33 protein-coding genes (1 of these 33 cut by a window edge) are annotated in these 44849 nt (G+C 65.3%); 25 read left to right on the top strand and 8 right to left on the bottom strand.

Going from position 1 to position 44849, the window contains the following annotated elements; genetic code table 11:
• Nucleotides 1–189: 189 nt before the first annotated feature.
• Both AC1AZA_RS07415 and AC1AZA_RS07410 read left to right on the top strand, forming a co-directional pair.
• On the top strand, nucleotides 190–1437 hold the full coding sequence (locus AC1AZA_RS07415; RefSeq protein WP_476514017.1) for a nucleoside hydrolase: 1248 nt from the start codon (nucleotides 190–192) through the stop codon (nucleotides 1435–1437).
• Nucleotides 1438–1530: 93 nt separating this feature from the next.
• Nucleotides 1531–3129, top strand: a complete 1599-nt coding sequence (locus tag AC1AZA_RS07410) for a sensor histidine kinase (protein WP_476514016.1) — start codon at nucleotides 1531–1533, stop codon at nucleotides 3127–3129.
• Between the two features lie 148 nt (nucleotides 3130–3277).
• Here the strand turns inward: AC1AZA_RS07410 and AC1AZA_RS07405 are convergent, their stop codons facing one another.
• The gene (locus AC1AZA_RS07405) at nucleotides 3278–4009 is read right to left on the bottom strand and encodes a LuxR C-terminal-related transcriptional regulator (RefSeq protein WP_476514015.1); all 732 of its coding nucleotides are present in this window, start codon (nucleotides 4007–4009) and stop codon (nucleotides 3278–3280) included.
• Between the two features lie 194 nt (nucleotides 4010–4203).
• Between AC1AZA_RS07405 and AC1AZA_RS07400 the strand changes: the two genes are divergently transcribed.
• From AC1AZA_RS07400 to clpB, 3 genes are all read left to right on the top strand, one after another.
• Nucleotides 4204–4863: a hypothetical protein gene (locus AC1AZA_RS07400; RefSeq protein ID WP_476514014.1), complete on the top strand. Its 660-nt coding sequence runs from the start codon at nucleotides 4204–4206 to the stop codon at nucleotides 4861–4863.
• A 16-nt stretch (nucleotides 4864–4879) separates the two neighbouring features.
• Nucleotides 4880–5563, top strand: a complete 684-nt coding sequence (locus AC1AZA_RS07395; RefSeq protein ID WP_476514013.1) for a hypothetical protein — start codon at nucleotides 4880–4882, stop codon at nucleotides 5561–5563.
• Nucleotides 5564–5870: 307 nt separating this feature from the next.
• A complete protein-coding gene (gene clpB, locus AC1AZA_RS07390) occupies nucleotides 5871–8588 on the top strand; it encodes an ATP-dependent chaperone ClpB (protein WP_476514012.1) in 2718 nt (905 codons plus the stop codon).
• A gap of 201 nt (nucleotides 8589–8789) precedes the next feature.
• Here clpB and AC1AZA_RS07385 read toward each other — a convergent pair whose 3' ends face one another.
• Nucleotides 8790–11399 (bottom strand): HAD-IC family P-type ATPase, encoded by a 2610-nt coding sequence (locus AC1AZA_RS07385; RefSeq protein WP_476514011.1) that lies wholly within the window; start codon nucleotides 11397–11399, stop codon nucleotides 8790–8792.
• A gap of 217 nt (nucleotides 11400–11616) precedes the next feature.
• Between AC1AZA_RS07385 and AC1AZA_RS07380 the strand changes: the two genes are divergently transcribed.
• Nucleotides 11617–12972, top strand: a complete 1356-nt coding sequence (locus AC1AZA_RS07380; protein WP_476514010.1) for a DNA recombination protein RmuC — start codon at nucleotides 11617–11619, stop codon at nucleotides 12970–12972.
• Nucleotides 12973–13274: 302 nt separating this feature from the next.
• On the opposite strand, the gene AC1AZA_RS07375 is transcribed toward AC1AZA_RS07380, so the two are convergent.
• The gene (locus AC1AZA_RS07375; protein WP_476514009.1) at nucleotides 13275–14216 is read right to left on the bottom strand and encodes a helix-turn-helix domain-containing protein; all 942 of its coding nucleotides are present in this window, start codon (nucleotides 14214–14216) and stop codon (nucleotides 13275–13277) included.
• Between the two features lie 246 nt (nucleotides 14217–14462).
• Between AC1AZA_RS07375 and AC1AZA_RS07370 the strand changes: the two genes are divergently transcribed.
• The 7 genes from AC1AZA_RS07370 (at nucleotide 14463) to AC1AZA_RS07340 (ending at nucleotide 23236) form a co-directional block, all read left to right on the top strand.
• The gene (locus AC1AZA_RS07370; RefSeq protein ID WP_476514008.1) at nucleotides 14463–15854 is read left to right on the top strand and encodes an ABC transporter substrate-binding protein; all 1392 of its coding nucleotides are present in this window, start codon (nucleotides 14463–14465) and stop codon (nucleotides 15852–15854) included.
• Between the two features lie 365 nt (nucleotides 15855–16219).
• A complete protein-coding gene (locus tag AC1AZA_RS07365) occupies nucleotides 16220–17539 on the top strand; it encodes a glycoside hydrolase family 28 protein (protein ID WP_476514007.1) in 1320 nt (439 codons plus the stop codon).
• Nucleotides 17536–19284, top strand: a complete 1749-nt coding sequence (locus AC1AZA_RS07360) for a glycoside hydrolase family 2 protein (protein WP_476514006.1) — start codon at nucleotides 17536–17538, stop codon at nucleotides 19282–19284. Before AC1AZA_RS07365 ends, AC1AZA_RS07360 begins: the two co-directional genes overlap by 4 nt.
• Before the next feature lie 179 nt (nucleotides 19285–19463).
• Nucleotides 19464–20048 (top strand): type I phosphoribosyltransferase, encoded by a 585-nt coding sequence (locus tag AC1AZA_RS07355; protein ID WP_476514026.1) that lies wholly within the window; start codon nucleotides 19464–19466, stop codon nucleotides 20046–20048.
• Nucleotides 20049–20147: 99 nt separating this feature from the next.
• On the top strand, nucleotides 20148–20990 hold the full coding sequence (locus AC1AZA_RS07350) for a TrmH family RNA methyltransferase (protein ID WP_476514005.1): 843 nt from the start codon (nucleotides 20148–20150) through the stop codon (nucleotides 20988–20990).
• Nucleotides 20991–21182: 192 nt separating this feature from the next.
• Nucleotides 21183–22238, top strand: coding sequence for an ATP-binding cassette domain-containing protein (locus AC1AZA_RS07345; RefSeq protein WP_476514004.1), 1056 nt, complete (start codon nucleotides 21183–21185; stop codon nucleotides 22236–22238).
• Nucleotides 22235–23236, top strand: a complete 1002-nt coding sequence (locus tag AC1AZA_RS07340; protein WP_476514003.1) for a hypothetical protein — start codon at nucleotides 22235–22237, stop codon at nucleotides 23234–23236. Before AC1AZA_RS07345 ends, AC1AZA_RS07340 begins: the two co-directional genes overlap by 4 nt.
• 38 nt (nucleotides 23237–23274) lie before the next feature.
• On the opposite strand, the gene AC1AZA_RS07335 is transcribed toward AC1AZA_RS07340, so the two are convergent.
• Nucleotides 23275–25407, bottom strand: a complete 2133-nt coding sequence (locus tag AC1AZA_RS07335) for a heparinase II/III domain-containing protein (protein WP_476514002.1) — start codon at nucleotides 25405–25407, stop codon at nucleotides 23275–23277.
• A gap of 233 nt (nucleotides 25408–25640) precedes the next feature.
• Here AC1AZA_RS07335 and gatC point away from each other — a divergent pair, with 233 nt between their 5' ends.
• From gatC to rho, 7 genes are all read left to right on the top strand, one after another.
• The gene (gene gatC, locus AC1AZA_RS07330) at nucleotides 25641–25940 is read left to right on the top strand and encodes an Asp-tRNA(Asn)/Glu-tRNA(Gln) amidotransferase subunit GatC (protein WP_476514001.1); all 300 of its coding nucleotides are present in this window, start codon (nucleotides 25641–25643) and stop codon (nucleotides 25938–25940) included.
• Between the two features lie 13 nt (nucleotides 25941–25953).
• Nucleotides 25954–27486 (top strand): Asp-tRNA(Asn)/Glu-tRNA(Gln) amidotransferase subunit GatA, encoded by a 1533-nt coding sequence (gene gatA / locus AC1AZA_RS07325; RefSeq protein ID WP_476514025.1) that lies wholly within the window; start codon nucleotides 25954–25956, stop codon nucleotides 27484–27486.
• Nucleotides 27487–27536: 50 nt separating this feature from the next.
• Entirely contained in the window at nucleotides 27537–29036 is a 1500-nt protein-coding gene (gene gatB / locus AC1AZA_RS07320) for an Asp-tRNA(Asn)/Glu-tRNA(Gln) amidotransferase subunit GatB (RefSeq protein ID WP_476514000.1), read from the top strand.
• A 202-nt stretch (nucleotides 29037–29238) separates the two neighbouring features.
• Entirely contained in the window at nucleotides 29239–30225 is a 987-nt protein-coding gene (locus AC1AZA_RS07315) for a GNAT family N-acetyltransferase (protein WP_476513999.1), read from the top strand.
• An 11-nt stretch (nucleotides 30226–30236) separates the two neighbouring features.
• A complete protein-coding gene (locus AC1AZA_RS07310; protein ID WP_150354462.1) occupies nucleotides 30237–30551 on the top strand; it encodes a DUF2469 domain-containing protein in 315 nt (104 codons plus the stop codon).
• A gap of 115 nt (nucleotides 30552–30666) precedes the next feature.
• A complete protein-coding gene (locus AC1AZA_RS07305) occupies nucleotides 30667–32256 on the top strand; it encodes an NAD(P)/FAD-dependent oxidoreductase (protein WP_476513998.1) in 1590 nt (529 codons plus the stop codon).
• Nucleotides 32257–32583: 327 nt separating this feature from the next.
• The gene (gene rho, locus AC1AZA_RS07300; protein WP_476513997.1) at nucleotides 32584–34614 is read left to right on the top strand and encodes a transcription termination factor Rho; all 2031 of its coding nucleotides are present in this window, start codon (nucleotides 32584–32586) and stop codon (nucleotides 34612–34614) included.
• 95 nt (nucleotides 34615–34709) lie between these two features.
• Here the strand turns inward: rho and AC1AZA_RS07295 are convergent, their stop codons facing one another.
• Entirely contained in the window at nucleotides 34710–35894 is a 1185-nt protein-coding gene (locus AC1AZA_RS07295) for a pyridoxal phosphate-dependent aminotransferase (RefSeq protein WP_476514024.1), read from the bottom strand.
• A gap of 206 nt (nucleotides 35895–36100) precedes the next feature.
• On the opposite strand from AC1AZA_RS07295, the gene AC1AZA_RS07290 reads away from it, so the two are divergent.
• The 5 genes from AC1AZA_RS07290 (at nucleotide 36101) to AC1AZA_RS07270 (ending at nucleotide 39617) form a co-directional block, all read left to right on the top strand.
• Nucleotides 36101–36520 carry an Lrp/AsnC family transcriptional regulator gene (locus AC1AZA_RS07290; protein ID WP_476513996.1) on the top strand — a complete coding sequence of 140 codons (420 nt, stop codon included), beginning with the start codon at nucleotides 36101–36103 and terminating at the stop codon, nucleotides 36518–36520.
• A 21-nt stretch (nucleotides 36521–36541) separates the two neighbouring features.
• Entirely contained in the window at nucleotides 36542–36937 is a 396-nt protein-coding gene (locus AC1AZA_RS07285; RefSeq protein ID WP_476513995.1) for a chorismate mutase, read from the top strand.
• 151 nt (nucleotides 36938–37088) lie between these two features.
• The gene (locus AC1AZA_RS07280) at nucleotides 37089–39056 is read left to right on the top strand and encodes a hypothetical protein (RefSeq protein WP_476513994.1); all 1968 of its coding nucleotides are present in this window, start codon (nucleotides 37089–37091) and stop codon (nucleotides 39054–39056) included.
• 65 nt (nucleotides 39057–39121) lie between these two features.
• A complete protein-coding gene (locus AC1AZA_RS07275) occupies nucleotides 39122–39424 on the top strand; it encodes a BrnT family toxin (protein WP_476513993.1) in 303 nt (100 codons plus the stop codon).
• Nucleotides 39414–39617 carry a CopG family antitoxin gene (locus tag AC1AZA_RS07270; RefSeq protein ID WP_476513992.1) on the top strand — a complete coding sequence of 68 codons (204 nt, stop codon included), beginning with the start codon at nucleotides 39414–39416 and terminating at the stop codon, nucleotides 39615–39617. Before AC1AZA_RS07275 ends, AC1AZA_RS07270 begins: the two co-directional genes overlap by 11 nt.
• A gap of 218 nt (nucleotides 39618–39835) precedes the next feature.
• On the opposite strand, the gene valS is transcribed toward AC1AZA_RS07270, so the two are convergent.
• The 3 genes from valS to nth form a co-directional block, all read right to left on the bottom strand.
• Entirely contained in the window at nucleotides 39836–42610 is a 2775-nt protein-coding gene (gene valS / locus AC1AZA_RS07265) for a valine--tRNA ligase (protein WP_476513991.1), read from the bottom strand.
• A gap of 67 nt (nucleotides 42611–42677) precedes the next feature.
• Nucleotides 42678–44252 (bottom strand): ABC transporter substrate-binding protein, encoded by a 1575-nt coding sequence (locus AC1AZA_RS07260; protein ID WP_476513990.1) that lies wholly within the window; start codon nucleotides 44250–44252, stop codon nucleotides 42678–42680.
• A 44-nt stretch (nucleotides 44253–44296) separates the two neighbouring features.
• A protein-coding gene (gene nth / locus AC1AZA_RS07255) for an endonuclease III (protein WP_476513989.1) crosses the window boundary here: on the bottom strand, nucleotides 44297–44849 show its 3' portion. 107 nt of this gene lie beyond the right edge of the window; the window shows 553 of its 660 coding nt (coding positions 108–660); the start codon falls outside the window, past its right edge — the gene reads right to left on this strand; it ends in the stop codon at nucleotides 44297–44299.

Here is a 44849-nt window from a genome sequence, read left to right as displayed (position 1 = left end):
TCCTGGGCTGGGAAACGCCCAACGAGGTTTGGTACCGCGAGCTCGGCAAGGTACTGTCAAGGACAAGCCACCCGAAGACGGGCGTTGCACTTACAAATTGAATCCGGGGCCGGGGCCATGCCGGTGCTCGGATTGTATGCTGGAACCGCTGCGCCGGTGATTTGCCGGCCGATCACGAAAGGATCTGCAATGACCGCAAAGCGTCGAATCGTGTTGGACGTGGACACCGGCATCGACGATACCCTGGCTCTGTGCTATTTGCTCGACGCGGTGCGCACCGGGGAATGCGAGCTTGCGGGCGTGGTGGGAACATACGGCAATGTGCTCGCATCCACTGCGGTGCGCAACAGTCGCGCGGTGCTGAATGCGTTCTCCCGGGCGGTGCCCGAAGTCTCCGAGATGCCGGTGATGCGCGGATGCGTGTGCCCGCTGTGGGCGGACGGCTTCGCGGTGGATGAAGGATGCGCGCGCTTCCATGGGGCGAACGGGCTGGGCAACGTGACCCCAGCGAAGTATGCGGGTGCGCCTGCGGATGTGGCCGCGGAGTCGGGCGGTTCCGCCGTGACGGCCGGCGCCGCTGACTCGATCGGCGTTGCGGCCGCGGACGCCGAAGCGACGACGGTCGTCGAGCATATGGCCGCAATGGGCGGGCGCCCGGCCGTGCTGTCGCTCGGCGGCGAGCGGCATGACATTGCCGGGAATGACGGCGAATGGCCGTTTGCGCGTCGCCCGTCCGAGTGGTGCGACGGTGAAGGCGGAAGCGGCAGCGGGGGTGAGCTGCCGGAGGGCGTGCGATTCCTCATCGACGAGGTGCGCACACACGGGCGGGGCGTGACCGTGCTCGCCACCGGTCCGCTCACCGACGTGGCCGCGGCCATTCAGGCTGCGCCGGACATCGTGCCGAACCTGCGGCTCGTGATCATGGGCGGTGCGCTCACGCAGGAGGGCAACTGCTACGACCTCATCTGCGAAACCAACATCTTCCAGGATCCCGAAGCTGCGAACCTTGTGTTCCGCACCGCTCCGGACGTGACCATGGTCGGCCTCGACGTGACCCACCAGTGTCTCATGACCCGTTCGGACGCGGCCGCATGGCGGGCGACCGGCACGCCCGCCGGCGCGTTTCTGGCGGACATGGTGGGCTTCTACATCAACGCAAACGAGGCTTCCGACCCGATCTTTCTGGCCGGCAGCCCGCTGCATGACCCGCTCGCCGCCGCCGTGGCGCTCGACCCGAGCCTGGTGACGTGCTTCGACGTCAACATGACGGTCGAAACCGCCACCGGCAACGGGCATGGCTTCCGTGGCCGCACGATCGGCGACCCGACGCGTCTGCGCAGGGTTCCCAAGACCGCCCACGTGGCTCTGGGCGTGGACGCCGAACGGTTCGTCGCGCAATTCCGCAACCGGCTGACGGCCCTGTGCTCGCACGCCTGACCGTTCGGACGACAGGCAACCGGCATGTTGGGCGCATCCCGGCCGTACCTTGAAAAGGGTCATTGGAGTGTTCAGCGACGAATCGGGGTGCCTATGACGATGCTGAAGGCCGCACGCGGCATGAGGGGGAGCTGGCCGTGGTCGCGCATGGATGCGGTGAACGCCGTCGCCGCGGCGATCTGCTTGGCGGCGGCACTGAACGAATGGATCCGCGTTGACGGGCTGATGACGTGGCCGGACGTGGCGGTGTCCGTCGTGTACGTGGCGGCTCTGCTGGCGTTGCCGCTCCTGCCGGTGCCGGCGAGCGTAACGATCGTGCTGGTGACTCTCTCCGAGGTGATGATGCCGCAGGATTCGTGGGCGGTGCCGAGCATCTGGGGCCTGTGGTACGCGATGATCGTGCTGGCGATGCATGGGCTGCTGTGGCCGGCCTTGGCTTCGATCGCGGTGCTGTCGTGCCTGTCGTGGATGAAAGGCGACCGGCTGACGATCGCCATGTTTCACCCGTCGATGATGCTCATGCTCCCGTTTCTTATCGTTGCCTGCATGCTGGGGCTGGGCATGCGCATGTGGCGGCTGGAGACGCGGCGGCGGGAGCGGGCCGAGGCGCGGCGGATGCTGCTGGAACGGGAGAATGCGCAGTACCGGGAGCGGCTGGACTTGCTGCATGAGCTGCATGGTTCGGTGGCGGGGTCGTTGGCCTACGCGGTGCTGGTGTGCCGGCAGATGCGGGAGGAATGCGATGTTCCGGCGGGTGCGGATACGCCGGATTCCGCTGCGGCGGACCCCGGTGTGCATGCGGAGGATGCGCGGTTCGCGGCGCTGCGCGAGGAGTCGTGGCAGGCCGAGCAGGCGGTTACGCGGGTGTTGGAGTCGTTGCGCCGGGAGGTGATCGAGCCGACGAAGCGGTTGGTGGCGCAGCGGCCGGCGGGCGGCTCGGCTTGTGTTGCTGCGGGTGGCGAGACTGGCGGTGCCGTGACCGCGGCGGGCGGGCCGGCGGCCGGTTCGGCTGACGGCTTGGCGGATGACCTGACGGATGGCGCGGCGGCCAAGTCGGCGGGCGGTGCGGCTTGTGTTGCGGCGGATGGCGAGGCTGGCGGTGCCGTGGCCACGGTGGGTGGCGCGGCGGACGACTCGGCGCATGGCTTGACGGCTGGCGTCGCGGATGGCATGGCGGGCAACGCTGCGGTCGCGGCGGATGCGCAGGATGGCCCGTCCTTGTCCGGCCGCGAGGTTTCCGCAGACCATACCGCTGCCGTGGAACGTCATGTGCGCGAGGCGTCCGATCGCTTGCGCGCTCTGGGCTTCCGCTGCGAGACGCTGGTGCGCGGCGACCTGTCCGGGCTGGACGGCCGCGGAACCGAGATGGTTGCGCGCATCGTGGATGAGGCGGGCAACAACATCGCCAAGTACGGCCTGCCGGGATGCTGCGCGATCGCCGTGACGGCGGATGGGCCTGCGAGACGGGTGCGCGTATGGTCGTCGAACGATTGCGCAGGTGACGGCGGCATGCATGCGTGCAGCGATGTACGCGGCGATTCAGGTCCCTCCGCTTTGAGCGGCGGCACGGGGCTCGACCTGCTGCGCCGAAGTCTCGCCACGGTGGGCGGTAGCCTGACGACCGCATGCGAGGACGGCGTGTGGACCGTTGCGGCAACGGTGCCCATGGCCGGCTCCCCGGTCCCGGCGTGACGGCCGGTCAACGAGTCGGCCCGACCCGCATGCCGCATCCGGTCCGGTCGGTTTCCCGTTTCCCGTGAACGGAACCGGGCGCAACCGCGCTGCGATGCTCTTGGCTCGGCGCCGGCTCCATGGCTTGGCGTCGGTCCGTGGCTCGGCGTCAGATGAGACCGCGCCTGAGGCATGCGATGACCGCTTCCGTGCGCGAATGCGTGCCGAGCTTTTCGAAGGCTCGGCGGGCGTAGGTCTTCACGGTGGTCACGCCCACGTGCATGCGGTGGGCTATGGCCTCGTTGGTCATGCCGTCCGCGTACCGGCGCATCACTTCCAGCTCCTGTTCGCTGAGCGGTCTGGCCGCGCCGGCGCCCGCAAGCCACGCGAGCATGGCCGCATTGCCGGAGAGCCGGGCCAGTTCGGCAAGCAGGTCCTGCGTGGGCATGATCTTGTCCAGCACGGCGGCGAACGGTGACCGGGCCGCGTCGGCGCTCGCCGGAGTTGCGGCGTCTGCCGGGCCGGTCGCGGCGCCGTCATCTCCGCCGGCCGTCAGATCGGCGGCAAAGGCGGTGATACCCACAACAACGATCCTCGGAAACGCTGCGTGCAGTCGGCGGGCCAGTTCGTGGCCGTCCATGCCGGGCATCTGGATGTCGGTGAGCACCAGATCCGGGCGGTCGGCGGCATTCGCGCACCGGTCGAGTGCGTCCGCGGCGTCGGATGCGGTCCACAGGAGCATGATCGGGGCGCCGAACGCGCCGAGGTTGCGTTCCAGCATGTGCAGGGCCATCGGGTCGTTGTCCACCACGCCCAGCCGCAGCGGTGCACCCTGTTGGGGCTCCCGGCCCGTCTGCGGCGTCGCTTTCTCCTGCGGTTGCCGCCCAAACCGTTGTGCCATGCCGTCCCCCTCCTCCGCGCAGCACCTGCATAGTGCGCCTGACTGCCAGTATAAAACGCTTCAGATACCGGGCCGTACCCGCCGGAATCCGTCCGTTCGGACGACATGCAGCCGGTTTCGCGGCAGGCGTTGGCTGATACGCTGAAATTACTTGGCGGAGGCGATGGAGATCCGCCGGATGGAGGGCCGTGATCATGAGGAAAGCACTTGTGGTACTGGACACGTTGGCAGTGCTGGCGATGCTGGCATCGCTGGCGGCATGCGGTTCACCTACGAATGAATCGGTTCCGGAGCCGATTGTGATGCAGGACGTTACGTATACGCGCGACGTGGATATTCGCCGGTGGCGCGCCGAAACGGAACGCACGTTGAAGACGGCGCCGAGCGGAGAGTTTGCTCGGCGGATCGTTGCCGATGATGTGCTCACTGCGGACGAGATGAATGAGTTCCACCGGCGGGTCAAGCAGTGCTTTGCCGAGCGCGGGTACGAGTATACGGTCGACGCCGAGTTGCGAGGCGGCATGGTGGAACGAATCGACGGCAGGAGTGTTGCCGTGGACAGGGTCGGCTTGGAGGAAACCAATGCGGTGTGCGATGGGGATAGCGGATACTCCGGTATTTGGGCCGAGTACAAGATGGCCATGGCCAATCCCGATCATGTGGATCTGGCGCCGTACGTGGTGCAGTGCCTAGTCGATCACGGACTGGTGGGGCCGCAGTACACCGTCGCCGACTACCAGCGTGACTCGAAGAACCGCACGGGTCCGTACAAGGTGCAGGATGAGGATCCGGAGGGTACGCAGGGGCGGCAGGTGACGGAATGCGGTCGCGATCCGCTCGGCAAGCTGCAGTGACGGGAGGCGTGTGATCATGAGGAAAGCGCTTGCAATGCTGGGCACGTGGACAGTGCTGGCATCGCTGGCGGCGTGCGGGGCCGCTGGCGGAACGTCGGGGTCGGGGGCGAATGCGGGCGGCGGCGATTCGCCGGCTGTGGTGAGTTCGTTGCCTCCGGACGTGCGGTATGGACAGGATGCGGACGTCCGCAACTATCGGAGCGATCTGGACGCGCTCGCCAAACGTTCCGGCAACGATTTCCTGTCCTCGATCATCGCGGACAACACCGTTACGGCCGACGAGATGAACGAGGCGAAGCGCCGCATGCAGCAGTGCTATGCGGATGCCGGGTACCGGGCCGTGCAGACCGATGAGAGCGGCGGCGTGGCCCTCGCCAGACTGGACGGCGGCAACATGGAGGCCGACATGCAGGCCACGAACGATGCGCAGCGGCGTTGCGAGACGGATTCCGGCTATTCGCAGCTCGTGACGCTGTACTTCAACGCCGTACGCAATCCGGAGCACGTGGATCTGGCGCCCTACGTGGTGCAGTGCTTCATTGACCACCAGCTGGTGGATGCGCAATACACCGTCGCCGATTACCAGCGTGACTCGCAGAACCGTACGGGTCCGTACAAGGTGCAGGACGAGGATCCGGAGAGTGCGCAGGGGCGGCAGGTGACGCAGTGCGGTCGCGATCCGCTCGGCAAGTTGCAGTGATGGGCGGGGTTGCGCGACGGGCTGTGCGGCGGGCTGCGCTGCGGGTTGTGCGGCGGGTGCGCGGCGATCCGAGCGATGCGCCGGCGGTCCGTGTGCCGGCCTGGAGACCCGTGCGCTGGTTCGACGTCACTCGCACGGCCGTTTCTCAAACTTGAGTGTGTTGGACTCAAGTTTTGGGAATACAATGGGCGGCAGGTCGGTTGACCATATCAGACAACGACATTGCGTCGGAGCCGAACGGTATGGCCCGCAACTTACGCGGGCGGGCCTTCCGGTCGGTTCCGGCGTGCGAACGTAGGAGGACGATATGGAACAGAAGTTCACGACGATGGCGCAGGAAGCCATAGGGGACGCCATCCAGAGTGCCTCCGCCGCGGGCAACGCCCAGGTGGAGACGCTGCATCTTGTCGACGCGCTGCTGCGTCAAGAGCAGGGCGTGGTACGCGGTCTGATCCAGGCCGCCGGCGGCGATCCGCAACGCATCGGGGCCGCCGTGCGCAACGCGTTGGTCGGGCTGCCGAGCGCGTCCGGCTCCACCACCTCCCAGCCGCAGGCGAGCCGTCAGCTCACCGCCGCGCTGGCTCAGGCGGAGAAGGAAATGCAGGCGATGGGCGACGAATACGTGTCCACCGAGCACCTGCTCATCGGCATCGTGGCGTCGGCGCCCAACCAGAGCGCGGACATCTTCAAGCAGAACGGCGTGACCGCGGACGCGCTGCGCAAGGCCGTGCCGAACGTGCGCGGCGGAGCGAAGGTCACCAGCCCGGACGCCGAGGGCAGCTATAAGGCGCTGGAGAAGTACTCCACCGACCTGACCGCCCGCGCGAAGGAAGGCAAGCTGGACCCGGTGATCGGCCGCGATGCGGAGATCCGCCGCGTAATCCAGATCCTGTCCCGCCGCACCAAGAACAACCCGGTGCTGATCGGCGAGCCCGGCGTGGGCAAGACCGCCGTGGTGGAGGGTCTGGCCCAGCGCATGGTGGCCGGAGACGTGCCGACCACGCTGCAGGGCAAGCGGCTCATTTCGCTGGATCTGGGCTCCATGGTGGCCGGCTCCAAGTACCGTGGCGAGTTCGAGGAGCGTCTGAAGGCCGTACTCAACGAGATCAAGAGCGCGAACGGGCAGATCGTCACGTTCATCGACGAGATCCACACGATCGTGGGCGCGGGCGCCGCGGAAGGTTCCATGGACGCCGGCAACATGCTCAAGCCGATGCTGGCGCGCGGCGAGCTGCGCCTGATCGGCGCGACCACACTGGACGAGTACCGCGAGAACATCGAGAAGGATCCGGCGCTGGAGCGTCGTTTCCAGCAGGTGTTCGTGGGCGAGCCGAGCGTGGAGGACACGATCGCGATCCTGCGCGGCCTGAAGCAGCGTTACGAGGCGCACCACAAGGTGACGATCGGCGACGATGCGCTGGTGGCGGCCGCGACGCTGTCGAACCGGTACATTTCGGGCCGTCAGCTGCCGGACAAGGCCATCGATCTGGTGGACGAGGCGGCGGCGCACCTGCGCATGGAACTGGATTCGCAGCCCGAGGAGATCGATGAGCTGCAGCGCAAGGTGACGCGTCTCGAGATGGAGGAGATGCAGCTCAAGAAGGCCGAGGACCCTGCGTCCAAGGAGCGCTTGGGCAAGCTGCAGGCCGAACTGGCGGATACGCGCGAGAAGCTGGGCGGGCTCAAGGCCAAGTGGGATGCCGAGCAGGCTGGCCACAACAAGGTCGGCGATCTGCGTGCCAAGCTGGACGATCTGCGTGTGCAGGCGGACAAGGCCACCCGCGAGGGCGACCTCGCCAAGGCGTCGAAGATTCTGTACGGCGACATTCCGGCCATTCAGAAGGAGCTCGCCGCCGCAGAATCCGCGGATGCGGAGTCCGTGGAGGAAGGCGGCGCGAAGCCGGAGCCGATGGTTCCGGACCGCGTGGATGCCGATTCCGTGGCGGAGATCGTGTCCGATTGGACCGGCATTCCGGTCGGCCGCCTGATGCAGGGCGAGAACGAGAAGTTGCTGCACATGGAGGACTACCTCGGCAAGCGCGTGATCGGTCAGCAGGAAGCCGTCAAGGCGGTGAGCGATGCGGTGCGTCGTTCGCGTGCCGGCATCTCCGACCCGAACCGTCCGACCGGCTCGTTCCTGTTCCTCGGCCCCACGGGCGTGGGCAAGACGGAGCTGGCGAAGGCGCTCGCGGACTTCCTGTTCGACGACGAGAAGGCCATGGTGCGCATCGACATGTCCGAGTACATGGAGAAGGCTTCCGTGTCTCGTCTGATCGGTGCCGCGCCGGGCTACGTCGGCTACGAGCAGGGCGGTCAGCTGACCGAGGCCGTGCGTCGTCGTCCGTACTCGGTGGTGTTGTTCGACGAGGTGGAGAAGGCCAACCCGGAGATCTTCGACGTGTTGCTGCAGGTGCTGGACGACGGTCGCCTGACCGACGGCCAGGGCCGGACCGTGGACTTCAAGAACACGATCCTCATCATGACCTCCAACCTCGGCTCACAGTTCCTGGTGAACGAGGACATGGATGCGGACGCCAAGAAGAAGGCCGTGATGGACGCGGTGCACATGAACTTCAAGCCGGAGTTCCTGAACCGTCTGGACGACATCGTGATGTTCCACCCGCTCACCCGCGAGGAGCTGGGCAGCATCGTGGACATTCAGGTCAAGGGCGTGGCCGCTCGCCTGACCGAGCGTCGCATCAGCCTGGACGTCACCGATTCGGCCCGCGAGTGGCTGGCCAACACCGGCTACGACCCGGCCTACGGCGCCCGCCCGCTGCGCCGTTTGGTACAGACCGAGGTGGGCGACCAGCTGGCCCGTATGCTGCTGGCCGGCAAGGTCCACGACGGCGACACCGTGCTCGTCGACCAGACCGGCGGCGAGCATCTGGAGCTGTCCGCATGGGCGTCCGACAAGATCGTTCCGGATGATCCAGACGTCTCGGTCGACCATGTGGAGGCCGACGGCGATGCCGGTGCCGATACCGGCAAGGCCGATAGCGGCGATGTTGCTGCCGGCAAGTAAGCGCTGACTCGCGCGATGCGCACATGTGGGAACGCATGTGCGCATCGCGCGCAGTTTATTGTGCGGTGCGCAGCGCGTTGAGCGGTTTAGTGCGTTGAGTACGCATGTGCGCAGTTGAACATGTGCGGCGCGGTCCGGTTTGCCGGGCCGCGTTTTGTTGTCTTTGCGCTGCGTTGCTCTGACGCAGAGTGCTTGGCTCGCTTAGCTCAGGAAGATCTGCGGGGCCTTGTCGAAGTTGGCGGCGCAGTGCTCACCGCAGAAGTAGTAGGTCTTGCCGTCGTGCTCGCGGGTGATGGCGTCGGCGTTGACGGCGACGGTCATGCCGCAGACGGGATCGGTTGCGGTCTCGCCGTGGACGGGCTGGTCCATATGCATGTGATGCATGGTCATGGTGTTCTCCTTGGTTGTTGCATTGCTGACAGTGGTTGCATCGGCGCTGCCGTTGCCGGCATTGTCAAGTTGAGTCAGTTCGGTGCGCTCGTCGACGATGACTTGCACGGCTTGATGCTTGCCGTCTGGCTCGACGGAGTTGCGGGTGCTGTCATTGCCGTTTGAATCGTCATGGCCGCCGGGTGCCGAGACGGTGACGGCGTCCTCGCGGATACTTGCAAGGTGCAGGCGGTTGGCGTTGAGGATTAGGCAGACGGAGCTCAGCGACATGGCGAGTCCGGCGATCATGGGGCTGAGCAGCCATCCCGTGAACGGGTACAGTACGCCTGCGGCGAGCGGAATGCCGATGACGTTGTATCCGAAGGCCCACGCCAGATTCTCCCTGATGTTGGTCATGGTGGCGTTGGACAGGTTGATGGTGCGCAGCACGCCGCGCAGATCTCCGCTCATGAGCGTTACGTCTGCGGACTGCATGGCTACGTCGGTGCCGGTGCCGATGGCGAAGCCGATGTCTGCCTTGGCGAGGGCCGGGGCATCGTTGATGCCGTCTCCCACCATGGCGATGAGTTCATCTCCGTGTCCCTGCTGGTCGCGTTCGGCCTGCAGCTTGGCGATCCAATAGGCCTTGCCGTCCGGCCGGACTTGTGCGATCACCGTATCGATGCCCACCTGCTCGGCAATGCCCTTGGCCACGCTCGCCTTGTCTCCGCTGAGCATGACCGTGCGGATTCCCGCCTTGCGCAAAGCTGCAATGGCTTCCTTGGAGCCGTCCTTGACGGTGTCGTTGGCATAGGAGGCCTTGTCCAGTGAGGATCCTGCATCGGTGATGCCCCTGGTAATGGTCCCCGTTTTGTCGAAGACGACCGTGCGAATACGACGGGCCTGTTCCAATGCCTGGGCGGAGGTGACCAGTACGCCGTTGGTTGCCCCCAGTCCGGTGGCGACGGTGACGGAAAGCGGCGTGGCCAGTCCCAGTGCGCACGGGCATGCAATGATGAGGACGCTTACTGCTGCAATGAGTGCGTGGGCCAGCTTGGGCTGAGGACCGATGACGAGCCAGATGGCAAACGTCCATGTGGCGATGATCATGACGACCGGCACGAAGATGCGGGCGATCCGGTCCGCCAGTCGCTGCACGGGGGCTTTGGTAGCCTGTGCGCGGGAAACCAGCGTGATGATCTGCGACAGTACGGTGTCGCCGCCGGTCTGAGTGACGCGCATGACGAATGCGCCGCGCAACGCCATGGTGGCACCGGTAACGGCGTCGCCCGAATGCTTGTCGATCGGTCTGGACTCGCCGGTGATCATCGATTCATCCACATGGGCCGAGCCGTCCACGATCACACCGTCGGTGGGAATGCGCTCGCCGGGGTGAATGACCAGCAGATCGCCGACTGCAACCTGCGCAATGGCGACGTCCGTGCCGGTGTCCATCATCTTCCAGTAGTCTTCGCCGGCGTCGAGGTCGGCTTGGCTGATGCGGCGAGCCGAACGTGGCGCGAGCTTGATGAGTGCTTGCACGGCCTTGCCGGTACCTTCGCGTGCCTTGGCCTCCAGCAGTCGGCCCAGCAGCACCAGCGTGATGACGACGCCGACCGATTCAAAGTACGGCTCCTGCGACCCTTCCGGCATCAGGCTTGATGCCACGCAGACGATCATGCTGTAGATATAGGCGGCTCCGGTGCCCAGTGCGACCAGGGAATTCATGTCGGGACTGCGATGGCGCAGGGCCGACCATCCGACGCGATGGATGGGGGCGCCGCAATAGAACATGACCGGCGTGATCAGAATCGCCTGCAGCCAGGGGGTGGTGAGCCAGCCGGGCAACATGTCGCCGTGCATGGAGAGCATGGCGATCGTAAAGACCGGTACGGTAAGGACTGCCGCGATGGCGGTCAGCTTGGTGGTCTCGCGGATCTCCGTGCGGCGTTCCTCGGCGTCCATCCGCTCGTTGTCCAGCGCATTTGAGACTGCGGCGGAGGTGCGTTCATCATTGCCGGAACCATTCGCTTTGCCATGCGTGAGCGTGATGTTGCTTTCTCCGATGACCTTGAGCAGGCCGTGCACCATGTTCATCCCGCATGCGAACGGATATTCCCCCGCTGGCAAGGCCGGCAGCTCCACGGAAGTCTTGGCGTTGCCTGGCAGTGCGGCATCCAACCCCAGATCAGCAAAGACCACGTGTGAGGTACATTCGCCTGTTTCCCTGCGGTCGAACACCAGTGTGCTCGGCAGTCCCGCCTTCAGCTCGATGACGTCCGGCGAATACCCGCCGTGCACCGTGATGGTGGCGGTTTGTGAGTCGGCGGCCACCGTACTTGAGGTGGCTTTGCGCTCTGCGAAGAAGAAACGGATGATCGCCCATGTAAGCAATCCGGCCACGATAATGGCTATGGCCAGCCTGAACAGATCGAAGCCCATCGTTCGTTCCTCCTTGCGCTTTTCGGTACGCGGTCAACTTTACGCGGGCCGCGTCCTCTGCCCTAGGGGTTGGTCTTCGGTTTCCCCGAGGGCTTGATATAGAACATACGTTCGACTCTGGACGATGGGCGTGTCTCCTTGTGGCAGTAGGGATTCAAGGATCTTGATCGATGTTCTCCTTGGGCTGAAGTCTTCGCAAAATGCTTTCATAGAACACATGTTCGATATTTCGGTTTTGGCGACTTTGGTCGCGGTGTTGATCGTCGGGGCCCTGTTGGGGTTCCTCGCGGGCTACCTGCTCGGCAAGGGCAGGGGAGCCGAGTCCGTGCGCGTGCAATCCGCGCGCGAATTGGAGGACGGACATTCCCGTCTCGAGTCCATGCGCTCTGATCTGGAACGTGCCAATGCGCAGGCGGTCGCCGCGCGCACGCAGGCGGAGGGCTTGGAGCGCCAGCTTGGCTATGTGCAGTCGCAGCTGGCTCAGGCGCAGCAGGCGGAGCAGATTCGTCTCCAGCGTGAGCGTGAGCGGGCGCAGGAGCAGGCGGAGCAGCGCGAAAAGGAGCGGGAGGCCGCGCTCAGGGAGCAGGGCAAGGTGCTCAGCGCGTTGGCGCCCGTCCAGAAGAATCTGGATGCGCTCCAGCTCAAGGTGACGCAGATCGAGGAGGGGCGCAAGCATGAGATGGGTGCGCTCAGCGAGCAGCTCAAGGGGCTCGGGGAGCAGCAGTCCCGTCTGGACCGGGAAACCAGTTCCCTGTCCGCGGCCCTGCGCAACAACAAGGTGCGTGGCGCTTGGGGCGAGGCACAGCTGAAGAACATCGTGGAATCGGCGGGGCTGCTGGACCACGTCGATTTTGACACTCAGGTGGTGGTGACCGACGCCGAGGGGAGGATCCAGCGTCCGGACATGGTGGTGCACCTTCCCGGCGGCAAGACCATCCCCATCGATGCCAAGGTACCGTATGCCAGCTACCAGCGTGCGTGCGAGATACCGGACACGGCGTCGCCCGAGGAACTGGATCGCAAGGCGGATCTGCTGCGCGCCCATGCCCATGACCTTCGGGAGCACGTCAGGGCTTTGTCGGACAAGGCATACTGGAACGCGTTTCCGGTGGCACCGGATTTCGTGGTGGCCTTCATCCCCAACGAAGCGTTGCTGCAGGCGGCGCTCGAATCCGACCCCACGCTCATGGACGATGCCTTCGCCCGAAAGGTGGCGCTTACCTCGCCGGTCACGCTGTGGGCGGTGCTAAAGTCCGTGGCCTACGCCTGGCAGCAGCAGAGCTTGACGGACGACGCCAAGGTACTGTTCGACCTATCCCGTGAACTGTACGAGCGGTTCGCGGTGCTGGGGGACAAGGCCACGAAGCTCGGCAACGCCATCACCAAGACGGTCGGGGCGTACAACCAGTTCGCGGCATCGCTCGAATCCCGCGTGTTGGTCTCCGCGCGCAAGCTGCAGAAGCTCGATCGGTCGCGCGTGATCGGCGACGTGACCCTCATAGACTCGGACAAGGGCAACATCCGCGAACTCAGCGCCCCGGAAGTGCAATCCGAAGCGGGTGCATCGGTGTGAGAGGCGTAGGGGGTGAAGCGGACGCAGGAGATGCTTGGAAACAGGTGAAGCACTGATGGAGCGGGGCAACGTATCTGCGGTGCGTTGACGTATCCCGGCGAAGTCCGTGCCTCTGCGCTTGGGCCTGCGTTGCGCGATGAGACGCATTGCGCCGGTGCGGAAGGTTGTCGTTGCTCACGAACGGGTTGCGGGGCATCAACCGGGACCTGTCGGATGGCTCGCGGGGTATCGGAACTCCGATGTCTCGCCGTGCGGGATGCAGGATCGTGCGTTCCGAGGCCTGCGGGCGGAGACATATGCGCTCAGATCGGTGGGCGGCTGCGATTGGCTGACCGATATGTGCGAGGTGACATGCCGAGAATGCGCTTGAAGGCGGCGGTCAGTACGCGCCGGTCGCTGAATCCACATTCCCGTGCGATGGCTGGTAGCGATTCGGTCGTATCGGTCAACAGCACCTGTGCCAGCCGGATGCGTTCGCGGGTGATGTATTCGTGCGGCGTCATGCCGACCTGCCGCTTGAAGAGACGGATGAAGTGATACTCGCTCATATGCGCATGCCTGGCAAGCTCGGCAACAGGCAGAGAGGAACTCAGATGCTTTTCGATGTGGTTGATCACCGTATCGATGTCGTGCGAACGAATGCGTGTGGTCGTCGAGCCATTGCCGCTGAGCAGACATGCGGTCAGCAGGTCCGTGATGATGCGCGACATCACCGGTTCGTTGACCGTTGTCTGCGTGTCGAAGATATGCATGAGTTCCATGAGCGGGGAGACGACCGAAGCCGGGTCGGTCGGCGTGAACACGTTCGACAGCGCTCGGATCATGAGATCGCAGTATCGACCTGCCACCGGACCGTCGAAATTCAGCCATATAGTTTGTGTATCCTCTTCGGCGGAGTATTGGAAGCCTCTCGAGCAGTCAATGATGGCCGCCTGATGGTGCCGGATATGGCGTGTTGTTCCGTCGGCCGTCAGACGCAATGCTCCCTCGAGCACCACAATGAGGAAGAACGCGTCCCATGGCAGCGGGCGGCGTAGGAACCCCGGCCGATAATGCGACACCCCCACGCGCAACGGGCACAGGAACGTTTCGCGGGCCAACGGACTGGGGGCATAGATGTAATAGCGCGAATCGCCGGAAACCTTGCCCGGCCATGCCCGCGTGACCTTATGCGGGCTGCCGGCAATGGCTCCATCCTCGGCAATCCCGGTTACGGTCGCCTTCTTCGGCACATCAAGGCTCATGGTGACGGACTATAGCAGGAAACATTGCCATTCACGCAATTCGTCTGTCTCTAAGGCGCGGAAACTCCTGTATTCTCAGTGACATGACGCAGGTCACGGGAATGATATGAAAGGCAGCATTCATGTCTAACCGTTCATCAATGACGATCGTCCCGTACCGGTCTCTACGTCCGTCTGCCAAGGAAGGCCGGGCGTGCCACAAACGAACGTGCATTGCGCTATGCATCAAGCAAAGGAGCAGGAACCATGTCAGAGAAAACGTCGGCGGATACGTCGCCGAACGTCAATTCCCCATACTTCATCGGTGGCGTAGATGGCCTGCGCCGCGGCCCACGCACCGCCAAGCGGCGCGCGGGCGCCGCGTTGGCAGCTGTTCTGGCCGTCACGGTGCCTCTGGCCGGATGCGGTAACTCCGGTAGCTCCGGGCGCAACGAAGACGGTTCCGTCACCATCAATCTCAACTGGTGGGGCGGCGACGAACGCGTCAAGCGCACGGAACAGGCCGTGGCCGCCTTCGAAAAAAGTCATCCCAACATTCACGTCGAGATGCAGTACTCTGACTGGTCTCGGTACTTCGACAAGCTCAACACCGCCATCGCCGGCGACAACGCTCCGGACGTGATCCAGATGGACGAGGCGTCGCTGGCCACCTTCGCGTCGCAGGGCATTCTGCTGGATCTCGGCGAGGTGTCCGACGTGATCGACTTCAGCGACATCGACCCGTCCCTGGCCGACAGCGGCAAATGGGAAGGCAGACAGTATGCCGTCCCGATCTCCTCCACGCCATTCGGCCTCATCATCAACCACGATGTGCTCGACAAACTTGGTCTGACCCTGCCGGACACATCCACATGGACATGGGATGAATTCATCGACTTTGCGGCGCAGGTGCGCAGCAAATCCAACGGCGAATACTTCGGCATCAACTCCACCATGGGCAATGGCATGAGCCTGCATCTTTGGGCGCGGCAGAACAACGAGTCGCTGTACACCAACGGCAAGGTCTCCATCTCCGTGGATACCATGACCAGCTATCTGCAGATGGCCTACGACTGGACGCATGGCGACGAGATCGCCGGCACCACCGACCAATGGGCCGAACAGCACAGCGCCACGCTCAACCAAGGCGCACTCGGCACCGGCAAGGCGGCGATGGGATTCTCCCAGACTACGCAGCTGCCGGCCTACGTGGCCGCCGCAGGTACGGACAACATGACCTTGGCTCCCATTCCGAATCTGGGCAAGAACCCCAAATACGGCTACATGAAGCCCGGCATGCACTGGGTCATCGCCGCGCAGAGCAAGGCCCCCAAGGAGGCGGCCGAACTGATTGATTGGCTGGTGAACAGCGAAGAGGCGGGAGACATTTTGGGCTCCGAACGAGGGCTTCCGGCCAACACGTCCATCCTGAAGAAGCTGAGTGCCTCGGCGACCGGTGCGGATAAGCAGTCGCTTGAGTTCCCCGAGCAGATCGAGGAGACGATCGGAGACGCCCCCGAAGCTACGCCGAACGGTGCCAGCAAGCTCAACGACTTCATCATGCGATACGAGGAGGAAGTGGCGTTCGGCCGTATGGATGCACGTTCCGCCGCCGAAGCGTTCATCGCCGACCTCAGCCATTCGATCGAAACGGCATGACGGCGGGTCGGCATCCGAGCCTCATGCTCGCTGCCGCGAACTTCACGGCATGGAACCCAACAACAACGAATGCAAAGGGGCTGCCTATGATCGCATGATCCGCATGTTTTTCCTTTCCGCCGCCGGATTTGTGCAGTCCGGCGGCTGCCCCATTGCCGTTAATTCCACCGTGGAAGTCCCGCCGCGGTAATTCTCACATCAGCGGTTCTCGCTTCAGAAATCCCTGCAAACGTTTCTAATCTCGTTCCCGGTTCGCTTGCCAGCCCCGTTCGCCGGCCTTGTCCCGGAACGCAAGTCTCGATCGGTCCGGTTGGCTCGATTGCCCCAGCTGGCCCGATTGAACGATCACAGATTGGTTGCCGAACATGACCCATCCCATCGTCGCAACGCCTCCGGCATACGCCACTCCGTTCCCCATGGAACGTGTCCGTGAGCCTCGCATCCCGGAGCGCTTCATATCCGTAGAGGACCATCCGTCCATCCAAAGTGCCCTTGACGCATGCGCGGCTCTGGGCGGCGGAACGGTCCATGTGCCGAAAGGCACGTGGAAGACGGGCCCGCTGCGCCTGTCCAGCCGTATTCGCCTGCATGTGGATGCCGGAGCGGTCGTCGTCTTCAGCGACGATCCCCGCGATTATCTGCCGGTGTCGTTCACCCGGTGGGAGGGGTTGGAATGCTGGAACTACATGCCGCTGATCTACGCCCGGGACTGTGAGGATATCGCCGTTGACGGCGAAGGCGAGTTGCTGGGCTGCGGCGAGGCATGGTGGACTTGGAAACTCACCCAATCCGCAGGTTCCAACACGCTGTACGACATGGCCGTCGCCGGCACGCCCGTGGAGGAACGGGTATTCGGTACCGAGCGGGATGCGCTGCGTCCCTCCTTCATCCAGTTCATCGGGTGCCGTCGTTCGCTTATTGAGGGAGTCACCGTAAAGAACGGCCCGCAGTGGACGATCCACCCCGTCTACTGCGAAGACGTGATCGTACGCGGCGTGACCGTATGCACAGACGGGCCGAACACCGACGGCTGCAATCCCGACTCGTGCCGCAACGTACTCATCGAACGCTGTTCGTTCCGCACCGGCGACGACTGCATAGCCGTCAACGCCGGAATGAACGAGGATGGCTGGAGGGTGGGCCGGCCGTGCGAGAACGTGGTGATCCGCGACTGCATGATGACCGGCGGGCATGCGGCCATCGCAGTCGGCAGTGCGGTGTCCGGCGGCGTGTCTAACATCCACGTGCGCGATTGCTCCATCCGCGGCGTGATGCGTGGCGTGCGCGTCAAATCGATGCGCGGCCGGGGCGGGTACGTGACGGACCTGAGCTTCGAACGTCTGGACATCCGTGACGTGACGGTGGCGGCGCTGGACGTCAACATGTTCTACGACACCACCACGGTCGAGCCGAAAAGCGCAGTGCCGACGGAACTGAATCGAGTGCGGTTTCGTGACATCAACATCAGTGGCGCGCCACTGGGTGTGTGCCTGAAGGGGCTGCCGGAACGACCGCTGAACGATATACTGCTGGAAGACATCCGCTGCGCGGCGGACGAAGGCATGACCTGCACGGACGTGGAGGGACTCGCCCAGCGCAATGTGACCTTCACGTGCGAGACGGCACCGATGCCGTCGGCCAAGACGGCGCCGAAGACGGCGCCCAAGACGGAACAGGAGCGATGATTATGCTGCGCACCTTCGATACCCATGCCATCCGCGACGTGCGGGAACTGTCCGGCCGCCTGTGGCGGTTCACGCCCCTGGACGGCGAGCATGCCGGTGAGACCTCGATGCGTCCGGTCCCCGGCTGCTGGCAGACATACCCCGGTTTCGAGCAATACGCCGGCCGCGCCCGCTATTCGACGACCTTCGAGGCGGAAGGCAACGTGCGCTTGGAATTCAAGGGCGTGAGCCATTTCGCCAGCGTGAGCGTGGACGGCGAGCCGGTGGCGGAGCACTACGGCTCGTATACCCCGTTCGATGCGGTCGTGTGCGGGCTTGCGGCCGGCATCCACACGCTGGACGTGGAGGTGGACGGCTCGTTCTGCGACCGGTATGCGCTGGACGTGCCGAACGATTACATGTCGTACGGCGGTATATCGCGCGGCGTGGCGTTGGAGCGTGTACCCGACGTGTTCGTGGAGCGCGTCCATGTGACCCCGATCGAGCCGCTGTGCGAGAACGCCGAACGCGGCGGCGACGGTGGAGTCAGCAACGGCGGCCGCGGCTGGAAAGCCCGCGTGCAGGTCCGGGTGCGCAACCTGACGGACGAAGCGAGGCCTGTGCGCCTGCGCGTGCGGTTGGAAGGTGAGCCTGCGGACGCCTGCGATGCCGACGCCGTGGCACAGCCCGGCTCTCACACGTGTCTGGATGCAGAACTGGCGTTCCCCCATGCGCTCACGTGGCGTCCCGAGACCCCGAACCTCCATCGCATTGGCGTGCAGTTGTTCGATGGCGGGCGGACGGATCCCGAACCGATCGACGATCTCATCGACCGCGTGGGCTTCCGCACGATCGCCGTGCGTGACGGTCGTATACTCCTGAACGGCCGCGCACCACGGATCAAAGGGTTCTGCCGGCACGAGGACCATCCCGATTACGGTTGTGCCATACCGTTCACGCTCATGAATCGCGACCTCATGCTCATCCGTGACATGGGCGGCAACGCCGTGCGCACCAGCCACTACCCGAACGACGAACTGTTCCTCGATCTGGCCGATGAACTGGGCATCCTGATCTGGGAGGAAAGCCATGCGCGTGGCCTGAGCGAGGAACAGATGCGGCATCCGCGGTTCGAGGAGCAGTCCGAACGGGTGATCGCCGAAATGATCGACGCCCATCGCAACCACCCCTCGATTTTCATCTGGGGCATCCTCAACGAATGCGCCAGCGAAACGCCATACGGGCGCGAATGCTACGCCGCCCAGTACGCGCTCATCCGTTCCCTGGACGCGAGTCGGCCGGTCAGTTCCGCCACCTGCAAGTTCCATCGCGACATCTGTCTCGACCTACCGGACGTGGTTTCCTGGAACATGTACCCGTACTGGTACGAGCGACGCACGGCGACCGACATGATCGGCGAGACATACGCGTGGAGCGGCGAGCACGGCGGCAAGGGCAAGCCGTTCCTGGTCACGGAGATCGGCGCCGGGGCCATCTACGGGTTCCGAGACCCCGGGCATGACATCTGGAGCGAGGAATATCAGGCCGACGCCCTGCGCGAACAGCTTTCGCAGGTGCTTGCGTTCGAACCGTGCCAGGGAGTGTTCATCTGGCAGTTCTGCGACGGCAAGGTGAGCCGGGAGTGGTTCAAGATGCGTCCGCGCAGCCGCAACAACAAGGGCATCGTGGATGAATACCGGCGTCCCAAGCTTGCGTACGAGCAGGTGAAGGCCGTGTACCGCTCCTACGGGGATTACTGGGAATGAAGATTGGGGAATGAGGGCTGCCGGTGACGAGGAAAGCGGTGAAGAAAGTGTCATCGGGCATGGGGAAGCCATCGGGCATTCCATCCGTACCCGCCTGCGGATAGGCTGGGAGCATGGCTTTGACAGATGATGCTTCCACCGGTTTCCGTCCTACCGGGCCTTCGGGCGTGCGTGGCGAAATGCCCCTCGAGATGCAGGATCCCCGCACCCAGCTCGAGCAGTTGCTGTCGGCGTCCATTGCATGCAAGCCGTTCAGCGAGCTGTCCGACGTGACGTTCCACCATCGCGGCGCGGAACTCGTGGGCCATGTACTGCTCGACACCGTCGAGGAATCCGGCTACACGCTGGACGACTTCGAGGCCGTGGGTGCGCTGACCGCAGCCGCCGTGCCGCTGGTCACGTCCATGATCACCGCCGCAGCCTCCCGCGGGCAGGATCTGGACGGATTCGTGATGGACTTCGTCTATCCGTCCGTCAAGGGACCATCCATTCAGGGCAAGCGCGTGATCCTCGTGGATTCGTGGCTGAGCGAGAAGTCCTACGTGCAGACCTCGTCCTTGGTCACGCTGCGTCACGGCAACGAGCTGAGCCTCGACTTCGGCATCGTGGAGCACGAAGGCGCACAGGCGCTCGCCGTGGCGTCGCTCATCGGCGGCCCGTTCGAAACGCTCAAGGTCATCCACCCGATCACCGGGGACGAGACCGATCTGCCGTTCATCCGTGCCTACGACGAGGACGCCCTGCGCGCCCCCGCGGACGACTGATCTCCGGCCGGGAAGACCGCCGTCCGGAAGACCTCCAGCCCGGAGGAACGCCGGCTCGAAAGGCCGCACATACGCAGAATCGAGGAGAACCCGTCGCCCATGCGCGCTCCCAACCCCATCACGCTCGCCGCCAACGCCTCCGACGAACCCGAATTCCGCGAAATCGGCCTCGGACCGTGGGCCCAAACCCATCCAGGCGAGCCCCGTCCAACCGATCCACGCTACGATCCCGCACTGCTGGACGGCGGAGACCGGCGCAACGTGCTCGACCGCTACCGGTACTGGACCGTCGAAGCGATCAAAGCCGATCTGGACGCCCGAGGACGCCACGACTTCGAGGTCGCCGTGGAAAACTGGACGCACGACTTCAACATCGGCTCCATGGTCCGCACCGCCAACGCGTTCACCGCACGCCGCGTTCACATCGTCGGGCCGCACAAGTGGAACCGCAAAGGTGCGCTCATGACCGAGCTGTACCAGCACGTCGAACACCACCCGTCCATCGCCGCGCTGATCGACGCGTGGAAGCACCGCATCGCCGGCGAAATCGCCTCCGCGCGCGCCGACGCCTCCGCGGCCGCCGTACACGCCCACTGGGCCGCAGCGAACGGGGACGCACGGTCCGCCGCGCTCGCGCTTGCCGCCGTCAGCGACGCGGACCGACGCATCAAGGAACTCGAAGATGCGCGCATCATCGCCCTCGACATCATCCCCGGCGCGGTCCCCATGGAACGCTACCGGTTCCCCAAGCGCTGCCTTCTGCTCTTCGGCGCGGAAGGCCCCGGGCTGAGCGACAAGGCCCTCGAACTGGCCGACGACGTGGTCTACATCTCCCAATTCGGCTCCGTGCGCTCCATCAACGCCGGCGCCGCCGCGGCCGTGGCCATGCACGCATGGATCGCGCAGCACGCCGCGCCGGACGAAACGGCGTACGCACAGTAATGCTGTGGCATCCACACGGCATGCGGAGCAACGCGTACCGTCAATGCCGGTGTAGCCTCCGTTCGACCCTCGTTCATCCATCGGACTCCGAGCGGCGAGCACAGTCCACACACGTGGACAGCACACCCTGAACAATCCCTAAAATTCCAGCAAACACTAGGTTTTCGATGGGTTGGATGCTACGGTTGGATCATGATAGAGATTCAGCACATCAGCAAGCGCTTCGGGGGAAAGCAGGTGCTCAACGATGTCAGCTTCGTCGCAGAAGATGGCAAGGTCACAGGCTTCCTCGGCCCCAACGGCGCCGGTAAATCCACCACCATGCGAGCGGCCCTCGGGCTCATCACCCCCGACTCCGGACAGGCACTCATCGACGGCCAGCCGTATGTACGGATCAAGGCCCCCATGGCCGCGGTCGGCGCAGTGCTCGACGCCAAATCAGCGCACAAGGGTCGCTCCGCATACGCGCATCTCAAGGCCCTCGCGCAGACCAACGGCATCCCCGCCTCCCGCGTGGATGAGGTAATGGACCTGACCGGCATCGCCTCCGTCAAGAAGCGCCGCGCCGGAGCGTTCAGTCTCGGCATGAGCCAACGCCTGTCCATCGCCGCCGCGCTGCTGGGCGACCCGCGCAATCTGGTGCTCGACGAGCCGATCAACGGCCTCGACCCGGAAGGCGTCAAATGGGTGCGCGAACTGTGCCGCTTCTACGCCAGTCAGGGCCGCGCGGTCCTGCTGAGCTCCCACCTCATGAGCGAAGTGGCGCTCACCGCGGACAATCTCGTGATCATCGGTCAGGGACGCATCCTCGAAACCACGTCGGTCTCCGCCTTCGTGGCCGAACACTCCGGCCACTCGCTGCGCGTCGCCACCGCCGAGCCGGACAAGCTGCACGCCATCTTCGCCTCCGCGCCGCAGGTCACCGTCACCCCGGCCGAGCGTAAGCCATCCGATCCTTCCGTCGGCGACGTGTTCCGCATCACCGGAGCGGACCTCGAAGCCACTGCGCGCGTGTTCGCCCAGGCGCAGCTCGTCACCTACGAGTTCGTGGAGGAGCATGCCTCGCTCGAAGACGCCTACATGACCCTCACGCACAGTCAGGTCGAATACGCGAATCGCGAAGTGCCCGGGCAGCGGGCCATCCAATACGGCGAGCCGGGCGGCACCCCGTCCGCACCGCCCGCGCCGATTGCCCCGCCCGCCGCACCCCAGTCCGCCGACGGCACCCCGAAGGAGGCCACCCGATGAGCGCCACGAATCCCGTCGTCAATCCCGCCGTTCCCGCCAGCAACGGCTACACCACCGGCCGCCGCATGTCCGCCGGCCGGCTCAGACTCAGCTACCTCGGCAGCGTGCGCGCCGAACTGACCAAACTGCTGTCCATCAAGTCCACCTACTGGCTGCTCGGCATCACCATCCTGCTCATCGTGGCGGGCGGGGCCGTCGCCGCAGCCAGCTACAAGACCATGGCCTACGTCGACTACAATGCGCAGACCGGCGAGATGGTCACGCTCGACACCCCGCGTGCCATGGACGCTGAGAGCGTGTGGTTATCGACAACCGTCATGGTGTCCACCGCGGCCGTGGTGATCGGCATCTTCGGCGTCATGGCCATCACCAGCGAGTACACGAACCTCACCATCCAGTCCGGATTCGTGGCCAACCCGCGCCGCGGCATGTATCTGGCAGCGAAGGGCACAGTCGTAGCGATCCTGGCGTTCCTCACCGTGCTCATCGGCGTGGGACTGTCCTGGGCGGCGGTCCGTCTGGTGCTTGGCGACATCCCTGTTTCGCCGCTGCCCGACGCGCAGCGCACCCTGCCGTGGGTCTGCATCCTCGGCGCGCCCGCCCTCAGCATGGTCATGTCGATCATGGCGCTGGGACTCGGCGCGATCTGCCGGTCCTCCGTGGGCGGCGTGTTCGCGCTGATCGGCGTGTGGAACATCCTGCCCTCGCTTCTGGGCGCCGCCTCGCTGAGCGAGAAGCTCCGCCCGATGGTCATGAGCATCACCAACTGCCTGCCCAGCACCGCGATGGGAGACTTCTTCTCCGGCGCAACCAACCTCGGCTCGTCGCAATCCACGGGCGGCGCCTCGGCGGCCGACCTTGTGATCGGCATGTCCGCCGCCCAGGAAGTCAAGCACTTCGACCCCACGTGGTGGCAGTCCGGCCTGATCTTCCTGGCCTGGGCGGTCGTCGTCTATGCGGTCGGACTGGTGGTGCTGCGCCGGGCGGACGTCAAGTAGCCGCGTTCAGCGCCGTTCGCCGTCACAGGACGCCGCGGCTACCGTACGGTGACGCGCAGCCTGCCGCGGAGCGGGATGGTGATGCGCCACAGCCGGTCGGACGTCCACTCGCCGCGCAGCTTCGCGTCGTCCAGCGGCTTGGCCTCCACGGTGATGCCGCCAAGACCGACGGAATCGCCCGGCCCGCTGGTTCCGTCGGTTCCATTGGTTCCGCTGCGCGCCCCGGAGGCGGTGTTCTGCGCGTCGCCCGATCGGTCGATGACGAGCAGCGATGCCCCGATCCGGAACGCCGCGGATATGTCGCTGCCGGTATGACCGTCGCGGCCGCAGCGATTGCCGGTTCCGTCGCCATCCGCAACCCGCAATGGCTCCTCGGCCGTCATGAGGTGCATCGTCGCGCACGCGAAATTCCCGTCCGCCATGTCCTCGATCGTCAGCGTTCCGGCGGCTCTGTCCAGCGTGACCGTGCGCCGGTATGAACGCAGCCCGGCCGCCGCGGGCCATGCGTGCGTGAGGTCGGCGGTTACGCGGCTCGCCTTCCCGCCGAGCGAGACCTGCACGTCTTCGGCCCGACAGTCCGGTGTCTCGCGCTGCATCACTCCGTCGAAATCCGGCAGATTGTGCCAGGACGACTGCATGGGCCACAGCTCGTAGCGCTGCGGCGAGAACGTCTGCCGTGTGTATGTGCCCACGCCCGCGTCCACCAGCACCGGTCGGCCGTTCGCGTAGACGATCACGTTGCCCGTGTCGTTGTGGCTGTGGCTCGCCCCGTTGCGCCCGGCCTTGACCGCTACGTCGAAGCCGCCGCCGCGCATGACCGCGATGCCCGTGCTCGGAAAGAACGTTTCCGTGCGTTCGTCAATGCCGGCCGTGCGATCGCCCTCGGGCTCGTCCGTCTGCTTCAGCATGGTCCGGACGGCCTCCGCCTCCCACAGCAGGTAGAGCGCGTTGATCCGGTCCATGCCGTCGGCCGGCGTGGCTGTGGTGCTGGAGCCGCGGTCCATGGCGTGACGCCATTCCGTGGCCGCCGCATGAGCCATGGCGGGCTCGCCGACGGCCTGCGCGAACAGGAACTCCCTGGCTCCCATGAGCCCGGCGTGCACCGAGCAGTCGGAAAAGTTGAAATACAGGTTCTCGCGGATGCGCATGCGCATGATGTACGTGGCGATGTTCCGGATCTTCGGCACCCGCCACAGCGAATCGAACGCGTCCGGACGCACGTCGGCGAGGATGCGCAGCGCGCCGAACAGGCACAGACCGGCCGAATGGTAGTAGCCGGCACCCTCTTCGCAGCAGCCGTCCTCGCCGTAGTCGGCCAGAAAGGCGTCCAGACTGCGCACGGCCCGGTCGGCCACTTTCCGGCGCAGATCAGGCTCGAACGGTGCGAGGAACGCCGTGGCCAGCACGTTCTGCGTGCACCAGACCGTCCAGTTGTTCGTCGGACCGTCCACGCCTCCCATCCACCAGAACCGATCCGTGAGGTACGGTGTGACGATCCTGTGGCGCAGCTTGCCCGTGATGCGACGGCGGATCGCCTCGGGCAGATCGTTGCCGAGCAGATAGACCGATGCGGCGAGCAGCTGACCGGTTTCGCAGGCGAACAGGTCGAGGATCGGGCGGTCCGGATCCGGCCACGGCAGTTGCGGGGCATCTCGCACATAGGTGTTATGCGCCGGCAGCTGCCACGCCGCCTCGTCGCAAATGAGCATGATCCCGTCGATCGCGTCGTCCAGCAGGGCGCGGGACCGGGCATCGCCCGGCGCGTGGCCCAGCCCGTGGTCCGGAGCACAGTCGTCGGAACGATCGGAGGAACATGCCACGCCGTACGCCATGAGATCGTCCGCCACGCGCCGCCGTCGTTCGCCGTAGCGGCTTTCGTACGCGCTGCGGTCGCCGTCATGGAAGAACCGCGACCAGTCGTGCGCGAGCAGCCGGGGCCACGGTCGCTCGCGGTGTTCCGCGGCCCGGTGCAGATACAGGTCGGTCAGCTCGCGGGGGAGGGCTTGCCAAATCGCGCGCTCGCCGACCGGCGCGAACGGGTGGAACGGACGGAATGGTACGTCCGCGGCACGCCACGCACGGGTGCAGGGACCTTCGTGCGCAGTGCCGTTGCCGTTGTCGTTGCCGCCTCGCGCCGCGTCGTTGCCGGAATTCGCTGTGATGCCGTCCATGATGCCCATGATAGCTGCCCGCCCTGCATCCGAAGTAGCCGCCGATTCCGGAATTGGATACGATTTGAGACTCAGAATGACCAGTCTGTGTCTCAAATCGCCACCATTTCCGGGCAGCCGGAGCCGCCATGCCGTCCAACCTGCGCAGCCCGTCCAACCCGCCTGCTCGCATGCCGGGCGAACGGGCCCGCGAGGACCCCTGCGTGTCACATACGGCACCTATAGTGATGGCCATGCCTACTTTTTCACGCGAAGAAATCGTGCATTTGGGCGATCTGGCCCGAATCGCGCTCACCGATGAGGAAATCACCCGCTTGCAGGGCGAGCTGAACGTCATCGCCGACTCCATCAACAAGGTGCAGGAAGTCGCTACGGCGGACGTCCCGCCCACCGCAAACCCGGTGCCGCTCGAGGCCTACATGCGTCCCGATGTGGCCGAAACGCCGCTGACCCAGGCCGAGGCGCTGTCCGGCGCCCCCAAGACCGAGGCCGGCATGTTCGTGGCACCGCGCATTCTGGGAAGCGAGGAGTGAGAAGGCAATGAGCATTTCCACCGAAACCGCGGCGCTCGTCAAGCTGTCCGCCGCCGAGCAGGCCGCCAAGGTCAAGGCCGGCGAAGTCACCAGCCGCGAGCTGGTCGAGGCCCATCTGGCCGTCATCGAGGCCGCCGAACCGTCCATCAAGGCATTCCTCAAGGTCTCCGCCGACGTGGCCCTCGAGCAGGCCGACGCATTCGACGCGAAGTCCGCCGAGGAGAAGGCCGCGTTGCCGGAGCTGGCGGGCGTGCCGATCGCCATCAAGGACATGATCGTCACCAAGGGCATCGAAACCACCGCCGCCTCCAAGATCCTCGAGGGTTGGGTGCCGCCGTACGACGCGACCGTCATCGAGAAGCTCAAGGCCGCAGGCATGCCGATCCTCGGCAAGACCAATCTGGACGAGTTCGCGCAGGGCTCCTCCACCGAGCATTCCGCCTACCAGACCACGCACAACCCGTGGGATACCGACCGCGTGCCCGGCGGTTCCGGCGGCGGTTCGGCCTCCGCTGTCGCGGCGTTCGAGGCGCCGCTCGCCCTCGGCACCGACACCGGCGGCTCCATCCGTCAGCCCGGCTCGTTGACCGGCACGGTGGGCGTCAAGCCCACGTACGGCGGCGTTTCCCGCTTCGGTGCGATCGCCATGGCCTCCTCGCTCGACCAGATCGGCCCGGTCTCCCGTACCGTGCTCGATTCCGCCCTGCTGCAGGAGATCATCGGCGGACATGACGTGCGTGACTCCACGTCCATCCCCGAAGGCCCGCGCCCGATGGCAGCGGCCGCCCGCGAAGGCCTGAAGCGCGACCTTACGGGTCTCAAGGTCGGTCTGGTCAAGGAACTCGGCGGCGAAGGCTTCCAGCCCGGTGTCGAGGCCCGCTTCAACGAGGCCGTCGCCAAGCTCAAGGAAATGGGCGCCGAGGTGAGCGAGGTCTCCTGCCCGCACTTCCCGTACGCGCTGGGTGCCTACTACATCATCATGCCCTCCGAGGTGAGCTCCAACCTGGCCCGCTACGATGGCATGCGCTACGGCCTGCGCGTCATGCCGCCGGCCGGAGTGCCGCAGACCGCCGCCAACATGATGGCCTACACCCGTGAGGCCGGCTTCGGCGACGAGGTCAAGCGCCGCATCATCCTGGGCACCTATGCGCTGTCCGCCGGCTACTACGATGCCTGGTACGGTTCCGCGCAGAAGGTGCGCACGCTCATCATCAACGACTTCAAGGCAGCGTTCGAGCAGGTGGACGTGCTGGTTTCCCCCACGTCGCCCACCACCGCCTTCAAGTTCGGCGAGAAGATGAACGATCCGTTGGCCATGTACATGAACGACATCGCTACGATTCCGGCCAACCTTGCCGGCATGCCCGCCATGTCCATCCCCGCCGGCCTTTCGGACGACGGTCTGCCGGTCGGCTTCCAGCTCATCGCCCCGCAGCAGCGCGACGAGGTCATGTACAAGCCGGCCGCCGCGCTCGAGGCCGCGCTCGAGGAGGATTGGGGCGGCCCGATCTGGACCAGCCTCAAGACCCCGTGGCTGGGCGAGTGACCGGACGAGACGCGAGACGACAAGCGGACAAAGCATAAGGAACAAGCATCATGGCTGAAAAACTGATGAAGTACGCCGAGGCCTGCAAGCAATTCGACCCGGTCTTCGGTCTGGAAACCCACGTGGAGCTGTGCACGAACACCAAGCTGTTCTGCCCGGCGCACATCGAGTTCGGCGGCGAACCGAACACCCAGCTCACCCCGGTGAGCCTGGGCCTGCCGGGCAGTCTGCCGGTGGTGAACAGGACCGCCGTGGACTACGCGATCAAGCTGGGTCTGGCCCTGCACTGCGAGATCAACGAGTGGAGCCAGTTCGCCCGCAAGAACTACTTCTACCCGGACATGCCGCGCGACTACCAGATCTCCCAGTACGATAAGCCGACCAACGGCAACGGCTATCTGGACGTGGAGCTGGACGACGGCACGGTCTTCCGCGTGCCGATCGAACGCGCGCACATCGAGGACGACGCCGGCAAGAACACCCACGTGGGCGGTGCCGACGGCCGCATCGAGGGCGCCGACCACTCGCTGGTCGACTACAACCGCGCCGGCGTGCCGCTCATCGAGATCGTCACCAAGCCGATCGAGGGTGCGGGCGACCGCGCTCCGGAGATCGCCGGTGCGTACATGCGCGCCATCCGCGACATCGTGCGTGCCCTGGGCATCTCCCACGCCCGCATGGAGCAGGGCAACATGCGCGCCGACGTGAACCTGTCGCTGCGCCGCAGCCCGTCCGACCCATACGGCACCCGTTCCGAGACCAAGAACGTCAACTCGTTCCGCGGCATCGAGAAGACGCTGCAGTATGAGATCCGCCGCCAGGCCGCGATTCTGGCGGACGGCGGCGAGATCCTGCAGGAGACCCGCCACTGGGACGAGTCGACGCAGACCACCGCCGGCGGTCGCGTGAAGTCCGATGCGGACGATTACCGCTACTTCCCGGACCCGGATCTCGTGATGCTGCACATCACCAAGGAGCACATCGCCGAGATCGAGGCCCAGATGCCGGAAATGCCGCGCGAACGCCGCAACCGTCTCAAGACCGAGTGGAACCTCACCGACCTGCAGATGCGCGACATCCTCAACGCCGACGCGCTCGACCTCATCGAGGAGACCGTCAAGGCCGGTGCGACCGCGGCCGGCGCCCGCAAGTGGTGGCTCGGCGAGCTGTCGCGCGAAGCCAACGCGAAGGGCGTCTCCCTCGAGGAGCTGCCCGTCACCCCGGCCGACGTGGCCGAGGTGGAGAAGCTCGTGGCCGACGGTAAGCTCAACGACAAGCTGGCCAAGCAGACCATCGCCGGCGTGCTCGCCGGTGAGGGTACCCCGGACGAGGTGGTCAAGAAGCACAACTACAAGATCGTGGAGGATACCGGCGCGATCGACGCCGCGGTCGAGGCCGCCTTCGAGGCGAACCCGGACGTGGTGGAGAAGCTCAAGGGCGGCAACATGAAGCCCATGGGCGTCATCATCGGCGCGGTGATGAAGGCCACGCGCGGCCAGGCCGACGCGAAGGCCGTCACCAAGATCGTCATGGCCAAGATCAAGGCCTGATCCGTTAAGCGGACGGTCCGGTGGACCGTCCGTAGGTCTGGCCTGAGCCGACAGGGCGGCGTTCTCCGGCAACGGAGGCGCCGCCCTTCATCATGCTCTCTTCACGTTGTTCCCAGCGGATGTTCAGCCCCATGCGCTAGTATGCCTAACGGCTTGATCGTGACCAGATATGTACAATCAGGAGCAATCGGGGGTGGAAACCATGTCACAAGCCGGTGCAATCATTCCGAATATCGCCGATTCGCGTGAGCTCGCGCCCAGCATCGTCGTCCCCGGCATCCGGGGCGAAATGGTTACCCTGCGTCCCGCCACCGTGGACGACCTCGCCCGCATGGACGAGCTTGACGCCTACTACAACGCCTCCGGCATCACTGGCAAGGACGCCGCCGCCGAACGCGCTGTGGTGCACGCGTGGGTCCATCGTTCCGTCGCCTGGGAGCAGGGGCAGACGCCCGCCCAGTCCGGCGTGGGGGACCCGGAGGCCCGCCGCACCATGGCGTGGGCCGTGCTCACCAACGCGGACCACGACGGCGACGGCCGCCGCGACGCCTCCGCCACGGACAACATGATCGGCATGATCTTCCTCATCGACATCGACGGCTGGGGCAAGTCCGCCCGCATCCAGATCGTGCTCGGCAAGGACTATCGCGGCCGCGGCTACTCGCGAGACGCCATGCCCCGCGTGCTCACCTACGGCTTCGCGCCCCACCCGGCAGGTCTGGGCCTGCACCGCATCTGGGTGGCCGTGCCGGAGAAGAACACGCGGTCGCGTTCCGTCTACCAGTCGCTCGGCTTCGTGCCGGAAGGCACCTCGCGCGACGCCCTGTGGGACGATCAGAGCAACAAGTACATGGACCAGATCGTCATGGGCACGCTGGTCGACGAGTACGATCCCGTCGCCTCGCTGGACGCGTTCGGCCTGCACCTCATCACCGACAATCCCGGCGTGCAGGAGGCCCTCGCCGCCCGCGAGCACTCCATGGCCATCCATCAGAACATTGCGGAGGCGCTGACCAAGCCGGCCGACTCCCGTCCGGAAAGCAAGCCGGAGGATGCCGCGGCCGAATCCGCGGACGACGGTCGCCCGCAGTCCTGGGCGTACGGGGCGGAAGGGTCGTCCAAGTCGTCCAAGCAGGCGTGGTGGCGCAATCTCGGTCTCGGCCGCAAGCGCGACACCGAGCAGAAGTAATAGGAGAGACCGTGAGCGCGGAAGACCTCGACAACTACGAAACCGACGCCGAACTCGCCCTGTACCGCGAGTACCGTGACGTCATCAAGCTGTTCACCTACGTGGTGGAAACCGAACGCCGCTTCTATCTGGCCAACAAGGTGGATTTCAACGTGCGTTCCGCCGGGCAGGACGTCTATTTCGACGTCCAGCTCACCGATGCATGGGTGTGGGACGTATACCGTTCCAGCCGCTTCGTCAAGAACGTGCGCATCGTGACCTTCAAGGACGTCAACGTCGAGGAGGTCCAGCATTCCGACATCGACATCCCCGACAGCATGCGCTGACCCTTGCGGCCGCACGCCCGACCGTAAGATATCTGTGTGCATCGGCGTTCGGAACCGGTCTCATCAAACCGGTTCGTATACAGTGAACTCGAACTGACACCATTCAGGAGGATCAATGACTGACAAGCAGTCCGTAGTGATTATCGGCGGCGGTCCCGCCGGTTTGACCGCTGCGTGGGAACTCGTCAAGGACGGCGGCGCCGAGCAGTACGACGTCACCCTGCTTGAGGCGACCCGTGAATTCGGCGGCATTTCCCGCACCGTGAAGTACAACGGCAACCGCATGGACATCGGCGGTCACCGCTTCTTCTCCAAGGACGACCGCATCATGAACTGGTGGAAGGACACCCTCCCGCTGCAGGGCGCTCCCTCCTACGACGACAAGAAGCTCGGCCGCCACCACGACCTCGAACCCGGCGGCCCCGACCCGGAGAAGACCGACGCCGTCATGCTCAAGCGGCACCGCGTCTCCCGCATTTTCTGGAACCACCGCTTCTTCGACTACCCGATCTCGCTGAGCCCCAACACCCTCAAGGCCATGGGCTTCAAGCTCACCATGGTGGCCGGTTTCAGCTACCTCAAGTCCATGGTGCACAAGCTTCCCGAAGACAATCTGGAGAACTTCTACATCAACCGCTTCGGCCGCAAGCTGTACTCCATGTTCTTCGAGGGCTACACCGAGAAGCTGTGGGGCCGTCACCCCTCCCAGATCTCCGCGGACTGGGGCGCCCAGCGCGTCAAGGGGCTGAGCATCGTCGAGGTGCTCAAGAACGCCTTCGCCAAGCTCCTGCCCAAGAAGCGCAGCAGCAAGGAAGTGGAAACCTCGCTCATCGAGGAATTCTGGTACCCCAAGCTCGGTCCCGGCCAGCTGTGGGAGACCGTCGAGGAGAACTGCCGCAACGCCGGCGTCAAGGTCATCACCGACGCCAAGGTCGTTGAGGTGGACCAGAAGGACGGCAAGATCGCCTCTGTCGTGTACGTTGACCCCGAAGGCAACCGCACCACCCTGAGCGGCGACCAGTTCATCTCCTCCATGCCCATCAAGGACCTCATCAACGCCGTCGACGCCTCCGCATCCCCGGCTCCTGCCGACATGACCGCCATCGCAAACGGCCTGCCCTACCGCGACTTCGTCACCGTCGGCCTGCTCGTCAAGCACCTGCGCCTCAAGAACACCACCGACATCCCCACCCTCGGCAATCCGCCCATCGTCCCCGACTGCTGGATCTACGTTCAGGACCCGGGCTACAAGGTCGGCCGCATCCAGGTCTTCAACAACTGGAGCCCCTATCTGGTCAAGGACGTCGACAACACCGTCTGGATCGGCCTCGAATACTTCTGCGCCGAAGGCGACGACTTCTGGAACATGACCGACGAGGAAGCCACCAAGTTCGCCATCGAGGAACTCACCCGCATGCGCGTCATCAACGGCCCGCAGGACGTTCTCGACTCCCACCGCGAACGTGTCCCCAAGGCGTACCCCGCCTACTTTGACACCTACTCTCAGATGCCCGAACTCATCGAATACCTCGACCACTTCGGCAACCTCTACTGCGTCGGCCGCAACGGCCAGCACCGCTACAACAACCAGGACCACTCCATGGCCACCGCCATCGAAGCCGTCTCCAACATCAAGTCCGGCAAGACCTCCAAGCGGAATGTGTGGTCTGTGAACACCGAAAAGTCCTACCACGAGGAAAAGTAAATAACGGAGCGTCCTCTGCGTTGTGAAGGGTTCGACGTACCTTTGTACGTCTTCACCCTTCACGCCTTGAGGCCGCACACGTTATTTACTTTTCCTCCGGATCGAAAGTGGTAACGGAGCGTAGGAGGGAACACACCATCTGCAACGCCCGTTGTGCGCAAGGCACGGCGGGCGTTTTGCGTTGGTCGCGGAATGGTTGTACAGTGAACCTAGTTCGGTTCGCTGAAGGTAGCGGCCGAAGTTCACACGCGGGAATCGGTCCCGCAATCATTCTTATGCCGTACGCCATGCATCGTTGTGGCGTGGCCGAAGAAAGGCAAAACCACAGTGGCAACGAGCCAGAATCTTGAAGATATGAAGCTGCCCGAGCTCAAGGAGCTTGCGAAGCAGATGGGGCTGCGCGGTACGTCGACGATGCGTAAGCCCGCCCTGATCGCCACCATCCAGGCCGCACGTTCCGGTGGCGAGGCGCCCGCAGGCGTCACCGTTCGCACCCCGAGGGCCAAGAAGGCCGCACAGGGCGAATCGTCTCCCGTCACCACCATGCCGGCACTCATCGCCAAGGGCTTCGAACCGGTCGGACCGGGGACCGAAGTCGCCCAGTCCGGCGAGACGACCGCGCAGAGCGACGCCGAGACCAAGACCGCAAAGCCCAAGGCTGCGCAGCCTGAGCCGCCGGCCGCCGAGCCCGCGCCCGCTGCATCCACGGACGACGAGGCCCCGCTACCCCGCCGTACGCGCCGCAAGGCCATCAATCTGGACATCGACCTGCCCTCCGCGGATACCCCGCGCAACATCAAGCGCGAACGCCCGTCCCGTGCCGCCGCCGACGCCAAGACGTCCGGCGATCTGTTCGATATGCTCGGCATCGACGAGAACGCTGCACGCGCCCGCAAGGATCGCGCTGCCAAGGACGATGAGCCGTTGCCCCGCCGTCGCCGTCGCAGCCAGGACGCTGTCGAGCCGCGCGACAACGAGCATGGCAACGTGCGCGATCTGGACGACATCCTCGCCAACCTGCCCTCGCGTGGGGAAACCCGCGACAGCCAGGAGGAGGACGGTTTCCGCCGCCGCGACCGCCGCGACCGGAACGGCCATGACGATCGCCGCGACCGTAACGCCCGCCGCGACCGGAACGCCCGAGACGATCGCCGCAGCCACGACCGCGATGACTACGCCCGCGATGCTCGCGACAACCGTTCCGACTACCAGCCGCAGGACGAGCTGGTCCCTGTGGCCGGCATCGTCGACGTGCTCGACTCCTACGCGTTCGTGCGCACCTCCGGCTACTTGCCCGGCCCGAACGACGTGTACATCTCCATGGGTCAGGTCAAGAAGTACGGCCTGCGCAAGGGTGACGCCGTGCATGGCGCCATCCGCGCCCCACGCGACAGCGATCGGCGCAACCAGCGCCAGAAGTTCGTGCCGCTGCAGTCCATCGACTCCATCAACGGCATGAGCGTGGAGGATGCGCAGAACCGTCCGCAGTTCGCCAAGCTCACCCCGCTGTATCCGCAGGAGCGGCTCAAGCAGGAGACTGCGCCCAACAAGCTCATCGGACGCATCATGGACATCGTCTCGCCCATCGGCAAGGGCCAGCGCGGTCTGATCGTCTCCCCGCCGAAGGCCGGAAAGACCATCACCCTGCAGAACATCGCCAACTCCATCACCACCAATAACCCCGAGGTGCACCTCATGGTGGTGCTGGTGGACGAGCGGCCCGAAGAAGTCACGGACATGGAACGCACCGTGCAGGGCGAGGTCATCTCCTCCACGTTCGACCGTCCCGCGTCCGACCACACCACCGTTGCCGAACTGGCCATCGAACGTGCCAAGCGTCTCGTGGAGCTCGGTCAGGACGTGGTCGTGCTGCTTGACTCCATGACCCGTCTGGCCCGCGCGTACAACATCGCCGCGCCCGCCTCCGGCCGTATCCTGTCCGGCGGCGTGGACGCCCAGGCGCTCTACCCGCCCAAGAAGTTCTTCGGCGCGGCCCGCAACATCGAGAACGGCGGCTCGCTCACCATCATCTCCTCCGCGCTGGTGGAAACCGGCTCCAAGATGGACGAGGTGATCTTCGAGGAGTTCAAGGGCACCGGCAACATGGAACTGCGCCTGTCGCGCGACCTTGCGGACAAGCGCCTCTTCCCGGCCATCGACATCAACGCGTCCGGCACCCGCCGCGAGGAGCTCATCACCCCGCCGCAGGAGCTGGCCGTGATCTACGGCCTGCGTCGCGCGCTCGGCGGCATGGAACCCGAGCAGGCGTATCAGACCCTGGTGCCGCGTCTGAAGAAGACTGCGTCCAACCGCGACTTCCTGGCGGCCATCACCTCCACGCTGCCGCAGAACAAGTAGCGGCACCGCAGAAGCGCCGTAAAAGTTGCAGATCCGTGCGCATCGCCCCGTCAAACCGGTGGCGAAACGCACGGATCTGCAACTTTTGCTTTTTATCAGCGGGCGAACCGGCGCATGCGGCGCACGCCTTCGCGGGTGGGCTCAATCGGCCCTGCATAGGACAGCCGCACGAAGCCCGCGCCCGCCGCACCGAACGCACTGCCCGGCACTGCGGCCACATGCTCCTCGTCCAGCAGACGATGGCAGAACGTCACATCGTCCAGACCGGTTGCGCGCACGTCCACGAACACGTAGAACGCGCCTTCGGGCGTGATGGGCACGAGCGTGCGGCTGCCGTCAAGCTCGCTCAGGATGATGGTCCGGTTCGCCGCATAATGCCGCTTCATGGCGATCACATGGTCCATCGGGCCGTTCAATGCCGCAACGCCCGCGGCCATGGCCACCGAGTTCACCGAGGAGTGCATGAGCTCGGCAATCTTGCTCGTCTGCTCGATCACCTCGCGCGGCGCCAGCAGGTAGCCGATGCGCCAGCCGGTCATGGCGAACGTCTTCGACAGGCTTTCCACAATGATCGTGCGCTCGCGCATGCCGGGCGCGGCGGCGATGGACGGTGCCGTGCTGCCGATGCAGTCGGGGCTGTGCAGGTCCTCGTCGCCGAAGACGAACGGATGGTACACTTCGTCGGAAATGGCCCAGATGCCGTGCCGTGCGCACACCTCGCCGATGCGTTCCAGCTCGTCCATCGGCGTGACCGCGCCGGTCGGATTGCCGGGGGAGTTGAGGATCACCGCACGCGTGCGCGGGCCGATCGCCGCTTCGATGTCCGCCGCGTTGAGCCGCATGCCGTGTTCGGCCTTGAGCGGCACCGTGCGCACCGTGCCGCCGCACAGCATCACTTCGGCGTCGTAGGAGGTGAAGTACGGGGAGGGGATGAGTACCTCGTCGCCCGGGTCGATCACGGCCTTGAGGGCCAGATACAGGCCGATCGTCGCGCCGTCGATGGCCTGGGTCTCCCGCTCGGGATCATAGTTGAGCCCCTTGATGCGGCGCGTGTAGCCGGCTGCCGCCTCGCGGAACGCCGCGGTGCCGAGCACATTGGTGTAATGGGTGTCCCCGGCCATGATCGCACGGCATCCGGCTTCGGCGATGTGCGGCGCTGCGGTTTCGCCCGGTTCGCCCACGGCGAAGGAGATCGCGTCCGGCACGCGCTCCACGCGGTCGAAGATGTCCCGGATGCCGGAGCGGGGGATGCCGAGCGCACTTGCCGCGATCGTGGGCATGTCCCGTCGCGTCGTATCGTGCTGTATGGCGATGGTCATAGTCGCGTCCTCCGTCTTGCGGTGTGAAATCTATTGCCGATCATACAATAAACCGTAAATAATACGGATATGCATGGTGTTTGCCGAATAAAATACCGCCCGTAGCGTGCGGCTGTACGGGAGGCTAAGGTGGAGGAAACCGGCGAGACACGGCGAAGGAGACCTTCATGGATGCTGCGGACGAACGGATCGTGGATCTGCTCGAATCGGACGGACGGGCCACGCTGGCCGAACTGGCCGCCGCCACCGGTCTGTCCGCCTCGGCCGTGCAGTCGCGCGTGCAGAAGCTGGAGAAACGCGGGGTGATCCGCGGCTACCGTGCGGTGATCGACCCGGAGAAGCGCGGGCTTGCCATCGGCGCGTTCGTGGCCGTCACGCCGCTGGACTATACGCAGGAGGCCACCATTCCCGAGCGGCTGCGCAACATTGAAGGCATTGTCTCGTGCGATTCGATCGCCGGCGCGCCCAGCTTCATGCTCACCGTGCGCGTGGCCAGCCCCGGCAAGCTCGAGGAGCTGCTCAACCTCATCCACCGCACGGTTCCGGTGAGCACCGAAACCACGATGATCCTCAAGCGCTACTTCTGACGTCGGTGTACGCTGGTGACCATGAGCGAAACCAAGAACGGCGACCAGGAATCCGAAACGGTGATCGACGCGGCCATGGCGGCCTCCGATCCCGAAACCGCCGAAACCGTGGCGAAGATCAAGGCGCTTCGCCAATCCATCGACAACGTGGATACGGCCATCGTTTCCCTGCTGGCCGAGCGGTTCAAGTACACCTCGCAGGTGGGCGTGCTCAAGGCGCGCGCCGGATTCGCCCCGGCGGACTACAAGCGTGAGGACTATCAGATCGCCCGTCTGCACCGCATTGCCGTAGAGGCCGGTCTCGACCCGGACATTGCGGAAATGTACCGCGAATTCGTGGTGACCGAGGCGAAGAAGCGCCACCAGCGCATCGCCGACGCCGGGGGAGATCCGGGCGTGCTCGACGTCTTCGCCTGAATCTGGACAGCCGCCCTAGCGGTGTTGTGCCAACGGGTGCATTTTCCGGCGTACAGTGGTACGCGGTCAAGATTGGCCGTGGAGCCGCGCACGGACGCGGAAGGACGTGGATAGCAGAACGGCGGGTGAGGGTATGGCGGCATGGAGAAGCGTGACGCACGCATGCGTGTCCGTCGTCTCCGCTGTCGTCTGTGCGGCGCTCGTCGTCGCCGTGCCGTCCGGTGGTGCATCGTCATTCGCGGGAGGGCGTGCGGCCGTTGCACCGCAGACTGCCGTGTATAGCAAGACGCAGCAGGTGTTCGCTGTTGTTGACGACACCGATCGTCCCGGTCAAATCATCGTGAACAACGCGTTCGCCGTCAGTACGCCCGGCACCATTGCGGACGTGGACGGCAGCGGGAATGCCACGACCCTGACCGCCTCGCAAACCGGTGACCTGACCACGCAGACCGTACTGGCTGCCGGCGCGAAAGCCCTGCCGTGGAAGTTCACCGTAACGTACAGCCTCAACGGTCCGGATGCCGACCGGCGTGCGGTGACCGGCGCGAACGGTCTTGTGGGCGTGCGCATTCGACTCGACGCCGATCCGCTGTCCGACACCCGTTATTTCCGCGATGCGATGCCCATCGTCACCTTTACCGTGCCGCACGACGTCACCGATGCCGTGGCCGCGCCCGATGGGGCGATCGTGACCGACGACGGCGACGCCTACCGCGTGACCGGCGTGGGCGTGGCCGGGCAGTCCAACGAATGGTACTGCTATCTCAACGCCAGCAACTTCCGCATGGGGAGGATTGTCGTGGCGGCCGTACCCGCGGATGGTGCCGATACGGACGGCCAAAGCGGTGTGCGCGCGCGTCTGGCCGCCCTTGCTCGCGGGGCGGATGCGCTCGCCGGCGGCATGACCAACGCGGGCAGCGGCGAGCATCAGGCGCTCATTGACCGGCTCACCGCCCTACGCGACGAGGAGAATGCTACGGCCGCCGCCGAGATTGCCGCGAAGCACGATGCGTACGTGAAGCAGTTCGGCGTGTACATCGACCGTTATGTGCGCTCGTATTCCAGTCACCTGTCCGGGGCTCCCGGCACCAAGACGCAGATGGGCGCGCTGATCGGCATGACCGGCGAGCTGACCGGCAGCACACCGCTCGCGCAGTCGGTGACCGATCTGGCGAATGCGGTCAACGCGATGAGCGCCGCCCACGAGCACACCGGCGCCGCGAACGTGCTTGACGAGGTGATCGTGCAGATCCGCCGGCGTGGCACCACCGGTCTGCTGGCGGATCTCAAGGCTCGGCAGGCCAAGGAGGCGAACGCCGGCAAGACGCAGTACGCCAAGGGTCAGGGGCAGCTGGCGAATGCGATGATCCCGTTCTCCATGGCCTACACGGACACGTACACCGCGCGGCTCAACGATCTGGTGAACGCGGGCGGCAGCGCGGCCGGCAGCGAGCAGGCGGCGATCGACCAGACCAACCAGGCGTTCGGCACGGATGAGAACATGCAACGCATCACGGAGCAGATCTCCGCGGCGCTCAGCACCATGGCCGGTGCGTCGGAGCATACGGGTGCGGCGAACATGCTCGGGCGGATCACGGACGAGTTCGGTGCGCAGCTGGAAGGCGATGCTGCGGCATCGACAGGCGAATCGGACCCCGCAGCCGAGGCCGGATCCGGAGGACTGAACGTGCCGTTTGCGACGGCTGTTGCAACCGGCGCACTCAGGCCGCAGGACGAGACGGCGTTGCTGACTGCCGGGGTCGGCGGGCTGATCGACGAGAGCACCACGCTCGGCGACTGCGCGAAGGATCTGGATGCCGCCGTCAATGCGATCCTGCCGCAGAACGGGCAGACTTCCGATGCGGTGGCGCGTGCGATCGCACACAGCGCGGCCCGTGTGCGTGCGGCGGATGGCGGTGGCTCGGCTGGCGCGTCCCCGGCCGGAAGCGACGTGGTATCCGCCGCGAATACGCATACCGCATCCGCATCGTTCATGATGGTACTGCCCGCCGTGGGCGACGATTCCCTTGCCGCCGGCGGGGCCGGTAAGAACGCCGATGCCGCCGTGAACTCGTCCATTCCCGGTCTGTCCGCCATCGTCAACAAGTTCATGGGTTGAAACGGGCACCGTGGGATTGCCCGGTGGTATTGACGATATATGTATTACATCCATATAATTGCGCTATGGATGAGTTGCATTTCGAATGGGACCCGGTCAAGGCGGCCTCCAATCTGCGCAAACACGATGTCTCGTTTGCGGAGGCGGCCACGGCGTTCGAAGATCCGTTCGCCCGAGTGATCGACGATCCGGAACATTCCGATATGCAGGAAGAGCGTCTCATCCTGATGGGCATCAGCGCCAAGGCACGACTGCTGATCGTTGTGCACTGTCAGCGTGAGGCGCGTGGCACCATTCGCATTATTTCGGCAAGAAAAGCCAACAAATATGAGTCCAGACAGTACGGGAGGTTTTACGATGCTCGATAACTACGATTTTAGTTCTTCGCGTTCCAACCCATATGTCAAGCGGGAACGGAAGGCCGTGACCATGAATCTCGATGAAACCGCAATCGATTATTTCAAGGCAATGGCTGCACAAACGGGTATTCCCTACCAGAATCTCATCAATCTGTATCTGGTTCAGTGCGCGCGTGAGGGCAAGAAGCTCGCGTTCACGTAACGACCGAGAAGCGTTTCACTAGACGCAGAAGGGTGTGCCCGCACGTCACATACGCGCGGACACACCCTTCTATGCGTTCGCTGGAAAGCAGCCGTCAGGCCTTAGGCTTCTTCACCGGCCGAACCGTTAAGCTGACGGTCCGGTGGACCGTCTGTAGGTGAGGGGAGCGGCCACCACGGCCGCGACGGCCTCCTGCGAGGAAGCCGCCGCAAAGCCCGTCAGGCCTTGGGCTTCCTCACAGGAGGCTCGCCAAGCTCGCTGGTCTCGATGACTACGGTCTCGTCCGCAGTCTCGGCGGCGGCATCCGCATCCGCGGTCGCGTCGTCCGGCGCGGCGGCCTCTTCGGCATGCTTCTCCACGAGGTCGAACTTGCCCACCACGCGGCCGGCCTGCGCGATGTCGTCGATGGCGGAACGGATCGCCTCGGCGCCTTCGTGCACGGCGGACAGGGCCACGGAGAGGATCGGCGTCTTCATGGAGACCTTCGCCTCGGACTTGATCTTGCGCAGCTGCTCCACGGCCTTGCCGGCCCATGCGAGCGTCTCGGGGGAGACGCCGGAGGCGGCGGCCACGTACGGTTCCGGCACGGGCCACGCGGCCTTGTGCACGGAGCCGGAGCCGGCGTGCATCCAGCTCCACACCTCTTCGGTGGCGAACGGCAGGTAGGGCGCCAGCAGGCGGGCGAAGGCGTCGAGGCCCAGACCCAGCGTGGTGCGGGCGGACTTCACGGCCTTCTCGCTCGGCGTCCGGCCGTGCTCGTCCGGCGTGCCGTAGGCGCGGTTCTTGACGAGCTCGATGTAGTCGTCGCAGAACTGCCAGAAGTAGCTTTCGATGACCTCCAGCGCCTTGGAGTGCTCGTACGCCTCCAGCGCGTCGGTGGCCTGACGGATCACGAGCGCCATCTTGGCCATGGCGGCGCGGTCCAGCGGCTCGGTCACGTCGGCCGGGTTCCAGACCGCCTCGGCGGCTTCGCCCACGTGATGGTTCTCGTCCTCGCGGCCGATCGCCAGCGCGAACTTGGTGGCGTTGAGCAGCTTGATGGCGAGCCTGCGGCCGATCTTCATCTGGCCTTCGTCGTACGTGGCGTCGAGGCCCAGACGGGCGGATGCGGCCCAGTAGCGCACGGCGTCCGCGCCGAACTGGTTGATCGGCTTGTTGGGGACCACCACGTTGCCCTTGGACTTGGACATCTTCTTGTGGTCCGGGTCGAGGATCCAGCCGGACAGCGTGGTGTTGCTCCACGGCAGGCAGTGGTTCTCGAGATGTGCGCGGTCCATGGTGCTGAACAACCAGGTGCGGATGATGTCCTGGCCCTGCGGGCGCAGGTCCATCGGGAACGTGGCCTTGAACAGCGCCTTGGATGCCTCGTCCGGCTCCTCCCAGTGGGTCACGATCTGCGGGGTGAGCGAGGAGGTCGCCCACGTGTCCATGATGTCCTTCTCGGCCGTGAAGCCGCCGGGCACGTCGCGCTGTTCGGCGGTGTAGTCGGCCGGCACGTCGATGGTCGGGTCGATCGGCAGCACGTCCTCGCTCGGCGTGATCGGATGGTCGTAGTCGGTCGTGCCGTCCTCGAGCACCGGGTACCACAGCGGGAACGGCACGCCGAAGAAGCGCTGGCGGGAGATGAGCCAGTCGCCGTTGAGGCCGTGCACCCAGTTCTCGTAGCGCACGCGCATGAAGTCGGGGTGGAAGTTGAGCTCCTTGCCGCGCTCGATGAGCTCGGCGTTCAGCGTGGCGTCCGTGCCGCCGTTCTTCAGGTACCACTGGCGGGAGGTGACGATCTCGAGCGGTTTGTCGCCCTTCTCGTAGAAGTTCGTCATACGCTTGGTGGGCGTGGGTTCGCCGTCCAGATCGCCGGATTCGCGCAGGTGGTCCACGATGATCTTTCGGGCGGAGAACGTGGTCTTGCCTTCGGTCTCCTCGAAGATCGCCTTGCCGCCCTCGTCGTCGATCCAGTCCGGCACGCTCATGATGATGCGGCCGTTGCGCTGGATGATCGGGCGGGTGGGCAGCTTGAGGTCGCGCCACCACTGCACGTCGGTCACGTCACCGAACGTGCAGCACATGGCAATGCCGGCGCCCTTGTCCATCTCCGCGGCCGGGTGCGCGAGGATCGGCACCTTCACCTTGAACAGCGGGGAATAGACGTACTGGCCGAAGTACTTCTTGTAGCGGTCGTCGTCCGGGTTGGCGATCAGGGACGTGCAGGCCGCGAGCAGCTCGGGGCGGGTCGTCTCGATGTAGATCGGGGTGCCGTCCTCGAAGCGGAACGCCACCTTGTGGTAGAAGCCCGGGTATTCGCGGGACTCCAGCTCGGCCTGCGCCACGGCGGTCTGGAACGTCACGTCCCACAGGCCCGGCGCGTCCTGCTGGTAGGCCTCGCCGCGCGCAAGGTTGCGCAGGAACGCCTTCTGCGCCACGCGCTGCGGGTGCTCGCCGATGGTGTGGTAGGTCTGCGACCAGTCGATCGACAGGCCCAGCGAACGCCACAGCGCCTCGAACTGCTTCTCGTCCTGCGCGGTGAGCTTCTCGCACAGTTCGATGAAGTTCTTGCGGCTCACCGGCACCTGGTCCTTGGCGTCGATCTTCTTGCCGTCGGTGCCTTCGAACGGGGGCTTGAAGTCCGGGTCGTACGGCAGGGACACGTCCACGCGCACGCCGTAGTAGTTCTGCACGCGGCGCTCGGTGGGCAGGCCGTTGTCGTCCCAGCCCATCGGGTAGAACACGTCGAAGCCGCGCATGCGCTTGTAGCGGGCGATCACGTCCGTGTGCGTGTAGCTGAACACGTGGCCCACGTGCAGGTGCCCGGAGACGGTGGGCGGCGGGGTGTCGATGGAGTAGACGGCCTTGCGGTCGCGGGTGTTGCCGAACTGGTAGACGCCGGATTCGTCCCAGACGGCGCGCCATTTGTCTTCGAGGCCTTCGACGCCCACCTTGTCCGGAAGCGGGGTGAGGTCGGCCTTGATGATGCCTTCTTCTTGCTGATCGGTCATAGCCGCCAGTTTAGAGAGGCTCGCAGACAGGGCGGGCAGGCTTGAACCGGGCGCAAACCGGGGATTTTCAGGCCTTGGTGAGGTCGGCGAGCGGCAGGAACGCGTCGGTGCGGTTGACCGGCAGTCCGCTCACGCCCTTGCGCTGCGCCAGCCACGGGCGCTCCACGTACAGGAAGTCCGCGATGGCGTTCTCCGAAAGCCTGCGCCCCAGCGCCTTGAGCCGGTCGGCGTACTCCTGATCGTTCGTGGCGGCCTTGGCCTGCGCGGCGAGCTGCTCGGCCTGCGCGTCCGTGTAGCCCAGGAACAGGCTCGGATCGGCAAGGTCCAGCACGTCATGGCTGCCGTCCATCTCGAGGATCGTCATGTCGAAGTCGCGGTTCTGCACCACCTGCGTCTGCCACGTGGCGTCGTCCACCATCTGCGCGCTTGCGTTGTAGTAGCCGAACGACTTGAGCGAGCCGACGATCATGTCGCCCAACTGCTGGCCGTACTTTTCCGGGTACACGAGCCGCAGCCGGTAGCGGAAGCCGAAGTAGTTGAGCACCGCATGGGCCTTGGACGCATCGTGCGGGAACAGGCCGTTCAGATCCTCGTAGCCCGGGTCGAGACGGGGGATCGGGCCGCCGATCGCCTCCGCGGCGCCGTTGGCGTCAATGATCCGCTGCTTGTCGATCACGTAGCGCAGGCCCTGACGAAGATGCACCTCGGAGAAGATCGAATCGGCCTTGCCGTTGTAGGCGAGCATCACCTTGCGCGTGCTGTCGCCCTGCGTGAGCGTGACCGCATCGCCCTGCGCGCGCAGCGTCTCCAGCGAGGAGGCCGGCACCTCCACCAGCGCGTCCGCCTCGCCCTTGGCCACGGCATCCGCTCCGGCGGCTCCGTCCGAGAAGTAGCGCAGCGTGACGGTCGCACTTTTCGCCTTGCCGTCCGCCTTCCAGTACTTGAGGTTGCGCTTGAGCTCGAGCCGGTCGCCCTTGGCGAACGAGCCCACGGTGAACGGGCCGGAGCCGATCGCCTGCGTGGCGTAGTCGATCTGCGCCTCGGCGTCGTACACGATGCCCGCCCTGCCGGACAGCAGCCACAGCAGGTCCGGGTTCGGGGCGGACAGCGTCAGCGCCACCGTGGCGGCGTCCGGATTGCGCACGGCAGCCAGATTGGTGAGCTTCGCGGCGTCCACGTACTTGTTCTGCACCGCCTGCTGCAGCGACCAGACCACGTCCTGCGCGTCCAGAACGTGTCCGTTGGAGAACTTCATGCCCTGGTTGAGGTGGAACGTGTAGGTGAGCGCGTCTGCGGACACCTCCCAGCTCGCCGCGAGTCCCGGCTGCACCGCGTTGTTGGCGTCGCGGCCCACGAGCGTCTCGTACACGTTGCCGAGCAACGCCTGCTCCACCGCGGAAGACTCATCGGTGCGGATGTCCAGCGACTGCGGCGAGCCGGTCGTCACCCCCACCGTCAGGCTCGGACCGTTGTCCGCGGCGTTCTCCACGCCCTCCACGGCGGCCGTGAGCCCGCCTCTGCGCATAACCGTATAGCCGCCCCACACCAGAGCCGACAGGATGGCCAGCATGACCAGAAACACGATGAATGACTGCACGCCGCCGTCCGGCAGACGTGACGCGGTACGGGAACGCCTCTGCATACCCGCCAGTCTACCGGGGGCGGGGACGACGGGGAGTGGATTCCTCAGCCGGCGGACGGGCATGTGCCGGCGAGCGGGCAGGCGCCGCAATCCGGCTTGCGCGCGTGGCAGACCGCCCGGCCGTGCAGGATCAGCCGGTGCGACAGGTTCGTCCACTCCTCGGGCGGGAAGCATGCGCAGATCTCGCGTTCGATCTTCACCGGGTCGGGATGCGGCGCATTCCAGTCGGCGCGCCACCGCAGGCGGCCCGTGACACGGATCACATGCGTATCCACGGGGAATCCCGGCGTGCCGAACGCGTTGCCGAGCACCACGTTCGCGGTTTTGCGCCCTACGCCCGGCAACGTGGTGAGCTGATCCATCGCGCGCGGCACCTCGCCGCCGAACCGTTCCTCAAGCGCGGCGGCCAGCCCCAGCAGATGCCGGGTCTTGGCGTGGTAGAAGCCCAGCGGGCGGATGATCTCCTCCACGTCCTCGGGGCGTGCTGCGGCCAGCGCAGCGGCGGTCGGGTATGCGGCGAACAGCTCCGGGGTGACGGTGTTCACGCGCTTGTCCGTCGTCTGGGCGCTCAGCACCGTGGCAATGAGCAGCTGCAGC

The sequence above is a fragment of the Bifidobacterium sp. LH_389 genome (assembly GCF_056357235.1).
Note: the sequence above shows the minus strand (reverse complement) of the source record. Positions and strands in the feature narration are given on the sequence as shown.

What these genes read in the sequence shown, in the direction of transcription:
- AC1AZA_RS07295 (WP_476514024.1), bottom strand. Translation starts at nt 35,894, where the DNA reads ATGCCCACGATCGCGGCAAGTGCGCTCGGCATCCCCCGCTCCGGCATC.
- AC1AZA_RS07340 (WP_476514003.1), top strand. Translation starts at nt 22,235, where the DNA reads ATGAGCGCCACGAATCCCGTCGTCAATCCCGCCGTTCCCGCCAGCAAC.
- AC1AZA_RS07350 (WP_476514005.1), top strand. Translation starts at nt 20,148, where the DNA reads ATGCGCGCTCCCAACCCCATCACGCTCGCCGCCAACGCCTCCGACGAA.
- AC1AZA_RS07260 (WP_476513990.1), bottom strand. Translation starts at nt 44,252, where the DNA reads ATGCAGAGGCGTTCCCGTACCGCGTCACGTCTGCCGGACGGCGGCGTG.
- AC1AZA_RS07400 (WP_476514014.1), top strand. Translation starts at nt 4,204, where the DNA reads ATGAGGAAAGCACTTGTGGTACTGGACACGTTGGCAGTGCTGGCGATG.
- valS (WP_476513991.1), bottom strand. Translation starts at nt 42,610, where the DNA reads ATGACCGATCAGCAAGAAGAAGGCATCATCAAGGCCGACCTCACCCCG.
- AC1AZA_RS07285 (WP_476513995.1), top strand. Translation starts at nt 36,542, where the DNA reads ATGAGCGAAACCAAGAACGGCGACCAGGAATCCGAAACGGTGATCGAC.
- gatC (WP_476514001.1), top strand. Translation starts at nt 25,641, where the DNA reads ATGCCTACTTTTTCACGCGAAGAAATCGTGCATTTGGGCGATCTGGCC.
- AC1AZA_RS07360 (WP_476514006.1), top strand. Translation starts at nt 17,536, where the DNA reads ATGATTATGCTGCGCACCTTCGATACCCATGCCATCCGCGACGTGCGG.
- AC1AZA_RS07395 (WP_476514013.1), top strand. Translation starts at nt 4,880, where the DNA reads ATGAGGAAAGCGCTTGCAATGCTGGGCACGTGGACAGTGCTGGCATCG.
- AC1AZA_RS07375 (WP_476514009.1), bottom strand. Translation starts at nt 14,216, where the DNA reads ATGAGCCTTGATGTGCCGAAGAAGGCGACCGTAACCGGGATTGCCGAG.
- AC1AZA_RS07290 (WP_476513996.1), top strand. Translation starts at nt 36,101, where the DNA reads ATGGATGCTGCGGACGAACGGATCGTGGATCTGCTCGAATCGGACGGA.
- AC1AZA_RS07370 (WP_476514008.1), top strand. Translation starts at nt 14,463, where the DNA reads ATGTCAGAGAAAACGTCGGCGGATACGTCGCCGAACGTCAATTCCCCA.
- AC1AZA_RS07270 (WP_476513992.1), top strand. Translation starts at nt 39,414, where the DNA reads ATGCTCGATAACTACGATTTTAGTTCTTCGCGTTCCAACCCATATGTC.
- AC1AZA_RS07345 (WP_476514004.1), top strand. Translation starts at nt 21,183, where the DNA reads ATGATAGAGATTCAGCACATCAGCAAGCGCTTCGGGGGAAAGCAGGTG.
- gatB (WP_476514000.1), top strand. Translation starts at nt 27,537, where the DNA reads ATGGCTGAAAAACTGATGAAGTACGCCGAGGCCTGCAAGCAATTCGAC.
- AC1AZA_RS07315 (WP_476513999.1), top strand. Translation starts at nt 29,239, where the DNA reads ATGTCACAAGCCGGTGCAATCATTCCGAATATCGCCGATTCGCGTGAG.
- AC1AZA_RS07385 (WP_476514011.1), bottom strand. Translation starts at nt 11,399, where the DNA reads ATGGGCTTCGATCTGTTCAGGCTGGCCATAGCCATTATCGTGGCCGGA.
- AC1AZA_RS07335 (WP_476514002.1), bottom strand. Translation starts at nt 25,407, where the DNA reads ATGGACGGCATCACAGCGAATTCCGGCAACGACGCGGCGCGAGGCGGC.
- AC1AZA_RS07365 (WP_476514007.1), top strand. Translation starts at nt 16,220, where the DNA reads ATGACCCATCCCATCGTCGCAACGCCTCCGGCATACGCCACTCCGTTC.
- AC1AZA_RS07405 (WP_476514015.1), bottom strand. Translation starts at nt 4,009, where the DNA reads ATGGCACAACGGTTTGGGCGGCAACCGCAGGAGAAAGCGACGCCGCAG.
- AC1AZA_RS07305 (WP_476513998.1), top strand. Translation starts at nt 30,667, where the DNA reads ATGACTGACAAGCAGTCCGTAGTGATTATCGGCGGCGGTCCCGCCGGT.
- AC1AZA_RS07355 (WP_476514026.1), top strand. Translation starts at nt 19,464, where the DNA reads ATGCCCCTCGAGATGCAGGATCCCCGCACCCAGCTCGAGCAGTTGCTG.
- AC1AZA_RS07275 (WP_476513993.1), top strand. Translation starts at nt 39,122, where the DNA reads ATGGATGAGTTGCATTTCGAATGGGACCCGGTCAAGGCGGCCTCCAAT.
- clpB (WP_476514012.1), top strand. Translation starts at nt 5,871, where the DNA reads ATGGAACAGAAGTTCACGACGATGGCGCAGGAAGCCATAGGGGACGCC.
- AC1AZA_RS07380 (WP_476514010.1), top strand. Translation starts at nt 11,617, where the DNA reads ATGTTCGATATTTCGGTTTTGGCGACTTTGGTCGCGGTGTTGATCGTC.
- AC1AZA_RS07415 (WP_476514017.1), top strand. Translation starts at nt 190, where the DNA reads ATGACCGCAAAGCGTCGAATCGTGTTGGACGTGGACACCGGCATCGAC.
- AC1AZA_RS07410 (WP_476514016.1), top strand. Translation starts at nt 1,531, where the DNA reads ATGACGATGCTGAAGGCCGCACGCGGCATGAGGGGGAGCTGGCCGTGG.